General features: G+C 41.9%; 54 protein-coding genes, 2 pseudogenes and 1 riboswitch (1 of these 57 running past the window's edge). Of the genes and pseudogenes, 10 read left to right on the forward strand and 46 right to left on the reverse strand.

Annotated features, from left to right (window positions below; genetic code table 11):
• Nucleotides 1-93: 93 nt before the first annotated feature.
• The 16 genes from DFO72_RS20695 to DFO72_RS20770 form a co-directional block, all read right to left on the reverse strand.
• Complete coding sequence (locus DFO72_RS20695; RefSeq protein WP_243856222.1) at nt 94-1,308, reverse strand: UxaA family hydrolase; 1,215 nt, start codon at nt 1,306-1,308, stop codon at nt 94-96.
• Complete coding sequence (locus DFO72_RS20700; RefSeq protein WP_113883787.1) at nt 1,259-1,555, reverse strand: UxaA family hydrolase; 297 nt, start codon at nt 1,553-1,555, stop codon at nt 1,259-1,261. Before DFO72_RS20700 ends, DFO72_RS20695 begins: the two co-directional genes overlap by 50 nt.
• Before the next feature lie 4 nt (nt 1,556-1,559).
• Nucleotides 1,560-2,456, reverse strand: coding sequence for a fumarylacetoacetate hydrolase family protein (locus DFO72_RS20705; protein ID WP_113883788.1), 897 nt, complete (start codon nt 2,454-2,456; stop codon nt 1,560-1,562).
• A 195-nt stretch (nt 2,457-2,651) separates the two neighbouring features.
• Complete coding sequence (locus tag DFO72_RS20710) at nt 2,652-3,419, reverse strand: IclR family transcriptional regulator (protein WP_113883789.1); 768 nt, start codon at nt 3,417-3,419, stop codon at nt 2,652-2,654.
• A gap of 61 nt (nt 3,420-3,480) precedes the next feature.
• Entirely contained in the window at nt 3,481-5,685 is a 2,205-nt protein-coding gene (locus tag DFO72_RS20715; RefSeq protein ID WP_113883790.1) for a dihydroxy-acid dehydratase, read from the reverse strand.
• A gap of 54 nt (nt 5,686-5,739) precedes the next feature.
• Nucleotides 5,740-6,990 (reverse strand): lactate racemase domain-containing protein, encoded by a 1,251-nt coding sequence (locus tag DFO72_RS20720; RefSeq protein ID WP_113883791.1) that lies wholly within the window; start codon nt 6,988-6,990, stop codon nt 5,740-5,742.
• 43 nt (nt 6,991-7,033) lie between these two features.
• Nucleotides 7,034-8,308: a TRAP transporter large permease gene (locus DFO72_RS20725; RefSeq protein WP_113883792.1), complete on the reverse strand. Its 1,275-nt coding sequence runs from the start codon at nt 8,306-8,308 to the stop codon at nt 7,034-7,036.
• 30 nt (nt 8,309-8,338) lie between these two features.
• Nucleotides 8,339-8,890 (reverse strand): TRAP transporter small permease, encoded by a 552-nt coding sequence (locus tag DFO72_RS20730; protein WP_113883793.1) that lies wholly within the window; start codon nt 8,888-8,890, stop codon nt 8,339-8,341.
• Between the two features lie 75 nt (nt 8,891-8,965).
• Nucleotides 8,966-9,994 (reverse strand): TRAP transporter substrate-binding protein, encoded by a 1,029-nt coding sequence (locus tag DFO72_RS20735; protein WP_113883794.1) that lies wholly within the window; start codon nt 9,992-9,994, stop codon nt 8,966-8,968.
• A 152-nt stretch (nt 9,995-10,146) separates the two neighbouring features.
• Nucleotides 10,147-11,412 (reverse strand): TRAP transporter large permease, encoded by a 1,266-nt coding sequence (locus tag DFO72_RS20740; protein WP_113883795.1) that lies wholly within the window; start codon nt 11,410-11,412, stop codon nt 10,147-10,149.
• A 29-nt stretch (nt 11,413-11,441) separates the two neighbouring features.
• Nucleotides 11,442-11,975, reverse strand: a complete 534-nt coding sequence (locus tag DFO72_RS20745) for a TRAP transporter small permease (RefSeq protein ID WP_113883796.1) — start codon at nt 11,973-11,975, stop codon at nt 11,442-11,444.
• A gap of 68 nt (nt 11,976-12,043) precedes the next feature.
• On the reverse strand, nt 12,044-13,096 hold the full coding sequence (locus tag DFO72_RS20750; RefSeq protein ID WP_113883797.1) for a TRAP transporter substrate-binding protein: 1,053 nt from the start codon (nt 13,094-13,096) through the stop codon (nt 12,044-12,046).
• A gap of 721 nt (nt 13,097-13,817) precedes the next feature.
• Nucleotides 13,818-14,931, reverse strand: a protein-coding gene (gene prfB, locus DFO72_RS20755) for a peptide chain release factor 2 (protein ID WP_113883798.1) whose coding sequence is annotated in 2 segments (ribosomal slippage) — nt 13,818-14,858 and nt 14,860-14,931 — 1,113 coding nt in all. Because the reading frame shifts where the segments join, the coding sequence is not laid out codon by codon here.
• Nucleotides 14,932-15,251: 320 nt separating this feature from the next.
• The gene (secA, locus tag DFO72_RS20760; RefSeq protein ID WP_113883799.1) at nt 15,252-17,765 is read right to left on the reverse strand and encodes a preprotein translocase subunit SecA; all 2,514 of its coding nucleotides are present in this window, start codon (nt 17,763-17,765) and stop codon (nt 15,252-15,254) included.
• Nucleotides 17,766-18,237: 472 nt separating this feature from the next.
• A complete protein-coding gene (locus DFO72_RS20765; protein ID WP_113883800.1) occupies nt 18,238-18,969 on the reverse strand; it encodes a nuclease-related domain-containing protein in 732 nt (243 codons plus the stop codon).
• Nucleotides 18,970-19,206: 237 nt separating this feature from the next.
• Nucleotides 19,207-20,262, reverse strand: a complete 1,056-nt coding sequence (locus DFO72_RS20770) for a YecA family protein (RefSeq protein ID WP_113883801.1) — start codon at nt 20,260-20,262, stop codon at nt 19,207-19,209.
• A gap of 126 nt (nt 20,263-20,388) precedes the next feature.
• On the opposite strand from DFO72_RS20770, the gene DFO72_RS29615 reads away from it, so the two are divergent.
• Complete coding sequence (locus DFO72_RS29615; RefSeq protein ID WP_166672526.1) at nt 20,389-20,526, forward strand: hypothetical protein; 138 nt, start codon at nt 20,389-20,391, stop codon at nt 20,524-20,526.
• A gap of 86 nt (nt 20,527-20,612) precedes the next feature.
• Here DFO72_RS29615 and DFO72_RS20775 read toward each other — a convergent pair whose 3' ends face one another.
• The 3 genes from DFO72_RS20775 to DFO72_RS20785 form a co-directional block, all read right to left on the reverse strand.
• The gene (locus DFO72_RS20775; protein WP_113883802.1) at nt 20,613-21,143 is read right to left on the reverse strand and encodes a chromate transporter; all 531 of its coding nucleotides are present in this window, start codon (nt 21,141-21,143) and stop codon (nt 20,613-20,615) included.
• On the reverse strand, nt 21,140-21,715 hold the full coding sequence (locus tag DFO72_RS20780; protein WP_113883860.1) for a chromate transporter: 576 nt from the start codon (nt 21,713-21,715) through the stop codon (nt 21,140-21,142). The genes DFO72_RS20775 and DFO72_RS20780 overlap by 4 nt, the downstream gene beginning before the upstream one ends.
• A 157-nt stretch (nt 21,716-21,872) precedes the next feature.
• Nucleotides 21,873-23,483, reverse strand: a complete 1,611-nt coding sequence (locus DFO72_RS20785) for a gamma-glutamyltransferase family protein (protein WP_113883803.1) — start codon at nt 23,481-23,483, stop codon at nt 21,873-21,875.
• 480 nt (nt 23,484-23,963) lie between these two features.
• Between DFO72_RS20785 and DFO72_RS20790 the strand changes: the two genes are divergently transcribed.
• The 4 genes from DFO72_RS20790 to DFO72_RS20805 all read left to right on the forward strand — a co-directional run bounded on the left by DFO72_RS20790 (nt 23,964) and on the right by DFO72_RS20805 (nt 27,648).
• Nucleotides 23,964-24,353, forward strand: coding sequence for a sporulation protein (locus DFO72_RS20790; RefSeq protein WP_113883804.1), 390 nt, complete (start codon nt 23,964-23,966; stop codon nt 24,351-24,353).
• A gap of 235 nt (nt 24,354-24,588) precedes the next feature.
• Nucleotides 24,589-24,867, forward strand: a complete 279-nt coding sequence (locus DFO72_RS20795) for a YkvA family protein (protein ID WP_113883805.1) — start codon at nt 24,589-24,591, stop codon at nt 24,865-24,867.
• A 131-nt stretch (nt 24,868-24,998) separates the two neighbouring features.
• The gene (locus tag DFO72_RS20800; RefSeq protein ID WP_113883806.1) at nt 24,999-25,973 is read left to right on the forward strand and encodes a BMP family lipoprotein; all 975 of its coding nucleotides are present in this window, start codon (nt 24,999-25,001) and stop codon (nt 25,971-25,973) included.
• Nucleotides 25,974-25,986: 13 nt separating this feature from the next.
• On the forward strand, nt 25,987-27,648 hold the full coding sequence (locus DFO72_RS20805; protein ID WP_113883807.1) for a methyl-accepting chemotaxis protein: 1,662 nt from the start codon (nt 25,987-25,989) through the stop codon (nt 27,646-27,648).
• 214 nt (nt 27,649-27,862) lie between these two features.
• On the opposite strand, the gene hpf is transcribed toward DFO72_RS20805, so the two are convergent.
• From hpf to DFO72_RS20905, 21 genes and pseudogenes are all read right to left on the reverse strand, one after another.
• Nucleotides 27,863-28,420 (reverse strand): ribosome hibernation-promoting factor, HPF/YfiA family, encoded by a 558-nt coding sequence (gene hpf, locus DFO72_RS20810; protein ID WP_113883808.1) that lies wholly within the window; start codon nt 28,418-28,420, stop codon nt 27,863-27,865.
• A 229-nt stretch (nt 28,421-28,649) separates the two neighbouring features.
• Complete coding sequence (locus DFO72_RS20815) at nt 28,650-28,850, reverse strand: YjfB family protein (RefSeq protein WP_166672527.1); 201 nt, start codon at nt 28,848-28,850, stop codon at nt 28,650-28,652.
• Nucleotides 28,851-28,885: 35 nt separating this feature from the next.
• Nucleotides 28,886-29,269 carry a hypothetical protein gene (locus tag DFO72_RS20820; RefSeq protein WP_243856223.1) on the reverse strand — a complete coding sequence of 128 codons (384 nt, stop codon included), beginning with the start codon at nt 29,267-29,269 and terminating at the stop codon, nt 28,886-28,888.
• A gap of 13 nt (nt 29,270-29,282) precedes the next feature.
• Nucleotides 29,283-29,627: a flagellar protein FliT gene (locus DFO72_RS20825; protein WP_113883810.1), complete on the reverse strand. Its 345-nt coding sequence runs from the start codon at nt 29,625-29,627 to the stop codon at nt 29,283-29,285.
• Entirely contained in the window at nt 29,627-30,028 is a 402-nt protein-coding gene (fliS, locus tag DFO72_RS20830; protein WP_113883811.1) for a flagellar export chaperone FliS, read from the reverse strand. Before fliS ends, DFO72_RS20825 begins: the two co-directional genes overlap by 1 nt.
• 18 nt (nt 30,029-30,046) lie before the next feature.
• Nucleotides 30,047-32,167, reverse strand: coding sequence for a flagellar filament capping protein FliD (gene fliD, locus DFO72_RS20835; protein WP_113883812.1), 2,121 nt, complete (start codon nt 32,165-32,167; stop codon nt 30,047-30,049).
• 14 nt (nt 32,168-32,181) lie between these two features.
• Nucleotides 32,182-32,541, reverse strand: coding sequence for a flagellar protein FlaG (gene flaG, locus DFO72_RS20840; RefSeq protein ID WP_113883813.1), 360 nt, complete (start codon nt 32,539-32,541; stop codon nt 32,182-32,184).
• Between the two features lie 158 nt (nt 32,542-32,699).
• Entirely contained in the window at nt 32,700-34,301 is a 1,602-nt protein-coding gene (locus DFO72_RS20845) for a flagellin (protein ID WP_113883814.1), read from the reverse strand.
• A gap of 147 nt (nt 34,302-34,448) precedes the next feature.
• Nucleotides 34,449-34,679 carry a carbon storage regulator CsrA gene (csrA, locus tag DFO72_RS20850; RefSeq protein WP_113883815.1) on the reverse strand — a complete coding sequence of 77 codons (231 nt, stop codon included), beginning with the start codon at nt 34,677-34,679 and terminating at the stop codon, nt 34,449-34,451.
• On the reverse strand, nt 34,679-35,119 hold the full coding sequence (fliW, locus tag DFO72_RS20855) for a flagellar assembly protein FliW (protein ID WP_113883816.1): 441 nt from the start codon (nt 35,117-35,119) through the stop codon (nt 34,679-34,681). The genes csrA and fliW overlap by 1 nt, the downstream gene beginning before the upstream one ends.
• Before the next feature lie 15 nt (nt 35,120-35,134).
• The gene (locus DFO72_RS20860; protein WP_113883817.1) at nt 35,135-35,698 is read right to left on the reverse strand and encodes a DUF6470 family protein; all 564 of its coding nucleotides are present in this window, start codon (nt 35,696-35,698) and stop codon (nt 35,135-35,137) included.
• A 55-nt stretch (nt 35,699-35,753) separates the two neighbouring features.
• Nucleotides 35,754-36,614 (reverse strand): flagellar hook-associated protein FlgL, encoded by an 861-nt coding sequence (gene flgL, locus DFO72_RS20865; RefSeq protein WP_113883818.1) that lies wholly within the window; start codon nt 36,612-36,614, stop codon nt 35,754-35,756.
• Nucleotides 36,615-36,627: 13 nt separating this feature from the next.
• Complete coding sequence (flgK, locus tag DFO72_RS20870; RefSeq protein ID WP_113883819.1) at nt 36,628-38,184, reverse strand: flagellar hook-associated protein FlgK; 1,557 nt, start codon at nt 38,182-38,184, stop codon at nt 36,628-36,630.
• Nucleotides 38,185-38,202: 18 nt separating this feature from the next.
• Nucleotides 38,203-38,682: a flagellar protein FlgN gene (locus tag DFO72_RS20875; protein ID WP_113883820.1), complete on the reverse strand. Its 480-nt coding sequence runs from the start codon at nt 38,680-38,682 to the stop codon at nt 38,203-38,205.
• A 15-nt stretch (nt 38,683-38,697) separates the two neighbouring features.
• Nucleotides 38,698-38,964: a flagellar biosynthesis anti-sigma factor FlgM gene (flgM, locus tag DFO72_RS20880; protein ID WP_009331973.1), complete on the reverse strand. Its 267-nt coding sequence runs from the start codon at nt 38,962-38,964 to the stop codon at nt 38,698-38,700.
• A 143-nt stretch (nt 38,965-39,107) separates the two neighbouring features.
• Nucleotides 39,108-39,539: a TIGR03826 family flagellar region protein gene (locus DFO72_RS20885; protein ID WP_113883821.1), complete on the reverse strand. Its 432-nt coding sequence runs from the start codon at nt 39,537-39,539 to the stop codon at nt 39,108-39,110.
• 70 nt (nt 39,540-39,609) lie between these two features.
• Complete coding sequence (locus tag DFO72_RS20890; RefSeq protein WP_113883822.1) at nt 39,610-42,195, reverse strand: EAL domain-containing protein; 2,586 nt, start codon at nt 42,193-42,195, stop codon at nt 39,610-39,612.
• Nucleotides 42,196-42,244: 49 nt separating this feature from the next.
• Nucleotides 42,245-42,331: riboswitch (cyclic di-GMP riboswitch) on the reverse strand.
• A 74-nt stretch (nt 42,332-42,405) separates the two neighbouring features.
• Nucleotides 42,406-42,870, reverse strand: a complete 465-nt coding sequence (locus DFO72_RS20895; RefSeq protein WP_243856227.1) for a ComF family protein — start codon at nt 42,868-42,870, stop codon at nt 42,406-42,408.
• A 90-nt stretch (nt 42,871-42,960) separates the two neighbouring features.
• Nucleotides 42,961-43,074, reverse strand: a pseudogene (locus DFO72_RS30045) (ComF family protein); the annotation flags it as partial.
• A gap of 25 nt (nt 43,075-43,099) precedes the next feature.
• Nucleotides 43,100-44,569, reverse strand: a complete 1,470-nt coding sequence (locus DFO72_RS20900; protein WP_113883862.1) for a DEAD/DEAH box helicase — start codon at nt 44,567-44,569, stop codon at nt 43,100-43,102.
• Between the two features lie 226 nt (nt 44,570-44,795).
• Nucleotides 44,796-45,635 carry a DegV family protein gene (locus DFO72_RS20905; protein WP_113883824.1) on the reverse strand — a complete coding sequence of 280 codons (840 nt, stop codon included), beginning with the start codon at nt 45,633-45,635 and terminating at the stop codon, nt 44,796-44,798.
• 222 nt (nt 45,636-45,857) lie between these two features.
• On the opposite strand from DFO72_RS20905, the gene DFO72_RS20910 reads away from it, so the two are divergent.
• On the forward strand, nt 45,858-46,136 hold the full coding sequence (locus DFO72_RS20910; protein ID WP_113883825.1) for a hypothetical protein: 279 nt from the start codon (nt 45,858-45,860) through the stop codon (nt 46,134-46,136).
• A gap of 318 nt (nt 46,137-46,454) precedes the next feature.
• On the opposite strand, the gene DFO72_RS20915 is transcribed toward DFO72_RS20910, so the two are convergent.
• Together DFO72_RS20915 and DFO72_RS20920 are read right to left on the reverse strand one after the other, a co-directional pair.
• Entirely contained in the window at nt 46,455-47,135 is a 681-nt protein-coding gene (locus tag DFO72_RS20915) for a response regulator (protein ID WP_113883826.1), read from the reverse strand.
• Nucleotides 47,136-47,191: 56 nt separating this feature from the next.
• On the reverse strand, nt 47,192-48,331 hold the full coding sequence (locus DFO72_RS20920) for a sensor histidine kinase (RefSeq protein ID WP_113883827.1): 1,140 nt from the start codon (nt 48,329-48,331) through the stop codon (nt 47,192-47,194).
• Between the two features lie 409 nt (nt 48,332-48,740).
• On the opposite strand from DFO72_RS20920, the gene DFO72_RS20925 reads away from it, so the two are divergent.
• Complete coding sequence (locus DFO72_RS20925; RefSeq protein ID WP_113883828.1) at nt 48,741-49,382, forward strand: YigZ family protein; 642 nt, start codon at nt 48,741-48,743, stop codon at nt 49,380-49,382.
• Nucleotides 49,383-49,424: 42 nt separating this feature from the next.
• Nucleotides 49,425-50,477: an LCP family protein gene (locus tag DFO72_RS20930; RefSeq protein ID WP_113883829.1), complete on the forward strand. Its 1,053-nt coding sequence runs from the start codon at nt 49,425-49,427 to the stop codon at nt 50,475-50,477.
• 39 nt (nt 50,478-50,516) lie between these two features.
• Here DFO72_RS20930 and DFO72_RS20935 read toward each other — a convergent pair whose 3' ends face one another.
• The 3 genes and pseudogenes from DFO72_RS20935 to DFO72_RS20945 all read right to left on the reverse strand — a co-directional run.
• Nucleotides 50,517-51,563, reverse strand: coding sequence for a glycosyltransferase family 4 protein (locus DFO72_RS20935; RefSeq protein WP_113883830.1), 1,047 nt, complete (start codon nt 51,561-51,563; stop codon nt 50,517-50,519).
• Nucleotides 51,564-51,904: 341 nt separating this feature from the next.
• A complete protein-coding gene (locus DFO72_RS20940; RefSeq protein WP_113883831.1) occupies nt 51,905-53,077 on the reverse strand; it encodes a CDP-glycerol glycerophosphotransferase family protein in 1,173 nt (390 codons plus the stop codon).
• 183 nt (nt 53,078-53,260) lie between these two features.
• Nucleotides 53,261-54,448: pseudogene (locus tag DFO72_RS20945) on the reverse strand (CDP-glycerol glycerophosphotransferase family protein); the annotation flags it as partial.
• A 322-nt stretch (nt 54,449-54,770) separates the two neighbouring features.
• Between DFO72_RS20945 and tagD the strand changes: the two are divergent.
• Nucleotides 54,771-55,169: a glycerol-3-phosphate cytidylyltransferase gene (gene tagD, locus DFO72_RS20950; protein ID WP_113883833.1), complete on the forward strand. Its 399-nt coding sequence runs from the start codon at nt 54,771-54,773 to the stop codon at nt 55,167-55,169.
• Nucleotides 55,170-55,310: 141 nt separating this feature from the next.
• Nucleotides 55,311-57,188, forward strand: a complete 1,878-nt coding sequence (locus DFO72_RS20955; RefSeq protein ID WP_166672528.1) for an LTA synthase family protein — start codon at nt 55,311-55,313, stop codon at nt 57,186-57,188.
• Between the two features lie 38 nt (nt 57,189-57,226).
• Here the strand turns inward: DFO72_RS20955 and DFO72_RS20960 are convergent, their stop codons facing one another.
• On the reverse strand, nt 57,227-57,671 hold the 3' portion of the coding sequence (locus tag DFO72_RS20960; RefSeq protein WP_113883835.1) for an FAD-dependent oxidoreductase. 1,430 nt of this gene lie beyond the right edge of the window; only the last 445 of its 1,875 coding nucleotides appear in the window; the start codon falls outside the window, past its right edge; the stop codon is at nt 57,227-57,229.

Genomic DNA, 57,671 nt, shown 5'->3' on the forward strand with positions numbered 1-57,671 from the left:
TAGGCTTTGTTAACTCTGTTAATCTTGATTATTGATTTCCGCTTCAGCGGGCGGTCCTGATGGTGTTAACAATAAGCATAAAAGAGCCCTTTATTAAAACGTCGGACCAATACGCCAAATTCCAAAGTCATGCTGCTTCAGGATTTCTGCTTTTGTCAATTTGCCATTTGCTACAGCCTGGATTTCTTTCATGATGCGTCCGCCTACTTCTCCCACCGTTTCTTTGCCGTCCACGATAGCCCCGGCATCAAGATCCATATTTTCGTTCATGCGTTCGAACATTGGTGTATTTGTTGAAATTTTAATAACTGGTGCAATTGGCGATCCGGTTGGCGTGCCGCGCCCGCTTGTGAAAAGGACAATTTGCGCGCCGCCTGCAACCATACCGGTTAACTGTTCAATGTCATGTCCAGGAGTATCCATCCAGACCAGCCCTTTTTTGGTCGGTCTTTGTGCGTAATCAATTACTTCCTCCAGACGGGATGTACCTGACTTTGTTGCGGCCCCAAGCGACTTTTCCTCGAGAGAGCTTAAGCCGCCTTCAATGTTGCCCGGGCTTGGATTGCCGGTACGGATGTCTACACCCATTTGGATGGAGCGGTTTTCCATCATTTTAATGACTGCATAGGCTTTTTTGGCGACTGAGTCATTCGCTGCACGGTTGGCGAGCAAATGCTCTGCACCGATTAATTCTGTCGTTTCAGCTAAAATGGCGGTACCGCCCTGTTCTACAATCATATCGCTTGTGCGCCCAACGGCTGGATTAGCCGAAAGGCCGGAGCATGCATCAGATCCCCCGCATTCTGTACCGACGATCAATTCGCTAAAATCGCATAGCTCCCGCTGTACCATGGAAGCATCCTGAACCATTTTTACCGCTATTTTTGCCACCTCGGCAATGGTTTGAAGTGTGCCGCCATGTTCCTGTATTGATACTGTCGCAACCGGCTTGCCGCATTTGGCAATTTCATCGCCAATGCGGTGTGCCTGATGGGTTTCACAGCCAAGGCCAAGGACGATGACACCGTAAACATTTGGGTTCATCCCCATTCCTGCATATGTTCTGGCTGTCTGATCATAATCCGTGCCAACCTGGGCACAGCCATGCTGGTGTATGAATGTAACCGTGCCGCTGACAAGCTCTGTCACCCGCTGGGCAGTTTGGGTCGCACATGTAATTGTTGGCAGGATCATGACATGATTTCTCACTCCAACACGGCCATCAGGACGGCGGTAACCCCAAAACTGAAGTTTTTCATTAAACAACTTTGTCACCTCTCCCTCGTTTGCCTTCGAGATTGTGAACATGAACATGCTCCCCGGCATCGATCGGGATAGCTGCCGCCCCGATCACCTCACCATATTTAATAATGTCATCACCCTGGGGAATCGCCCTGACTGCAAATTTATGGCCAAAGCGGATGGGTTCTAGAATTTTTACACGAAACTCTCTGCTCTCAAGCTTGACAATCACTTCCGCATCAGCAGGAATATCTGATAAAGCGACAGCAACACTATCCTTTTCGTTTAAAAAAAGCGTCTTATACTCACTCATTTCCTCACCCCTTAGCTGCTTGCCCCACTTTTTCACTTTGGACAACCGGGTTATTGAGGATGCCGATGCCAGGAATTTCAATTTCAATCCGGTCATTTTCCGCTAATGTAAATTCGTTTGGCGGGACAACGCATGTTCCTGTAAGAAGAACTGTTCCGTCAAAAATTTGGTTATCAAGCACTAAGTACTGGACTAGCTCATCAAGTGTGCGTTTCAGCTGATTGACTTGTGCATCCCCATAAAATACAAGCTCTTCATCGCGGTAGATGCGGCAAATAATCTGGAATTCGTAAGGATCTGAAACCGTCTCTGCCAAAACAATAGCCGGCCCAATGGAGCAGGAATTCTTCCAAACCTTTGCCTGCGGCAGGTACAGTGGATTTTCCCCTTCAATATCCCGGCAGCTCATATCGTTGCCAGCCGTATAGCCAAGAACATAGCCCTCTTTATCAATGACCAGCCCAAGCTCAGGCTCCGGGATTTGCCAGTTGGAATCGGAACGGAGATATACAGGATCATTCGGCCCTACCGTTCTTGCAGATGTTGATTTAAAGAAAATTTCCGGACGCACTGCATCGTAGACTTTGTCATAAAACGTTTCGCGGTCAAGCTTCCCTTGTGTAGCTTCATAGTTTCGCGCTTCCCTGCTTTTTTTGTATGTCACGCCTGAAGCCCATACTTCCGGAGCATCAATTGGAGTGGTTAACCGAAGGCCTTCGATTGGCTGCTTCTCCGCTTCATCGGAAATTTGTTTTACAATATCAAACGCTGTTCTGTTATCTTCACGTGCCTTAGCAATCAACGACAAAAAATCGCTGAATGGAAGGTCTGCTACTTCATTCTCGTTTGTTACAGCTGCAAGTTGTTTTTCATTTTCTTTTAGGTAGCGAATAATTCTCATCTCTATTCCTCCTGAATGACCGTTATCGTTTTTTAAATTTTTCGTTAATTCCCAGCGCTCTGTTGATTGAAGCGGCAGGCACGAGACCTAAGCGGGAGCCAACGGGAGACCCCGCAGGCTTAATGCTTGAGGGGCGTCGGACCGCCCGCGGGAATGCGAGCTTCTTGAGAGAAACCAACAGATAAGTTTAGTAAGTTAAATTTTTTGATATTCATAGCCGAGATCCTGTGAAATGCTGGTGCTGCATTCTTTTAGGAGTCCAACGTGATATTCACGGACCTCATCTGTAACTTTCGCTGCCGGCATAGACATGCTGATGCCTGCTATTACCTTACCGGAATAATCCTTAATTGGAACTGCATAACAGACAATGCCCGGTTCGTTTTCTTCATTATCCACTGAATAGCCAGCCGTGCGGACATGAGCTATTTCCGAGAGTAATTCTTCTTTTGAAGAGATTGATTTTGGTGTTTGTTTTGTGTACTGATAATTTTCAAGAAACTGATCCAGTTCGGCATCTGTTTTCGTTGAAATAAGCGATTTGCCTACAGCGCTTGTATGAACAGGAACACGGCGGCCAATGCGGGAATAAAGAACGGTCACACCACTTCCTTCAACCTTATCGATGTATACGCCTTCCTGTCCGTCCAGAATAACCAGATGTACCGTCAAGTTTGTCATCGCCGATATCCTTTCAAGATGCTTTCTGGCAACTTTCCGCAAATCGAGATTGCTTAGAACCATGTTGCCCCGTTCAAAAAGCTTGAGCCCCAGACGATACTTTCCATTCTCTTCGTTTTGTGAGATATACCTTTGTTCCTGCAAAGTTTTTAATAAGGAATGAACCGTGCTTTTATGCAGATTCATCCTTTTGCTGATTTCTGTAATGGTTAATTCTCTTTCCCGCTCGTCAAATAAATCCATTATTTTTAATGCGCGTTCCACTGATTGGATAATAGGCATTTCCGCTCACTCTCCTAGTTCTATTTAGTCTAATTTTACAGGATATTTGACGAGCTTGCCTTTATTTTGCAGCCGCGCTTGCTTCTTGAAGCAAAACATCTTTTTCGTAATCCAGGACTGCATCCTCTGCTACTGCCAGCGGAACCACACCGTTTGCGGCATCAGTATGACCATACATGCGATTGCTTGCTGCAACCAGCTTCTGGCGTGCTTTCATTCGCCGCTTTCTCTCTACCACAAGTGATTGGCGATCTGCTTTTAAGCTGTCAGTAAATGAATGGACAACCTGACCTGCGAAAAGCTGGGTTCTGTCTACAAAATCAATGCGGCGTCCCCGAAGCTGAAGATGTACAACATCACCTGTCTGAAGGAAGCCAATGCCGCCGCCCTCATATCCTTCCGGTGTCATATGTCCAATCGCAGCCCCGTAGGTAACGCCGGAATAGCGACCGTCACTGATAATGGTTGCGAGCTTTTTCATGATCCGGCTGGCATTAATATGCTGCATCGGAGTAAACATTTCTGGCATTCCAAAAGCAATCGGACCCTGCCCGGCAATGACAACTGAAATTTTCAATATGCCTTTTTCAGCCATCTCGTCAAATAGTTTTTCGTATGTTGCTTCTTTTAAAAGTTCCCATTCCGCTGTATTGTTATATTTCAGTGTTTCCAGCAAGAGGTTATGGTCAAATAACTTATCCTTTTTAATTTTGTTAAGCAGATTGGAGTCAAGGAGACTTCTGTTTGCATCATCTTCATTCTCAAAATAAAGAACAAATGCAAGCTTATCATCGAACTGATCAAGCTGAGATGTCGGCATGCCGCTGATTTTTACCACTGCGCTTTCAAAGAAGTTCCCTTGCAATACATCTACTCCGCTGAATGCCCTGCGCGGGGTTGATAAGATGACAGGATTTTCTTTTACATTGATTGCCTGCAGGCTTCGTGTAATGGCCAGACGCTCTCTCCATGTTCTGGCTGCAACGGTCGGTGCATCCTGATCCATTGGGACGCCATGTTCAAGCAGTTCGTAAAAGAGTGTTTCCATGCCCCTGCTCGTGCCGCTGCAGCACTGCATGGCGAGCGAGTAAATGTCTCGGCCTTCTGTCAGGCTGTAGTCAAACAAATCCGGAATCGGATACTCATGATGGATGCGGTCCAAATCCCATAGACTAAACTTGTATCCCCCATAGAGCATGCCTGCAACAATATGCATCATCAGGTTGGTCGAGCCGCCGGAGGCACTGTGAATGCGAATTGCGTTTTTGATATTGGCAGCCACAATATTGGAAACGCCATATTTTTCTTCATTAATCATGGTGGCAAAGCTGTCAAGAACGGCATTGATCTGCCTTTGGGTCGGAGGATCTGTCAGCAGCTCCACCGCTGGATGAACAAGTCCCAATCCGGCTACCAGATGCCTGGAGCTATTGCCGGTTCCATTAAAGGCACAAACACCGCCCTGTCCGTCACATGTCGCAACAGCCAGCCTCATTTCAAAATATTTATGCTGTTCTTTTGTTAAAATGCCCCTCTCGCAGGCACGCTCAAAAACTCCCTGGAAGGCTGTGTTCGATGAGCATTGCAGGATGTATGCCATCGTGTCGCGCAAATCTGCAGCCACATCCGCAGCAACTTCCGCCTCTGCTTTTTTCGCCAATTCTTCCAGCTCTGCAATAACATCATCAGGGATCGAGCCGCCTTCGAGAACATGCGCCGGGGCAAATGTGGCAAAAAACGGAGCTTCTCCGCGGCTGCGCCTCACCCGGTCGACATGTGCCAATGCACTTACGACGCCCAGGGGCTGTTTATCACATCCTTGAATGACAAATGCACCGTGATAACTATGGGCCTCAAGCTGATTGACCACCATTTGGGCAACCGCATTCCGGCTTTGCAGGGAATAGCTCATCCCCTGATTGCTTTGGGCAGTGCCGTCACACATAACCGGTGTGGAAAAGTAAAAAGGGACTCCTCCGTTTTGCCAAATGCGGATGGCCGCGCGTGCTGAGGTTTGATAGTCCATGATGTGAGCCGGATGGTCAGATGAACCTCCGATAATGGCAATGCGCGGAGCGTTTATTTCAAGGCGATTATAAATTTCTTCAAGCGTCCAATCCGGCTTTCCGCCTTCATATGAGGAACCGAGTGTCTGTTTGGCGCGGTCCAGAAGTCCAGCTACCGTAATCGGTTCATTGGCTTTTCCCTGTACATTGTCACGATATGGATTTACAGGATTATCTATGAGCGGGTATAAATGTGTCATGTGAACACTCCTTATCTATCAATCTAAGAATAGTTTCTGCAGCTTTTTTTCGGATTAATCGAGCACCAGTTCTTCAAGCTCTGAAATAATTTCTAGATTGCTATTTTGTTTTGCTTCCTCCATCATGCTCTCTGAGATCAAAATCTCGCCGATGTCTAATGTATTCTTGATTCTGACGGCTTTTACCTTGTTTAAATCAAAGGCATTGCAGGTTTTAATGGCAGCCTTGACCGCCAGCTCTTTTGTTTCTAGCACCATCGGAAGCTTAATCACTTCGATCACGGTGCTGGTCAAAGCGTTTGCATAGCCTTTTTCCCATATAATTTCATCTGCGACCGCTTTGGTTGTCATGTCCGCCATGCCAATGCCATTAGCGTTTCCATGCGTTTTTTCGGTCAGGCCCAGCACCACGGTTCTTTTTATTTCCGGGCCGCCAGAGGCATATGGGGTAGCAAAATTCCCCGTAATGTTGGGGTCCATCCCATCACCCGAAATATCTTTTCCGAGCTCGTCGACAATCAGGACATCAAACTCATCGAAATGAATTTTGGGCATGAGGGATTTTGCTTCTTTTAATAGTTCCGGCTCCTCTGTTTCCAGATCCTCTGCCGGAACGGCAATCACTTTTGCAATCTTGTCATAAGCATTTTCAAGAGAAGCGAGACCGAAAATGATCGGAGCTTTTGATAATGAAATTTTGGCCATCTCCGGCACATGCTCTGCCATATATTTAAAGCTGTAAGCATGGGCAGCTTCCGCCCCTTTTTGCTTTCCGAGCCCGATTGTAATCATTTTCATAAGTCCGCTTTCAACCGGTCCGCGGAATGCTGTATGAGGCTTAATCCGGTTAATAACGACAATTTTGTCCGCTTCATAAGCGATTCGGTCAATATAGATCGGAAGCCCATTTGGGAGCTCGCCAATTTTGACAACTTCCATTGAGGATTCAATCGGTGCCTCAACAGCTCCTTCCGTCACGCCCAATTGGTGAAGCACATCTATCTGGCCTTCGGCTGTGGCCCCTCCATGGCTTCCCATTGCCGGAACAATAAACGGCTTTCCGCCAACACGCTTAATTTCTCGAACCGTCTCGCGTACCAGAACAGGCAAATCAGCCAGCCCTCTGCTGCCAACTGCGATCGCAACGGAATCGCCTTCATTAATTTTAGAAAGCACATTGGTTTCATTGAGTGTTTTCCGCACCTCGGCTCCCACATCATCAAGCTGGGGTGCGTGAAATTTCTGCTTTACTTTAACCATTTTGGGAATGGGGATATCTTTTAAAATTTCTTTAATGATGTCCATCTATCCTTATCTCCTTCATCATTCTCACTCTGGTCAGCTCAGGTTAATTCAGCCATTCAAGCGGCACCGTAATAATTTCCGGGAACAGGATTAAGAGCGCGAGCACAATTGCATGAACGACCAGGAATGGCCAGATGCCTTTCGTCAAGTCTGCCAGGCTGATTTTGCTTATTCCGCAGCCAACATATAAAACAGTGCCGACAGGCGGAGTAATTAATCCAATGCATAGATTGATAACCATTACAATTCCGAAGTAGACTGGATCAATTCCGGCCATTTTAACAAGCGGCATCAATACCGGTGTGAAGATCAGAATAGCCGGTGTCAGGTCCATCACAAGGCCGATCAATAATAGGAAGATCATAATGACAATCATTAACAGCAGCGGACTGCTGACAAGCGAACCCATGTAGCCTGCAATTTCTGCCGGAACATTGGCAACAGTGATAAGCCAGGCTGATACCATTGCAGCAGCAGCCACAAACATAACCACACTCGTTGTTTTTGCCGAAGCAATTAAAACCTGATACAACTCTTCAAGCTTTAACTCCCGGTAAATAAATAACCCTACAAACAGCGCATAAAACGCTGCCACTACAGCTGCTTCAGTTGGGGTAAAAACACCGCCTCGCAGACCGCCAATAATAATGACCGGAAGCATTAACGCAAAACTGGCCTGCTGGATCGCCTTCCAGATTTCTTTAGCCGATTTCCGCGGAGGAAGTTCACTCGTATCCTTCCGTGACATAAAGAACCAGCCAATCATAAGCCCCAATCCCATCATAATGCCGGGAATAATTCCGCCCATGAATAAATCTGTAATCGATACACCTGCGGTTACCCCAAATAAAATCATGGGAATGCTTGGCGGTATAACAGGAGCAATAATACCGGATGCACAGATGATGCCTGTAGAAGTGTTGACGTTATATCCTTTGGCAATCATCATCGGAATTAAAATCGCCCCGAGTGCGGCTGTATCCGCAACAGCAGAACCCGATAGCCCTGCAAATAAAATACTGGCAATAATGGCTACAAAGCCAAGGCCGCCTCGGATGTGCCCTACAAGCGCCATGGAAAAATCAACGATACGCTTGGAAATTCCACCGGCATTCATCAATTCTCCGGCTAAGACAAAGAACGGGATCGCCATTAACGAAAAGTTATTGGCTCCATTAATCAAATTCTGGGCAACAATTTGGCTATCAAACGTACCCATGGCAAACATCAGCATAACCCCGCTGGCAAGCAGTGCGAATGCAATCGGCACCCCTAATGCCAGCGATCCAAATAGTGACCCTAAGAATACTCCTATCATGGCGAGTGTTGCCCTCCTTTCTTGCCGCCGTTATTTTGCGATAATCTTATCTTCCTGATCAGGGTGATTATCCGATAAAACATCGTCCGGGGATTGGATGATCGTTAAGCTTTCAGACTTTCCTCTGATGGCTTTAAAAAGGCTGGCAATAATGAGGATCATCATCCAAATGCTTGATACAATCCCGATTCCATACAGATAGGAAAGCGGCATTCCTGTTGCGGGACCTGTACTGTTCATATTGAGAAGGGTCATTTTCCAGCTTCCTTCCAAAACAAGCCATAGCAGATAAAGGACCACTGCATTGCTGATCAGGAAGGCAGCCTTTTGAAGCCCCTTTGGCAGCGAATTGACGACAATGTCTACACCAAGGTGCATTTTATCCTTTAATGCGGCAATGGCACCCAGGAAGACCATCCATACGAATAAGTAGCGGGACATTTCTTCAGACCAGGTAAGACCGGAGTTGAACACATATCTCAAAACGACATTTCCAAAGACGGAGAGGGACATGGCTGCCAGCGAAAAGGCAATCGCAATGTTTAATAGTTTGGTAGAAAAAGAATTAATTTTGCTAAACACGGCTTTCTCCTCCCTGCAAATTTAAACCTGGAGGAATAAAAGGCATTATTATTCCTCCAGGCCTTCCTGCTGGTTTTACTCTGCTTCTGCACGGATACGGTCAGCTAAATCCTTCGCCCATTCAAATTCACTGTAAATTTTTTCATATAGAGGCTGTGCTGCTTCTTCCATCTCAGCTGAAAACTCTCCTGAAGGAGTCGTAAACTTCAGGCCATTATCCTCGAGAAATTTCTTATCTTCTTCATAGCTCTTCTCAAGCAGTTCAAATTCATAATCTGCAGCTTCCTTTGAAGCCTTTTCAATAATCTTCTGCTGCTCTTCAGTCAAACCATTCCAAAAATTACTGTTGATGATATACAAGTTCGGACTAAACATATGCTTTGATTCCAGGATATCGCTTTGTACTTCATACCAGCCAGATGCCCGAACTGTGGCAATTGGGTTATCCTGGCCATCCACCACTTTTTGCTCCATCGCTGTGAAAACCTCGGAAATTGGCAGCGGCGTTACATTGGCGCCAAGCAATTTTCCAAGTTTGATATAGTTTGGGATATTCGGCATTCTCAGGCGGAGGCCGTCAAAATCTGCTAAGCTGCCAATTGTTTGATTGGATGAGAACATCCGGAACCCATTCGCACTCCAGGCAAGCGGCTTTACGCCATGCTCTGACTCAAGGTCTGCTGTCAGCTCTTTGCCAATCGGTCCATTTAACACCTTTTTGGCATGTTCAAAGTCTTTGAATAAGAACGGCCATTCAGGTGCGGCCATCTTCGGAATATCCGCCTGCATGATCAAGCCCGGGATTCCCATTTCGATAGTCCCATTGCGGACACCGTCATAGAATTCCTTTTCAGCACCAAGCGTGCTGTTTGGGTAAAGTTGCACTTCAAGCTCTCCGTTGCTTTCTTCTTCTACAATCGTTTTAAACTTTTCTTTTAAGGCAACATTCTGGGGATGGTCTTCAGCAAAGTAGTGTGCTACTTTAATTACCTTCTTCTTTCCTCCCCCATTTTCGCCCCCTGCCTCTTCCCCGCCGCAGCCGGCAAGGAATAAAAAGCTTGCCAGAACAGCAGTGGCCAGGCCAAATATCTTCTTCTTTTTCATCTTCATCTCCCCTTCTTTAAATTTGCTGTTTAGAATCTAAATTTGAGTTTTGTTCTACATTATAAAACTTAGTTTTATATTCCTCAAAAAAAAGGAACAGCATTTTTGAAACTTATAAAATGCTGTTTTAATAGAAATAGGATGTCATATTTTTATAAGAACAGCAATGATAGCTGCGGCGCAACAACGATAATTAGCAAGGTAATCAGCATCGCAAAGAAAAACGGCACAATCGCTTTTGACAATTGCTCAAGTGACAAGCCGGAGATTCCTGCCCCAACAAATAAGTTAACTCCAAGAGGCGGTGTGATGAACCCAATTGACAGGTTTACAATCATGATAATCCCGAAGTGAATCGGATCGTATCCAATCTGAAGGGCAACCGGGAGCAGGATTGGCGTTAAAATGATAATCGCAGCAATCGTGTCCATAAAGCACCCTACTATCAATAGCAATAATGTAATCAGCAGCATGATGATGAGCGGCTCGCTGGAGATGGACATCATTGCTTCTGCAATCTGATTCGGGATTTGCTCGATCGTTAATAGGCGGCCAAATGCTGTGGCAGCTCCCACGATCACAAGCACCGTGGCTGTCGTTAACGCAGAATCAACAAAAATCTGCGGCAGATCTTTGAATTTCAATTCTTTATATACGAAAACACTGACGATTAATCCGAATACTACGGCGACAACGGCTGCTTCTGTCGGGGTGAAAACGCCCCCATAAATGCCCCCTAAAATAACAATCGGAATCATGAGAGCCCATTTGGCCTCCCAAATTGCTGTAAAAATGCCTTTTATGGTTGTTTTTTGATCTGTTCCGGTATACCCCATTTTTTTCGAATGGATATAAGAATAAATCATTAAGCCAATCCCTACGAGAATTCCTGGGATGATCCCGGCAATAAACATATCCCCAATCGATACACTTCCGGATACACCGTAAATAACCATTGGAATACTTGGCGGAATGATAACCCCGATGGAACCTGCTGCAGCAACAACTGCAGTCGCAAAACGTTTATCATACCCTTTTTGAACCATGGCAGGAATCATGATCCCGCCGATCGCCGCAACGGTCGCAGGCCCTGAACCGGAAATTGCCGCAAAAAACATACAGGTAATGATGGTAGCCATCGCAATGCCGCCTGTTTTATTACCGACCATTGAATCTGCTACATTAAAGAGCCGCTTGGATATTCCGCCCTTCCCCATTATTTCGCCTGCGATAATGAAGTAAGGAACAGCCAATAGAGGAAATGAGTCAACAGAGTTTGTTAATTCTTTCATTAAAAATTCAACTGGCATACTGCCGGTATATAAAATAGTGAATAATACCGCTAACCCGATTGCGATTCCTATGGGAACTGTAAGAAATAGGAATGCTGCGAAGGAACCGAATAATACACCTGCCATTCAGAGCCTGCCTCCTTTAATAAATTCTTCTAAATCACATTAATAGTTTGTTCTGCATCTTTTGGGAGTTCATGAGTTTTATCAAAGTTTTTAATCGCTATAATATTGCCGATTATGTTCTGAATCAATCTAATGCCCGCAAGCCCCATGCCAACGGGAGGAGCCAGATAAACGATTCCTGTTGGAATTTGAAGTGCCGGTGTTGTCTGTCCAAATAAAAGCAGCTGGGATGCAATGCCATAGCCATAGATCCCAACATACACGCAGAAAACCAAAAAGAGGATATTAGAGATGAGAGAAAAATAAATTTTCGTTTTATCTTTAAAAAGAATAAGTGCAGCATCCACCTTAATATGGCGATGATGCTTGACTGCGTAGCTTATTCCGATATAGATAAGCCAGATAAAGCAGTACCGCGCAAGCTCCTCAGACCATGACAATGAATTTGACATGACATAGCGCATAAATACCTGGATAAAAATGACCGTAACCATGACAGTCGATAAAAGAAACAGTATGTACTTTTCGAGGTTTTCATCAAGCCATTTTAATGGTTTTAGCATACTGGATCGCCTCTCTTCTTTAAAAAGCGGCCGGCAATCAGTCGAAAGCCGGCTGCTTATCAAAATAATTATTTTGCCTTATCAACTTCAGCCAGGAACTCGTCTACAATTTCAGCACCGATTTTATCCTTGTACTTACCAACAACCGGCTTCACAGCTTCCTGGAATTTTTCAAATTCTCCATCCTTGATTTCTGTAAAAGTCATTTCCTTCTTTAACGTTTCAAGTGATTCCTCCGCTACTTCACGTGTACGCTCACGGTTGAATTTGCCTGCTTCTAATGCAGCTTTAGAAACCACTTCCTGCTGTTCAGCGGAAAGCTGTTCCCAAATTTTCTTACTGAATAAGAAAATAAACGGTGTGTATACATGATTTGTATTCGAAACATGCTTCTGAACCTCAGGGTACTTACTTAACAAAATGGTTGGATATGGATTTTCCTGTCCATCGATCGTACCCTGCTGCAATGCAGTGAACAATTCAGTGAATGCCATTGGAGTTGGGTTTGCACCAAGAGCTTTCCAAGCATCTAAGTGGATTTCATTTTCCATTGTACGGATTTTCAAGCCTTTAACATCTTCCATTGTCGCAACAGGTTTTACATCGTTTGTTAAGTTACGGAAGCCATTTTCCCACCATGCAAGACCAACAAGACCTTGCTGATCAACCATCTCAAGCATCTTATCTCCAAATGGGCCATCCAATACCTTGTCTGCTACTTCCTCATTCGGAACCGTGAATGGAAGATCAAATACCCCGAACTCCGGTATAAAGTTTACAAGCGGTGATGTAGATGGAATCGTCACATCTAGCGTGCCGAACTGAAGCATTTCAATCGCTGAACGGTCATCGGCAACCTGGCCGGAATGATAAACTTCAACTGTTAAATCGTCAGACTCTGCTTCAACAAGCTCTTTAAATTTCATAGATGCTTCATATTCTGGATGCTTGTCATTAACCCCAATACTAACCTTAATCGTACGCTTGCCGCCTTCACCGCTTGCACTATCTGATGACCCTTTCTCAGAAGCGCCGGTCGAGCTTGAATTTCCTCCGCAGGCCGCCAGTACCATTGTGCTGATCATTAAGATACTAAGAAATAAAATGGACAATTTCTTCATCAATCTTCCCCCTCAACTATTTTAAAAAATGATAGTGTACTCTATTTTTGCGCTATCATTGGAAGTAGGCTTTTCAAAATTAAAACGCTTTCATGTTTCACTAAAAAAATAAAATATGGTATGTAAATCACCTCTCTGTTTTTTTGTTTTACATTATAAAACTCTGTTCTGTATCCAAGATTTTGTTTTACATTATAAAACTCTGTTCTGCATTCATGAACTTATTTGTATTGTAACTTCAGCTCGTTTTATTTGTCAAACTATTTTTTATATTCAAAATGAAATACAAAATTAAAACTATTTAAAGAAAATTAGTTGGATGTTTAAGGGTTTGGAATCATTAATAAGGAAGAAGATTTAATGATATACCGGTAAAACTTTTTTTCGAAAAAAATTTCATAAATTGATAATTTATTTGCGGGTTGGTGGCGGCAGCGATTTTGGGTCGGAATAGTATGCGTATTTTTTATATAAATTTTCGATTTTTCCTTATGAAAATTAGCTGTTTTAGACTTTTTTTCAGTCAATGTTGATGTGTTTTGGCATGCTTTTAAGGGGATAATATGCTCGTTTTAAGTGCTGTCTTTTTAGAAATTGGACGAAAGGTTGCGTTATTTGAAAGTTTCCGATTTTATTTGCAGCTTTCCAGTTTTAATTGCTAGTTCATTTTTCACACGCAAAAAGCCAATGCCGCTGGTCTGCAGGCATTGGCTTTTGTTTTTTAATCTTGGGATAAGCTCAATCTTGAACGCAGGTATGCGTTGATAAAGATGTCGAGGTCGCCATCCATAACTCCCTGCAAATTGCCGACTTCCGTGTTGGTACGGTGGTCTTTTACCATGGAATACGGATGGAAGACATAAGAGCGGATCTGGCTTCCCCAGCCGATGTCTTTTTGCTCACCGCGGATTTCAGCCAATTCTGCTTCCTGCTCTTCGATTTTCTTTTGATATAGCTTAGCTTGAAGCATTTTCATGGCACGTTCGCGGTTTTTGATCTGGGAACGCTCCGTCTGGCAGGTTACCACGACATTTGTCGGCAAGTGAGTGATACGGACAGCAGAGTCAGTCGTGTTGATATGCTGACCGCCTGCGCCGCTTGCACGGTATGTGTCGATTTTCAGATCTTCGGTACGGATGTCGATTTCAATTTCATCATTGAATTCCGGCATCACTTCACATGAAACGAATGAAGTATGGCGGCGTCCTGATGAATCAAATGGAGAAATCCTTACCAGGCGGTGTACGCCTTTTTCTGCCTTCAAATAGCCGTAAGCATTATGGCCTTTAATGCTAAGGGTAACACTCTTGATGCCCGCTTCGTCTCCCGGCAGGTAATCAAGTGTTTCGACTTTGAAGCCTTTCTTCTCTGCCCAGCGTGTATACATACGAAGCAGCATGCTTCCCCAGTCCTGTGACTCGGTTCCGCCTGCACCCGGATGCAGTTCAAGAATGGCATTGTTCTTATCATATTCCTCGCTTAAAAGAAGCTGAAGCTCGAAATCGTTCAGGCGCTTCACTAAGTCCTTGAGCTCTTCCTCAAGCTCGGCCTGCAGTTCTGCGTCGCTCTCTTCTTTTACTAGCTCATAAGTTAATTCCAGATTCTCAAACGTTTCGTATAAATCGTGGAATTCAACCACCTGTTCTTTCAGTGAGTTTGATTCGCTGATAACTACCTGTGCCGCCTGCTGGTCATCCCAAAATCCAGGCTGCAGCATGACATCATCAAGCTCAGCGATGCGCGCCTCTTTGTTTTCTAAGTCAAAGAGACCCCCTAAAGTCCGCTAAAATCTTAGCTGTTTTTTCAAGTTCATTGCGAATATCTGCTAATTCCATTTTGGTCACCTCGTAAGTTATTTTTTCCTATTATTTCGTGATTATCTTGAAAAAGCAATCAGTTTAGATGTCACATGTTGATTTCCGCTGCGAGCATTTGCTTTCCGCGGGGAGGAACGGGAGCCTCCCGCAGGACATTGAATAAGCTTACTCGAATGAACACTGCACGAAGGAAATGTGTCAGCATTTTCGAGGATCAAGTGCCCTCCACTCCAATCAACTCAGATGTAAAACATAGTTTTCTGCTAAAAAAGAAAAGCTCCACAGAAACAGCTTTTTCAAAAAGGATGAGCCGGCAAAGCTGTTGCCGGCTCGGGTGTTTATTTTTCTGCACCACAGCAGTTTTTATATTTCTTGCCGCTGCCGCAGATGCATGGGTCATTGCGTCCGACGTCCATCTGCTTGACGACAGGCTTTTTCTTAACCTTTTCACTGTCTTCTTTCGGGTTGACGGCCTGGCCTTTGGCTACTTCCTGGCGCTCGAGGTTGTTGCGGATTTCGGCTTTCATGATGTACTTCGCAACATCTTCTTCGATGGAAGCGATCATGTTTTCAAACATCGCAAAGCCTTCACCCTGGTACTCGCGAAGAGGATCTGTCTGGCCATACGCACGCAGGTGGATTCCCTGGCGAAGCTGATCCATTGCGTCAATGTGATCCATCCATTTGGAGTCAACCGCACGCAGCACGATGACTTTCTCAAATTCTCGCATTTGCTCAGGGCTAAGCATTTCCTCTTTTTCATTGTAGCGTTCTTTGACCTTGGCAAAAATGGTTTCGGCGATTTCCTCCGTATCCTTGCCGCGGATATCATTTACGGTTAGGTCGCCTTCATTTAGAAGGTTTCCATTTACATAGTCAATGATGCCCTGCAGGTTCCAGTTTTCCTCGTCTTCATGTCCAGGTGCATACCCTTCCACATTACGCTGGATGCTGGTCATGATCATCTTTTCAACAATTTCTCTCAAGTTCTCAGACTCCAGAACTTCGTTACGCTGACCGTAAAGAATCTCACGCTGCTGACGGAGAACATCGTCGTAAGAAAGAAGCTGCTTACGTGCATCGAAGTTGTTGCCCTCAACGCGTTTTTGCGCTGATTCAACGGCTCTTGAAACCATTTTACTCTGGATTGGCTGAGTGTCATCCATTCCAAGGCGCTCCATCATCGATTTCATATTGTCAGAACCGAAGCGGCGCATCAATTCATCTTCCATGGAAAGATAGAATTGCGTGACACCAGGATCTCCCTGACGTCCGGAACGTCCGCGGAGCTGGTTATCGATTCGTCTGCTTTCATGGCGTTCTGTACCAATAACGCATAGTCCGCCAAGTTCCTTCACACCTTCACCGAGCTTGATATCTGTACCGCGCCCTGCCATGTTAGTCGCAATTGTCACGGCACCCGGCTTACCGGCATCCAAGATGATTTCCGCTTCACGGCCGTGGTTCTTCGCATTTAGGACGTTATGCGGAACACCTTTTTTAGTCAGGTATTTAGAAATGATTTCAGATGTTTCGATAGCCACTGTACCGACAAGCACAGGCTGTCCTTTTTTGTGGCGATCAGCGATATCTTCCACCACCGCACGGAATTTCCCATCCATTGTTGCATAAATTAAGTCCGGACGGTCATCACGGGCGATCGGACGGTTTGTCGGAATGACAATAACGTTCATATTGTAGATATTGCGGAATTCCTCTTCTTCCGTTTTCGCCGTACCAGTCATTCCGGCAAGCTTTTCATACATACGGAAATAGTTCTGGAATGTGATCGTTGCAAGCGTCATGCTTTCGTTCTGGATTTCGAGGCCTTCCTTAGCTTCGATAGCCTGGTGAAGTCCATCACTGTAGCGGCGGCCCTTCATCAGACGGCCGGTAAATTGGTCAACAATGACAATTTCGCCTTCCTGAACAACATAATCGACATCCAAATGCATGCTGGAATGTGCTTTTAATGCCTGTGTAATATGGTGGTTAAGTGCAACATGAGAAATGTCGAAAAGGTTATCGATTCCAAAAGCCTTCTCTGCTTTGGTCATCCCCTCTTCTGTCAGCTGCACACCTTTTGTCTTTTCATCATATGTGAAGTCTTCATCTTTTTTCAGGCGGCTGACAAAGGCATTGGCCTGAATATAAAGCTGAGTGGACTTTTGTGCTGAACCTGAAATGATCAGCGGTGTACGAGCTTCATCAATGAGGATGGAGTCCACTTCATCGATTACGGCATAGTGCAGCGGGCGCTGAACCTTCTGCTCTTTGTAGAGAACCATGTTATCGCGAAGGTAATCGAATCCAAGCTCGTTGTTTGTGCTGTATGTGATATCGGCCGCATATGCTGCCTGTTTTTCTTCTTTGGAAAGTCCATTTAAGTTCAAACCGACAGTCAGGCCAAGGAATTCATAAAGCTGGCCCATTTCAGTAGCGTCACGGCTCGCAAGGTATTCGTTGACCGTTACAACGTGAACGCCTTTGCCGGTTAAGGCATTGAGGTATACCGGCATGGTTGCAGTCAGGGTTTTACCTTCACCGGTTTTCATCTCAGAAATATTTCCGTCATGAAGGGAAATACCCCCCATTAACTGAACCGGATAAGGATATAAACCAAGAACGCGCTTTGCTGCTTCGCGGACAACCGCAAAAGCTTCAGTCAGCATATCATCGACGGTTTCACCCTTTTGGTAGCGGGCTTTGAATTCTTCTGTTTTCTCGCGCAGCTGCTCGTCCGATAATTTTTCCATATCAGATGCAAGTACTTCAATTTGTTCTGCCATTTTGGTGAGACGTTTTATTTCGCGTTTATTTTGATCAAACACTTTATTTAAAATCCCAAGCATAAAAACGCTCCTTTATGTTGGATATGACAGCACAAGTGCCTTGCTGATGAATCAAGGCGCCGGAGCTATGCATATCTAATTTCAAAGTCTATTGAAGCATAGGTAGTTAAAGATTCGCTCTTTTTCGGCGGAATCCTCCCATGAAAATTCACATTATTTCTTATTAATATTACCACTTTGGGCAGGGGGTGACAACTTATGCCACATGCTGGCTATTCCAGATCTTTAATTTGCTGATAGTCGGGTTTCGGTAAATACACTCTTCCTTTTTTTGAACCGGAACTCGGCAGTTTACTGGCTGAGAGAAGTTTTTTGGCTATATCCCCTGAAGAAATGTGAAGAAAACTGCAGATTTGTCTATTTTTCAATGGAGAATCATTGTTTAGGAGGAATAAATCCATAAGAGCTGAAATGTGTGCATTCTTGTCTTTAGATTGGCATTTGGTGCAAAACCATGTTCCATAATGGCGTTTTATTGGATAGAAAGAGCAAGCTTTGCAGATAACCCTGTTTGTATATCAGATATTGAGATTTCATAATGCTTTAGGATATCAAATTGTTTTGGGGTATGTTCTTTTAGAAGGAAGCGGGAGATTTTCTTCATATCTTTTGGAGATAGGACTTCTTTTTTATGGGAGGCCTTTATTTTCTCAATACTTTTCAGAAGGAATTGAACATGAAGAACTTTTTGGAGCATTTTCGCGTTGCCTGGAGCGGTTTTAAGAATGGTAGAGGGTTTGCTGATGACGATGAAAAACTCAATCGGAATATTGATATTGCGTTTCAATAGCCATTTTTTCATTTCGGAAGATTGTACTCTGGCTTGCTCTATCGGATTTGGAAAGCCTTTGACTTCACCTTTGCTATTTGTTTGGATCAATTGATTGAAATCAGGATCGAAATATAAGGTCCCGCCATAGTTTTTCACTTCTAAAATTAAGGCAAAAGCAGGATTTAAGATAAGCGTATCAATCTGGAAAAAATGCTTTCCGTTTGAAAGACGCAGGTCATGGAGGATCATATGCTCTTTTTCCGGCAGTTTGCTTAAGTGGAAGTCAATTGCCTGCTCCCCTTTATAACCTGCTAATCTCCTGGTTTGATCTGATTCGACCATTAACCGCTTGGAATGATTTTTCGCAATTCTTTTCAGCAATGCATGATTTTTTTGTATTCTAATGGGGATATATCTGTCTTTTTCAATCAAAAGCAGCACTCCTTTTTAGGTTTGAAGATAGAATTCGTTTGCGAAGACAAATTTTCCTGCTTTCTTAATTCATTTTCAATGCAGAGAAGGTATATCGGTCACTTTGCCAGATTTATCGGTCAAAATTTATGTTTATCGGTTACTTTCTGGTTATATCGGTCATATTCTACTTTTATCGGTCAGTCCGCGCCAGATCCACTTTACCGCAAAAAAAGAGAGCAAAAATGCTCTCCGTTTTTATGAATTCGACGATTCAATCAGTTCAATAATGGTTTCCTCAACTGCATCATAAATTTCACCATAATAAGCAGAGACACGGTTCGCATTGATTCCGTATTTCTCTCCAAATTCCTTCTGAGTGAGATTTTCCTTTGTTGGCGCTATCGTGCTCACAAGGTAACGAAGACCTGCAACATAGTTGTCAGGCTTTTTGACCTGTTTTCCCGTTTTCGTCAGATACTCCATCCAGAGTGAAATCCCCATCCCGGTGAGCCATGGTTCTTCGCCGGCATCTGTCATATGGTCCCTAAACATGTCGGCCACCTGCTTTGCACCCTTTGTTGGCCAGTCGAAATTTTCCATTGATGGAACTGTCAGCGATTTTGGCGTGTCATTCATGAGGTCAATGAAGTATTCAGCCAAGTATTCTTCAGGATCATCGTATTTTGCATCTTCAAATGAATACTGAATGTAATCTGCAAACTGTGCAGCATTTTCTCCTGGCAGATCGAAAATGGCCGGAAACGCTACATACTCTTCTCCATAGGGAAGAAGCATGGCAAAGGCAAAGTTTCCTTCATTAACATCCATATCACCAAATAGAGAGATATTGTAAACCTTCCCGGTCAGGCAATCTTTAATCGCTGCTTTATTTTCAGTCACTTCGGTCAGTATTCCAGCTGCCGCTTTGCTGTCTGCCCACGATTTTAAAATGTTTTTTAAGCGCGGGCGTGCCACAGCCGGTAATTTCGCATGGATGAACTCAACCATTACGGATTCCATTTCTTCCAGAGTTCCATAGAGTATGTACCAAAAAGAGTGTACAAACTCATAGAACTCTTTTTCCTCTGGTTCAATGTCTTCAAGGATATCCTGAAGATCCATGAAATCTTCATTCATGTCATCTGCAAAATGAGTAAGCGCATAAGCCCTTACTTCCTTTTGAAGCTCAAGAACTTCGTGATTCAAAACATCCTTAATTGAAACAGCATCTTTGCTGCCGCAGCACTTTTTATATTTTTTTCCGCTCCCGCACGGGCACGGTTCATTTCTGCTTACTTTTACTGTTGACATCTTATAAATCTCTCCTACCAAATTCGTTTAACTCTACTATCCTAACATTTATCAGCAGTTTAGGCATTAATCAAGCGGATTTAAACATTTGGCAGGTTAAGGAAGCTGAAATTGGGTGGTTTTTTAATGGAGTTAGCTGATTTCGGTTACTTTATCAGTTTTATCGGCCAGTTTTTTATTTTATCAGTCACTATCCAGGTATATCGGTCACATTTTCCCTTTTATCGGTCAGCTTTTCAATATATCGGTCAGTTCGCGTCCTAACAGCTTTCCAGCAGGCCTCCATTAGAAACAAAAAACGGTGAGTCCCCAAATACTCACCGTTTCTCGCTTATTTATTGTTTTGCCAATTACGCTAAGAAAATCCCCCCATAAACCAGCGCCCCTGCAATAACAAAAGCGGGATGCACTTTAAGTTTTTCCAAAAGGAAAAAACTAAGCAGTCCAATGAAAAGCGTCTGCCAGATGCCGATTCCATCATAAGAAGAGAATAGGAAATCATAAGTCATAACCCCCAGCAGGACGGCGATAATCGGCCGAATATAATTGGTCATCCGCTTAACACGGGGGGATTCTTTATACTTCATCAGCAGACCAAGCAATGCGAGCATTAGAATCATGGAAGGTGCCACTGTTGCAAATACACCAATTATAGATCCAAGAACCCCTCCCTGCTCATAGCCAATATAGCCTGCCATTTTTGTTGCAATTGGACCTGGCAGTGCATTGCCCATTGCCAGCATTTCACTGAATTCATTCGTTGTCATCCATTCATAATTGTCTACCACTTCATGTTCAATCAAGGGAATGGACGAAGGTCCCCCGCCGTATCCAAGGATTCCGGGGATGAAAAATGCCAGGAAAATCTGTACATATATCATGCCGGATTCCTCTCCTTTTTAGCTTCATTTTTTTCTGCAGCATCCTTTTTCAGAAGGGCAGTCACCAGTGCAATAAATATAATAATTCCAGGATGAATATTCACAAATTCGATAAGAACCAAGCTGGCCGCTACAAAAAGAAATGTCCAAACCCAGCCGAGTGATGACTTTGTAGACTTTTTAATAAAATCCCAGGTTAAAGTGGCCAGCATAACAGCAACAACGGGAACGACCGCCTTTGTCATGCCGGCAACCCATGGCTGATCCTTTAAGTTATTTAATGCTGTTAAAAGAACAATCATAAGAATGATGGTTGGGACCATTGTAGCTATCAGCGCGTTCAGCATTCCCAGAAACCCGCCTACCCGATAGCCGATATATCCCGCCATTTTTGTATTAATAGGTCCGGGCAGCGCATTGGCGAGGGCTAATATATCTCCAAACTCGTCTGAATCCATAAATTTAAAGGTATCCACAACCTCTTTATGAACTAGCGGAATGGCAGAAGGCCCGCCGCCAAAACCCAAAATGCCCGACCGAAAAAACGCAATGAAAATCTCCTTTTGTTTCATGTGTTCACATCCTCTAACCAATTGCTTAGACAAGCCATGTCCCTTTTCAGCTTGCATCCCAAAAAAGCAGGTTGAAGGAGCGGTCATTTCTTCCGCTCCCCAATTCCTTTTATATGTTTATTTTACTCTTATATGCGCGCTGCTTCCTCATTTTTTATTACCAGGCGGCGATAGATCCGTCTGTGCGCGCCTCTGTTCCGCCCATAAGCACACCTGTTTTCGGATCACGCCAGATAATTTGGCCTCGGCCGAATCCGCCTGTATCAACGGTTACCTCGATTTGATGGCCTTTGCGCACCAAAGCCTGTGCAATATGATTAGTGAAGTGCGGTTCCACCTGGACCTTTTTCCCTTCAATCCACTGCCATCTTGGCGCATCAAGGGCTGCCTGCGGATTCAAGTGGAAATCCACTGTATTCATGACCACCTGCATATGTCCCTGCGGCTGCATATAGCCTCCCATCACACCGAACGGTCCCACTGCTTCTCCGTCTTTTGTCAGGAATCCAGGTATTATCGTGTGGTACGTTTTCTTGCCGGGCTTCAGTGCATTATGGTGCTCCGGATCAAGAGAGAAATCGTGTCCGCGATTTTGAAGGGCAATTCCCGTTCCAGGAACGACAAGCCCGGATCCAAAGCCCATATAGTTACTTTGGATGAAGGAAACCATATTACCTTCGCTGTCTGCTGTCGCCAGATAAACAGTACCTCCGCGCGGCGGCTGGTAAGGCTCAGGTGTCAGAGCTTCGCCGGCAATCTCACTGCGACGCGATTCACCGTATTCCTCTGATAGCAATTCTTCAACTGTCACTTTCATTTCCGCAGGATCTGTAATAAATGCCTTGCCGTCTGTAAAAGCTAACTTCATCGCTTCTATTTGTCTGTGATATGTATCCACCGTTTCTTTATCCCGGAATTCAAAACCTTTTGCGATATTTAAGCCTAAAAGTGCGACAAGACCCTGGCCGTTCGGAGGGATTTCCCAGACATCATATCCGCGGTAATGAACTTTGATGGGGTCAACCCATTCCGCCTTGTAAGCTGCGAGGTCTTCCTTTGATAGGAATGCATTATATTTCTTGGAATAAGCATCGATTTTTTCAGCAATTTCCCCGCGGTAAAAGCTCTCGCCATCCGTTTCGCCAATGGCTCTTAAAGTGGCAGCATGCCCTTCAGAGCGCCAGATCTCACCAACTTCAGGAGCCCTGCCATCTGGAGCAAAGGTTTCAAACCAATGCTGGAATTCATCATCCGTCAGAATCTGCTTGAACCTTTTATAAGCATACTGCCAGTACTTGCCGAGAATTGGTGTTAAAGGATAACCTTTTTCAGCATAATTAATTGCGGGCTGAAGGACATCTTTTAACGGAAGCTTGCCGAATCGCCTGGAAAGCTCAGCCCATGCGGATGGTGCTCCAGGCACTGTAACCGGCATCCAGCCGTGCGTCGGCATTTTTTCGAAGCCTCTTTCCTTTAAAGCTTCTATGGAAATGGACTTTGGAGCAGGGCCGCTTGCATTCAACCCATACAGTTCCCCTTTGGTCCAGACAAGTGCAAATGCATCGCCGCCGATTCCGTTTGATGTCGGTTCAACGACAGTAAGGGCAGCTGCTGTTGCGATTGCTGCATCTATGGCATTTCCGCCTTTTTTCATCATATCTAATCCAGCCTGTGCCGCAAGCGGCTGGGAAGTTGCCACCATGCCGTTATTCGCCATGACGGTCGTTCGCTGCGATGGGTATGGGTGGCTGTGGAAATCAAAGTTCATGGAGTTCACCTCTGTATTAAAGTGTTAAAATAATTAATTCTGATTATATCAAATTATATAAATATTATGTTAGTATTTATTTCGGAAAACTAAACTAATGTTGAAATATTGACAAAGTGTAAGATATACAATATGATTTAGCTATAAATTGAATAGTTCTCCTAAAGGGGAGTAGCTTTTACAGCAGAGTCGTCATTACGGAGCAAATGCTCTCGGCTTTGTTGGCAATCTAAACAATTGTTAGCAAGACCTTTACCAAATTCGGTAGAGGTCTTTATTTATGGGCCTTTACCACCGTGGTAAAGGCCCTTTTTGTATACAGGCCCGCACCGCCTTACGTTTTACTTTATAAAATGGAGGAATAGGTAGAAGGAAAATTACTTGAAACTTTATCATTATTAGTACGTAAAGAAGGAAACAGAAAAAAACTGTGGTGTGAGCGAGCAGCTCCCCCCTATAAAATTAGAGGAGAGATCGTTGTTGATTCTACGAAAATATATGTCAATGCTTGGAATAGGTTCTGCAAAAATTGATCTGCAGCTGCCAAAGCTTCAATATACGCCGGGTGAAAATGTGAGCGGAACCTTCCTGATTGAAGGAGGTACCATTGATCAGCAGATTAAGCGAATTGAGTGTGACCTGGTCATGGCGTCACCTGACGAAGAGAAGGAGGAAGTGATCGGAACATCGACCATTCTATCCACCAAAGTCATTGAATCAGAAGAAACCAACAAAATGGACTTTAACTTCCAGCTGCCTGAAGACATTCCCTGCTCTGCACCAAACCGGATTTTTCAATTTAAAACAAGATTGATTTTTAACGAAGGCGTCAAAAGCGCCGACCTGGATAAAATCACGATTATTCGATAACCACTCCTAAGGAGGAAGTATACGAGTGTAACATGTCCCCTCTTAACCATACAAATTATAAAAAGAGGAGATTTATACCTAATTGAACACTTTGCAAAAGTGGTTAATTCTATTTACTTTTTGAAGCATACTTGAAACAAGCTATCTATCAGTTGCCACACTTGAGGTGAAAAATCCGCCCCGCATTCAGGTGGCAGTTTCCTTTCAGCGAATGAACTAGAAAAAGGTGAACTAAATGAAGTTTCTCAAACGCATCAAATTTGTATTCAAGTTTTGGAGGTTCCTGCCCTTCCTGAGGGATTACTTTCTCTCAAGGGAAGTATCAGCCGGTAAAAAGCTTTTTCCTGTTGCGGCCGGACTTCTTTATATCCTTCTGCCGCTCGATCTTGTGCCTGACTTCCTGTCGATCTTCGGCTTTACGGACGATATTGTGATTACATCCTTTGTCCTTCAGCAAATGGTGAAAATGGCACCGGAGTCATTGAAGCAAAAATATAAGGTCCTGGAAGAATGATGTTGAAGCCTGTGGTATGCAGGCTTTTTTATTTTGCCAACTTTTTGAGTCAGGGTCTGACATCAGACTTAAGACCTCCGTCTTTCTGCCGATAATAGGTAAGGCGAAATACTACAACATGGAGGTTTACTTTGAAAAAACTACTACCTATTCTGCTTCTATTCAGTTTACTTCTGGCAGCCTGCTCTGCCTCTGAACAAAGCACAAAACAAAATAAAGAATATAAAATTGGCATTCTCCTATCTGATACAGGCCTGGGAGATGAGTCTTTCAACGACTCTGCCTTCCGGGGCCTGGAAAAAGCGCGTGATGAGCTGGGCATTCTGTTTGATTACAAAGAAGCCCCGGACGGAAATTTTGAAAAGCCGCTTGAAGAGCTGGTCAAAGGAGATCATGACCTTGTCATCGGGCTGGGCTTTTCCGCTCAGGAAGCACTCGAAAAGGCGGCAAAGAAATATCCAGATCAGCAATTTTTGCTTATTGATGCCGTATCCGAGCTTGATAATGTGGTATCACTTACTTTTAAGGAGCATGAAGGCAGCTTCCTTGTCGGGATGCTTGCTGCCATGACAAGCAAATCGGGCAAACTAGCTTTTATCGGCGGTGTTGATGTGCCTGTCATCCACCATTTTGAGAATGGATTTATTCAAGGTGCCAAGCACTTCAATCCGAAAATAGAAATATTGACAGAATATGCCGGAACATTTGGAGATGCTGCTCTGGGTGAGGAAATAGCTGAGAAGCAAATTGCTGCGGGTGCCGATTTTATCTACCCTGCTGCCGGATTCACCGGCTTTGGCGCACTGAAAAAAGCGGAAGAAAAAGGCGTGCTTGCCGGCGGTGTCGATTCCGACCAATATTTTGTTGCTGAAAAAGCCGTTGCCGCATCGATGGTCAAAAACATCGACATTGCTGTTTTTAACTTAGCTAAAGAATTGAAGGAAAGTGGAAAAATCGAGGCTTCATCTTATGTATGGGGACTGGCAGAAAACGGTGTCGGCCTTTCTGAAATACGCGTAATCTCCTTAACAGAGGAGCAGAAAGCTGCATTGAAAAAAGCAACTGAAGACATAATCAATGGAAAAATCACAGTAACAGCTGAATAAAGGAGCATCCAAGATGACATTACGAAACCGCCTTATTATTGCCACGCTGATCCCGCTCGTGCTATCGGTCAGCATGATAGGCTTTATCATATACCAGACGTTAAACATTCAAAGCTCCGCTAAAGATGATGTGGACCTTCTTCTGAAAGTGAAGGACCTGGAGCAAAGCCTGGTAGTGACAAGCCAGTCGCTTGCCAACTATACCTACAATTCAAGTGACGCCAACAAGGACCAGGCACTAACCATGATGACAGAAGTTCAGGAAAGTCTGGCTTCCCTCTCTTCGGTTGCCTCAGTTCCCGGGCATAAAAAAATCATCGGCAGCATTGAAGGAAAATATGCGGAGCTGTCGGAAGTTTCTACCGAAGCCTTCAACAAGGGAAACAAAGCGGAAATCAAGCGCCAGAGCATAAGAATATCCGGCATTTTAAATGATATGCACCTATTAAAGAAGCGTACAAATGAATGGTATGAAGGCATTCTTCAGGAGACCAGCCAGAAAATCGCCTTTATCACGAATTCCTCCCTTATAGGAAGCGTGCTGCTTATTTTGTTATCTGCTATCTTCTCATGGATGGCTGCCAGAAAGATTACAAAACCAATTAATGCGATTGTAGAAAAGGCAGAGAAAATTTCAGAGGGAGATTTAACAGCAGACTTATCACAGCTTTCCTTTAAAGAGAACAGCCGCTATGAAGTTGATAAACTAACGGAGGCCTTCTCAAAAATGGTGGTGAATTTAAAAGGAACTGTGCAATCCATTGAAGAAGTCAGCCAAAATGTAAAAGGATTTGCCGAGGATGTGGCTTCCTATATGCACAGCTTAAATGAAAGCAGCAGCCAGGTGGCTGTTTCAACGGATGAACTGGCTAGAGGAAGCCAAGCCATTTCTGAAGACGTTCAGGCAACCGCCGAGTTAATGAGCGTAATGGGCGAACAATTTTCAGCTGTTCACCATTCCAGCGAGCAAAGCGCCACACAAAGCACACAGGCATTGGAGTCTGTTGATCAAGGCAGAGTGTCTTTAGAAAAACAAATGAGACTTGCTGAAGAGATCTCCAGTTCGTCTAACCATATTAGAAGTTCTGTCAGTGAATTTGCCCAGTTCACCAAGGAAATTGAAGGGGCAGCCAACACGGTTAAAGATATTGCGGATCAAACAAATCTGCTGGCCTTAAATGCGGCTATTGAAGCAGCCCGTGCAGGTGAAGCAGGTAAAGGATTTGCGGTGGTGGCGGAAGAAGTCCGGAAGCTCGCCGATTCCTCTTCCAAAGCAACAGATCTGATCGCCTCGATGGTCAGCAACATCCAAAATGGCATCAACAATATTTACAATGCCACCGAGCAGGGACATGCCCTTTCAAAAGAGCAATCCCAATCGATGAGCGAGACAGAACAAGTCTTTGAAACCATTTCCGGACATGTTTCAGGCATTCACAGCCATCTGGAGAAATTGGTTGAAGATATGAAAACCTCCAGTGATATGAGCCAGCAGGTCATTAGCGCTGTGGAAAATATTTCAGCGGTAACCGAAGAAACGGCTGCCGGAACTGAGGAAATCTCAGCGTCTACCGAGGAACAGCTTCGCGCGTTTGAGCAGGTTATGGTGAAAGTAGAGCAGCTGAAGGAAATGACTGGAGTTATGGAAAGGGAATTGGAGAAGTTTACGATTTAGGCGGATTTTTGGAAGCGTCGTTTTACTGAAATTGTGAACGATGCAATTAGGTCGGGAAAACCTGCAAAGAGAAGTATAATTCTTGCAAATAACTTCGGCATTTCTGCAAATAGAACGGCGAATTTGCAAATAGCAGACCAATTCCTGCAAATAGCCCAATAGTGAACCCAAACAAACGAAAACCCCGCCTTAGCAGCGGGGTTTTCACGTTTTATTATTGCGCTTCAATCAAACCGTAGCGGCCATCTTTACGCTTGTACACTACATTAGTTAAGTTAGATTCTGCATTCGTGAACACATAGAAGCTGTGGCCCAGCATGTTCATCTGCAGGATTGCCTCTTCACTGTCCATTGGCTTCAGGTCGAAGCTCTTTTGGCGGACAACTTCAAGGTCGTTATCCTCATCTTCCGCTTCCGGCGCCTCTATCTCATTTTCCAACGCTGCAAACACAGCCGTCAGATTGCCTTTTTCACGGAATTTGCGGTTCACCTTTGTTTTATGTTTGCGGATTTGGCGCTCCAATTTATCTGTAATCAGATCAATCGCTGCATACATATCATCATGATCTTCCTCTGCACGAAGAACCAGATTCGGCATCGGAATCGTTACTTCCACTTTAGAACGGTTATTGTTATACGTTTTTAAATTTACATGTACATTTGCATCAGGAGTTTCAGTAAAATACCTTTCTAACTTAGCAATTTTCTTCTCTACGTACTCTCTAATTGCTGGAGTTACCTCAATGTTTTCACCACGAATGTTGTAATTCATACGTGAACTCCTCCTTCTCATTATACAATGACAGCCTTTTCAATAGCGTTTACTGTGAAAATCACCAGTAATGTCTGAAAAGGAAATGCCTAGTCTTAAAAGTATATTAAGACTATGTATTTATATTTCTATTTTACCCCTAAAAACTCCTGCTGAAACTGATAAAAAGATTGATAATATTTGTCGAATTGGTGACGTATATAAAAAAACGAGCAGCTCCTTTTGCTGCTCATCCTTTTATATCAATATTGCCGCCCAAGTGGGGCTGGACTGCGTGCTGGAGGGCCTGTATGTGAGAACCGCTCATCATCTTATTAATAAATTCTGCATTTCCCTCTGCTTGATCCATGGCTTTTTTCATGAGCGAGATGGATGCCTGCTGCTGGACCTGGCCTTGGGATAAGACCATAGACATTAAGGGGATATCCAAGGGAACACCTCCTGGCTATTTATGCCTTATCGCATTTAGGACTGAATATATGGATTTAATTCCTGCTGAATATTTTTATGCCACTGTGCAAAAGCAGGATAGAGCTTTTTCGAAATGATCTCCTGTCTAACGGGAAGATCGTCAAAGTTCTGAATAAGGAGTTCAGCCTGATCAGCTACTGCACTAATATCAGCAATAGCCTTTAGCATCGTCTGATTGCCTTGAACAAGATGGCTAAGCTGTTCATGAGCTGACGCGACTTGAGGGAATGCCTGAAAAACATCACCAAGAAGCCGATCTCCCTCTGTTTTACTGAAATCGCTAAAACTTTTTACGATATAATCAAAAGCCTCATCAATGGTATATAATAGATCGCTGTATTCCTTCATAAAAACATACTGCTCTTCGGTCAGAGTCAACAAAGTTAGTCACCTATTTTCTTTTATCATAAAACATGCCGTCCGTTGCCATGGATTGATAGGGATTTGCATATTTTCCGGTTGATTCCTTTTTTACGCTTAAGTCTTTGATGTCTTTTTGAATAAACAGCTTTTCCCTTGTCATCAGCTGGGTGACTTTTGCATTGAGGCTGATCAGCCTGGCTCCCAGATCCTTTTCGGTATCTGTATATGGAGGAGCTATGCCAGCCATTGCCTGCTGGCGTTTTTCAAGCAGGATGTCGACCTCATTCATTTTTGCATCACGGTCAAGATTTAGATGTTCCAGAGTTTGGATAAGCCTGAGGGTTAAATCATAAAAACTTTGTACCGAACTCACTACACTGTGCCGCCTTGGGAGAATTGCTTCTGGCGATTGACCTGGATGACTTCCTTCCAGGTATCACGGAATTCGGATACAAGGCCCTCGACTTCATCAAGAATAGCTGCCTCATTCTTGACATTCGCCTCCATCAGTCTCCGGTTCATATAATCATATAAAGACATCATGTTTTGAGAAACCTCTACATCCATATTCAACGTCACCATCAGCTCTTGAATAATATTTTGCGCCTTCTGGATATTGGTGTTTTTTGCCTCAATGTTATTGTCCATGATGGCTTTTTTCGCCTGATGGATAAATTTCAGGCAGCCGTTATATAGCATCAGTGTCAGCTCTCCCGGAGATGCTGTATTCACTGAGTTTTGCTGATATGATTGGTATGGATTGCTTACTGCCATTTGTAACACTCCTTTTTATTACATGCCGCCAAATTGGTTCATGAGGAACATGGACTGCTCATTGGACCGCTGGATCGCTTTTTCCATGGCGGTGAATTGGCGCCAGTAGCGGTCTTCAACTTGCTTTAATTTACTTTCAAAGCTATCAATCCGTTTTCCTACATCATTGAGTTCCCTGCCGATGGTAAACTGCTGATTGGTTAAAAAGCTGTTTCCGGCCTTTGTCTTCAATTTATCCATCGCAGCGTTCACGGTATCATAAAGCCTGTGGGCAATCCCTCTTTGCCCGTCTGTCTGTCCTTCTCCTCTAAAAAGATTCTCAACAGACACAGGATCATCTTCGATTGCCTTTTTCAGGGCGGCTTCATCAATTTCAAGCTTACCGCCTTCTAAATAATTGCTGGTCGTTTTAATGCCGATACTGGCCAGCTGATTATAAAGAGGAGAAACAAGATCATTCGATACGGGCTGGTAAAAGTTCATTCGCATCCCTGATAAAACAGACTGAAGCGTAGAATCCTTGCGCAAAAGACCGCTTTTCGCTCTCTCTTCCCATTGCTCCTGCTGTTTGTCCGAAAGCTGCTCACGCTGCTCATCGGTTAATGGGGTGTAGCTTCTATAACGCTCTTCACCCGTTTTTTTCTGGATTTTATCGATCATTTCATTGTATTTATCCACAAATGCCTTAATATTATCAAAAACCTTTGTGGAATCATTGCTGACATTGATGCTGACCGGCTGATCTTCAAACGTCTGCTTAAGAGTAAAGGTAACACCGTTAACTTCAAATGTATTTGAGCTCCGATTTGTAGCCAATCCATTAATCACGAATTCAGCGTTTCTTCCTTCTTCTTTGACCGCAGCCCCTTTAAAGCGCAGAACATCATTCAGAAAGCTGCCGCTTGTCGTGATCTCAGCTCCAATTTTATTAAAATCACCTGTCTCTTTGCGGGTCATCGTCATTTGACCAGTAGCACTGTCAAAGAACATATTCACACCAGCGCTTGAAGCATTGACTTTACTGATGACATTATTCAGAGACTCGCTGCCTGAAATAAGGAAAGAATCATGACGCTCCCCTTTAGAGGTAGAGGTATCTACGGAAAAAGCAGTGTATTTGTGGTCATAGGCTATCTCCAGGCTCATCGTTGTACTAGATCCCTCTGCCGGCTTTTTCATATCAGCATTAAATGTGATTTTTCCTGTATCATAGTTAAGGGTGCCTACCACTTTATTGGCATCATCGAGTATTTCTCTTTCTCCATTTACGATATTGCCCATTGAAAAAGTTTTCTCAGTGGTCGTTCCGGACGTTGTTTCTTTTATCTTAATGCTTTTCACTTCGTTCAAGGCACCTTGTGCCAATTGAATGGAAGAAGTGCTGCTTGAAATAGCGTGTGAACCCGTCCGTTCAGCAGCCACATAATCAATCTTAATGACACTTCCCTTTGCAGGTTCCTTACCGAATTGCAGGGTTCCATCTTCTTTTACCAGCACTTCATTCTCTTTTAAAGGACGGTTCGCTGCACTCAGTTCTGCCTCACTCAGCGCATTAAACCCTACCCCATTGACCTTTACACTCCAGGAGCTAAGTTCACTTAGATCCACCTTGGACATATCTCCGAAATTAATGACAGCTGGATCGGTCACATCAATATTTTTAGTTAAAACGGCACCATTTTTCCACGCACTCGCGACAGTGTTTCCATTTGAATCTGTATGATTGCCTTTATACATAAAACTGCTTTCCTGTGCATAAAGGCTTTTGCTAGGATCTATAGATTTTCCATCCGCAGAAATGCTGCCGCCGTTTACACGAGTCTCAGCACTTGCCAGCTGTGTTACTTTCGAAATCGAGTAAGAAGACTGGCTGGCTGCACTGCTTACTGTGGCCATAACCATTGCTTCATTTGAGGAAGTCGCCAGTCTAGCTCGATAACTAGTAGTTAGTTTCATCTTTGTTAATTCACTTCTAAAATCCAAAAGCAATGAATTCATTGCCCGGTAATCATCCCGCTGCCATTCTAAAACCTGCTTTTTCTGTTTCAATTTATCTAATGGCATCCGTTCTGCCTTCATTAGATCTGATACAAGCTGGTCAATGTCCATTCCGCTCGCCAGACCTCCGATTCTTACCATTGTGAACTCCTCCTTTAAATCTTCTTATCTACCATCAGCCCAACAAATTCCGTCATGGCTGCGTACATATCCAGCATTTTCTTTGATGGGATTTCCTTTACTACTTCCTGGGTTAGGTCATCAACTAATGTTACGTAATACTCATTTAACTCTTCATGAAGAACAAATTTTAACGACGTATGGGAAGCCTGTAAGAACTCGTTCATACTAATGACTACTTCTGTCAACTGCTCTTCCTTTATTTGGCCACTTAGTTTTGGCAGAACAGGTATTTCTTTATTTACTTCTTTTCTGTGGAATTCACTTGAATTTTCATTGGTATGTATTAATCTAGCTGTAAGAGAGATATTTTGAGTTGATACGCGTTCTATCATTATAATCCCCTACCTATATTAAATAACTTCTTAGGTTTTATATCGGTATGAGTTTTGGATTGTTAAGATGGAGTTTGGAAGTGAAGGAAATTTCTAAATTAGATGGACATAAAAAAGGCCCCTAGCAAAGCTAGAGTACCTTTCATAATTTTCTAAAATTAACGAAGAAGTTGTAAAACTCCTTGTGGTTGTTGATTTGCTTGAGCCAACATTGCTTGTGCTGCTTGAGAAAGAATAGAGTTCTTAGTTTGAGCCATCATTTCTTTAGCCATGTCTACGTCACGGATACGAGATTCCGCAGCAGTTAGGTTTTCAGAAGATGTGTTCAAGTTGTTGATTGTGTGCTCTAAGCGGTTTTGCACAGCGCCAAGTTTTGAACGCTCAGATGATACTGATTTAATTGCTTTATCTAAACTTTCAAGGGCACTTGAAGCACCTGACTGTGTAGATACATCGACACCTGAAATACCCAGTGCAGCGGAGCGCATATCATTAATTCCAAATGTAATGGTTTGTCCTTTATTTGCTCCGATTTGGAATGTCATTCCTCCGCTACCACCAGCTTCGGTCTGTGCTTGGCTTAATCCCAAGTCTGATACAGCCGATGCACCCGGTTTATCACTAAATGATACTGGACCACTTTCACTGATAATCTCGAATCTACCATCTGCAGTTATATTTACCTTAACATCCGCAATAAAACCTGGGTCTGCGGAAGATGAAGCACCTGATACACCATTGGCGGCAGCTATAGCAGTATTAATATCAGTCTGCATTTGAGTAGCTATGTCGGACATATCATCACCATTGCCATAAGCAGCACCAGGTGTTACTTCCATATTAACTCCATTAATATTTACATTATACAAATCAGTAGTCGCCACAGCTGTTCCATTATAAACACTTGTTCCATCTGTTGGAGTAGCTGAACCACCTGTCATAGCTTTTAAAATACCGGCACTTCCGGCAGCTATTTTTGAATCAGTACCTTTAGTACCACTTTCAACAACTAAGTTTGTTCCATCACTGTAAGCATTGACATGTGCAATATTTTTACCAGAAGCATCAATAGCTTCATTAATTTTTCTACCAATTAGTTCTGCAGCCTTCTGCATAGAATTTGCATCAGTATCAGCTGCAGTCAGTACAGCTTGTTCTTCTGAACTTAAATTCTGCCAATTAACAGTTATGTCTGTCCCATCAACTTTTATTGTTTCAGCTACAAAATCTGTACCAGCAGTTGCGTTAGTTACCGCTCCAGAAATATTTCCTGATGTTTGTTTCGCAACAATTGCACTTGTTGTTGTATTTTGTCCAACAGAAGCACCACCGGCTGATTTCAAGTTACCATTCAATAATTTTTGAGTATTAAACTCGGTAGTATTACCAATACGGTCGATTTCTGACTTTAACTGTGTTACTTCATCCTGAATCGCTTTACGGTCGTCAGCAGTGTTGGTACCGTTCGCAGATTGGTCAGCCAATTCACGTACACGTTGAAGAATTGAATGTGTTTCGTTTAAAGCACCTTCAGCTGTTTGAATCATGGAGATACCGTCTTGAGCATTCGCTGATGCTTGATCTAATCCACGTACTTGAGCACGCATTTTTTCAGAAATTGCTAGACCTGCAGCATCATCTCCAGCACGATTAATACGAAGACCTGAAGATAATTTCTCCATTGATTTACCTTGCGCTGTTGAAGCACTATTCAACTGACGATAAGTATTAAGCGCTGCAATATTATGATTAATTCTCATTGTTTTACTTCCTCCTTGAGTACATGTCCCACATCCATGTGGTTGTTTTACTAACCAGCAGAAAAGTCGGCCGCCTTTTTGCTGTTCAGCTTTACAATAGTTATATCGACTTATTTTGACAGGTGTTTAATGGTTTGGAAAAGTTTTTTATTTCTTTTTAAAAAAGTTACTTAGACTTTCGATAGCACTAGCTTCTGTTTGAGTTGCACTGCTGTTTTCTTGCTGAATAGATAAGTATATTTCCTTCCTATGTATATCAACATTTTTCGGCGCGCTGATGCCCAGCTTTACCTGGTCACCTTCGATGGAGAGAATTGAGATCTCAATATCATCACCAATCATGATCGATTCTTTCAGTCTCCTTGTGAGGACAAGCATTATCTCTCCCCCTGTTCTTCAGGTTTTATGATTTTATGCTTGGTCTGGTAAGATGTGTGATTAAGTATGACTTGTTTTCCCAGCTTTTTTGTTTGGTTAATGACTAGTGGAGCCTGTAGATTAGCTGTTGTTTCCTCGAATGGCTCTCTTACTGTCAAAATCGCAAAGGTCGCCACATCTTTTTCTTTTTGGATACCCAGTTTTTCCAATGCCTCTACTTGCAAATCAAACTCATACTCCGGAAAAAGTACAAACGGATCAGTTACGATAAAAGCTATCTCAGAAGTTTTTACTGACTGCAGCACAAATAGGTCTGTCCCTTCAAGAGGAAAAATAAAAAACTCCTTCTCATCTAAAAATCCCGGTATCCCAGACGGAAAATGAATAATGTCATCCTTATTTATCTCCTGCTTACCATGAAACTTTGTTTGGATCTTCATCTTTTCACCTCATTGCTATATTGTCAGATTGATAAAATCAATATTTAGGCTGTTTTTTTCAAGAATTTCTGTGCTGACTTTACCAGGTGTATAGGTATGAACCGGTTTTCTGATTTCGACATCTATCTTTGGCTTTTGCGGCAGGGCTTCGATGTTGACTTTGGCTGGTTCGTATTGAATCTTTACACTATTGTGAGAAGGTACCCAGCCAATATTGAACTGTTTAGGAGGACCTTCACTGTTTTCCTTGGCCTGATAGGCGATTGGATTGCCGCCGTTTTCAATTTTCATCAGCTCTGTTCCCTGCGCAGTTCTTCTCTCCATTCCTTTTAGCCAATCCTGGTAGCCATTTTGGGCAAATTCTTCTATTCTTCTGCCGACATTTTTTAGGTCGACGTCTTCGCGTGCTTTGGTCTGGTCGATCGTCAGCTTTCCTGGGATTGTTTCAATTTCCAGGATGGCCTTTGGCTGCTGGATAGATTGGATGGCAGTGGGCTGTTCGATCTCCTGTACCGGTTTTTCTATCCTTAAACCCATTTTGATAAAATTGGATTCCAGTCTAATCTGCGGAAGGTTCATGATAAGCACCTCTCTTATGAAAAAAAGCTATCACTGATGGATAGCTTTTCACTGATTATCTTAAAAAGTCAGTCAGGGATGGCTGTATGATCCTTGCCCCCACACTTAGTGCAGCACGATGGATGCTTTCCTGGGTTGTGAGCTCGATGATGGCTTTCTCCATATCGATGTCTTCATTATCGGAAAGGATTCTCGTTGAGAAGACTTCCTGCTGGGAAAGGCGGTCCTCCATCAAATCGACCCGATTCTGTTTGGCGCCAATTTGTGCACGGGCAGACAAGAAAGTATCTATGTTCTTATCAATATTCTTTAGCATATCCCCAACAGCTGGATCATTCGATTCAAGAGCTGTGATTAGTTTTTGGATATCTCCATCATCACTGAGCATGTCCCCAAACAATGCTTTTCCTTCCGTGTTGACAGGAATCTTGATGCCTGAAAAAACCTCAAGCTCGATGGTTCCACTCTGAAAACCTGACTCAGATGGACGTACATTTGTCTCATTGCCATTGAAAATATATTTTCCGCCAACTTGTGTATCGCCTAGATTCTGCAGATGCTCTTTAAGCTGTTTTACTTCTTCAGCAACTGCTTTCCTCTGATCTCCTTCCAGCGTGCCGTTGCTTGCTTGAACAGTCAGGTCCCTGATTCGCTGGAGGGCCAGAACCCCTTTATCCAGGGCATCATCTGTACTGTCGACCCAGTTTCTAACTTCTCCAATATTGCGGGTATATTGCTGAATCCGGTTCAAATCCGTACGATAGTTCATCCCCATCATTGCAGCAACCGGATCGTCAGATGGCTTGGTGAATTTCTTCTGGGTGGAAATTTGATCCTGCAGCTTGTCCAGTCTGCTGTAACTGTTGCTTAAGTTTCGAAGCATGTTATTTGATAGCATTGATTGCGTTACTCGCACTTTATTTCACCCTTTATCTGCCTACAACGCCCATGCCGTTGATGATCTTATCGAGCATTTCATCAACCACAGTAATATTTCTTGCTGAAGCGTTGTATGCATGTTGGAATTTAATCATATTGGTCATTTCTTCGTCTAATGACACGGCACTGACAGATTGCCTGTTCTGCTCAACAGAGGCAGCCAAAATGGCAGAGTTCCTTAGATCTTTTTGGGCACTTTGTGAATCGACGCCCAGCCGGCCGATAAGTCCGGAATAATACGAATCAAGGCTGCCATTTAAATTAGCCCTTTCTTCAGGACTTAGTGATTCATAGCTGCTGAAGCTTTTCTTTCTTAAATCAGCGAGCAGCTGAGCATTTCCGTTATCGCCTGAAGCACCGCTAGCTGAACCTGCCGCAATTTTTGAGGAATCATCCAATATTTCCTGCTTAACTTTAATCGATTGAGCCGCATTTCCTGCAGTATATTCAAAAAAGTCCAAACCAGATGGATCATCAGCCCCGAGCGAAAAACCTTCACGATGAATCTTATTAAACTCTTTCGCAAAAGCCTCTGTCATTTTATTCAGTTTATCCAGCATTTCAGGGTAAACCCCTTTAGCTTCGCCACCAGATTCATAACCAAAGCTCTTAACTAATCCTGCAAGCTCTCCGGATAATTTACTGAAGTCATTAATAGTTTCTGATCCTATCTTTAAGCTGGAAATAAAGCCATCACTGCTTTTTTCAACCTCAAGCTTGTTTACATCCTTAATTCCTGCCTCCTTAGTTACAGGAACCAATTGAATCGGAGGCTCGAATGACTTTCCATCCTGCTGGACAATTTCAATATTATAAAGCCCATCCGCTATTTTCTGGGCATTACCGTAATCATTCGGAATAACCTTAGATACCTTTATATTAACCAGCTTTGATAGATTATCCACCAGCACATCCCGCTGGTCATATAGATCATTCGGCAGATAGCCATGCGGTTCTACCGATGCAATCTGCTTATTCAGCGTATTGATTTGAGCAACAATGGCATTAATTTCATCCGCCTTAACGTTAATCTGGCTTCCGATATCTTCCTGGACTCTTGTCAGGGAATTATAATAATAGTTCAGTGTATCAGCGACCATTTGACCGGTTGCGGCAACTACATCCCTTGCACCCGTATTCTCTGTATGGCTTGATAAATCCTGAATAGCATTCCAGAACTTTTCAAGGGTGCTGTGCAGACCATTCTCAGATGGCTCATTCATGATTTCTTCCATTTTAGTCAGGGATTCACTCATCGCACCATAATAGCCCATTTTTGTGCTTTCAGTACGATATTGCATATCCAGGAATCCTTCACGAATACGCTGGACCGATCCTGCTTCTACCCCTGTCCCCATCTGCCCTGGAATTTGCGGACGGTTAAGCCCAGCACCAGGATATGGCTCAGTCTGTGAAAAGTTAATCCGCTGCCTGGTATATCCTGGCGTATTCGCATTTGAAATATTATGTCCGGTTGTATATAAAGCACTTTGTTGGGTGAACATGCCGCGGCGGGCTGTTTCGAGTCCCATGAAAGTTGAACGCATGTTTGTTCCTCCGTTCTGCTAAACTTTCGAGTTGAAAATTCCTGAATTTATTTTTTCTGAAGTCTTTTTGGCAGGCGGGCCGTAGTTCATTGTTTCAGGCTGCGGCCTTAAAAGATTCATAGATACATTTACAAACTGAAGCGAATGATGAACAAGCTGCTGGTTTAGGAAGTTCTGCTCTTTCAGTTCATATACCAGCTCAGCAAGCTCCTTCGTGATGACCTCAAGCTTGAAGCGATCATGCTGCGTGAGGATATTTAAGCAATCGGAAACTGTAGGACTCTCAAGCATAGGTGCTATCGCCTTCGCTGCCTTTTCCCGCTCTTTATCCAATCGGCCGATAGCGGCAATATGAGTCTGCTCATCCTTCAGCATCTGATTTAGGGCGTCCATGTCGCCGGTCTTAATAATGTCTGTCTTTTTAACTGCGAGTTCATAAAGGCTTTTATGAAGCTTTAGCAGTTTTTCCATCGCTGCAGTAAGTGCTTCGGCTGACATGCCATTCCCTCCTCATTACTTTTTCGTATAAAAATTGGCGATGCTTTTCGCGACTTCTTTTGGATTGATTTTATAGGTACCGTTCTCTACCTGGATTTTAAGCTCTTCTACCTTGGCTTTGCGGTTTTCGCTCAGCTGTGATACCTGCTGCATTTCCTTAGCGGTAGAGCTGATTTCGATTTTATCTGATGCCGTCCTGGCTGTTTTTCCTGCATTTTCAAGCTTGTTCATTTGGCGTTTGTATGGGTTCACGCCTGAAGGACCAAAGTTATTGATTTTCATGTGTACCCCTCACTTTCTTTCCGGTCGAATTACCCTAAGTCTATTATCGGCTATAAGTTCAGTTTCTTTAAATGTTAATTTAACTTTGGCAAAAAATACATCTATAAGCCCATAGAAAAAGCTATGTGAATGAGTCACATAGCTTAGAATCGCCTATTGATTTTTTCATTGACGGCAAAATAGGTGCCGTGTTTTTCTCTTTGAGCTGCTTCTTTTCTTCGTTCTTCTTCAGAGGTAAACTGCTGGAGATCTTTCTTCAAATCCCCTGCACAGCTGCCGCACAGCTTACCTTCCCGGATGCTTGTCCCGCATTTGTCACAAGGATAACCCAGGTTTGGAAATTGAGCCAGCTTCAAGCGGCCGGTTTTTATGAACTTTATGATGAGCTCTTCTTCAACACCGGTCGCTCCCACAACCTCCATCATCTTGGCAGTCCGATTTTCCCTCTTCCGGATAAACTGGTAAACCGTCTCGTAAGCCTTTTCTTCTTCCTTCCAGCAGTCCTGACAGACATTGCGGAATTGATTTTGGACAAAAATGGCATCACATTTCGGGCAGTTTGATAACTCAGCCATATGATTCTTCCTCTCTCAGTTTGTGATGAAATTATTATAGCTCGAAGAATAGGATAATTATAGAAAAATATTATTCGAAGTACAGATGGCTGCTGGCTGTTTCTATGAATCGGGATTCAGGAACGGAGGGGCTTTGCTCTAGCTGTACCTGCAGAGTATCAAGCATCCCTGCTAGTTCAGCTCTCGGTCCCTCTTCGATAATAAATTGAAATCCATAATTAGTCAGAGCATCTGATATTTCATCTTTCCGGACAATCGTTCCGGTAAAGGAGAGAACCTCTCCTAAAAGCTTGGTTTCAATTAATAGAATGATATCCTTCCTCACAGGGAGCTTCATCTTTGAAACAAATTTTACTCCGCCTGCACTCATATCTTCAATCAGGATTTTCGCGCTGCCCATTTTGACAGGTTTGCTGTTAAGCTCTAAGATGGTCATTTCTGCCTCCAGCGGATAGGGAAATTCGACTCGAACATACTTGCGCAAACCTTTAAATACATTGTCTTCCTTGATATTTTGCGGCTTCAGGGTGCCAATTAACAGTTTCTGCTCAAAGGCCGGAGGCGGAATTGGCTTACTGAAAAGATACCCCTGTATTTGGTCGCAATCATTCTTCCTTAAAGAATAGAACTGTTCAAAGGTCTCTACACCTTCTGCTACCACCTTCATATTCAGCCCATGGGCAAGCTGAATCAGATTGGCTGTAATGATTGCATCTTCCGCGTTTTTATCCATTGCCTGGATAAACGTTTTATCAATCTTTAAAACATCAAATTTATAATTCTTCAGCTGTGTGATGGAGGAATACCCGGTTCCAAAGTCATCCAGCGCAATTTTCACGCCCATTTCTCCCAACTCTTTAAGCACTGCAATCACATTTTCGGAATAGCTGATTAGGGAAGATTCCGTCAATTCGATTTCAATGAATGATGCATCAAGGTGATTCTCATCTAACGCCTTTTTTATCGTGGAAACAAGACAACTTTTCAAGAAGCTCAGCGGAGAGATGTTTACAGATATCGGAACAATCGATAAACCTCGTTCCTTCCAGGAGTAAATCTGGCTGCATACTTTCCTTATCACGTATTCACCTATATTTATGATTAAACCCGTTTCCTCTGCCACTGGTATAAATTCCAGCGGCGAAACTCTGCCCCATTCCGGATGATTCCACCTTAATAAAGCTTCGGCACTTACTATTTTGCCGGTCTTCGTATCCACTCTTGGCTGGTATTCAAGAAAAAACTCATCATTTTGAATGGCTTTTCTCATATCCTGTTCAAGTGTAAAAAGCTTATAAGATTCAATATCCATGGAAGGATGGTAAACCTGGAATCTATTATTCCCTTTCTGCTTGGCATGGTACAGGGAAGATTCCGCATTTCTGATCAATTCATCAGCTGTGCTCCCATTATCCGGATATAAACTAATGCCTATAGATGGGGTAATATTAAGCTCAAAGCTGTCGATGTGGAATGGTTCAGAGAAAATTTCATTAATGGAATCTGCTAATTGCGCAGGATCCTCCTTTTCCTGGATATATTCCATAATAACTGCGAATTGATCACCGGAAATTCTTGCTGAAAAATAGACTGAATTTAGCTTCTCCTTAATTCTATGTGAAACAAGCCTAAGAAGTTCATCTCCTGAAGAGTGTCCAAAGGTATCATTAATCTGCTTTAACCGTTCCAGATCAAAAAACAAGACAACGAAATTCTGTTGTTCATCGTCTTCAATAAGGCTCTGGAGCTTCTGATCAAAGTACCGGCGGTTCGGCAGATCGGTCAAATGATCATAAAATGCCATACGCCTCATTCTCTTTTCAAGCCATTTTTGTTCTGTAATGTCTGTTACAAAGCCATCAACCCGGATTAGCTCGCCTCTTTCATCTAAATAGGGGATACTATGATCATTCACCCATCTAAGCTCACCAGATTTATGGTAAATGCGATATTGGCAGCGAATGCTCTTCCCATGTATCAGATTTACCCGGTTGGCTTCCAGACTTTGCAGGTCATCGGGATGGATCACTTCGTCCCATAAATCGAAATTGTCAATTAGCTCGCTTGCTGTGTACCCGAAAATGCCTTCTACCCCCCTGGAGAAATGAATTACCTTTCTTTCTATTAAATCGGCGGAATAAATGCCCACATCAAGATTTTCATAGATTTGTCCTATTTTTCGCTCATTTTCATAGAGCTTTTCTTCCATGCGCCTTTTTTCAGTTATATCCTGAATCGTTGCAATGATTTTCGGTGATCCGCTTTCTTCAGAAAAATAGTCCGCACGATGATGAATATACCGTTCCTCTCCATCCTGCCTGATTATCCGGCATATCAAATCCACACTATTCTTTTCGTTTAGCAGCTTTTGAAACTGATCTTCAAAAGCCGGACGGTCGTCTGGATGAAGATAACTTAAATACATTCTGAAGTCTGGAAAAAAGCCATTTTGAGGTTTTAGGCCAAAAATCCGAAACAGCTGATCAGACCAAAACCCTTTATCATTTTCAATATCGTACTCCAGGCTTCCAATGTTTGCGATCTTCTGAGCCTGGTTCAGATTGTTTCTTATTTTAGTAAATTCCATTTGCTGACTGCTATATTCAGCCATATCTTTAGTGGTGTTTTCACCATCCTGTGAGATTATTTCGTCCACTTCAAAACATCCTTTCCAATAAAAAAGGCAAACGAAAATAGTTCTTCTTCTGTGCAGCCCGGCTGCCATGGCAGAAACCTGCTTTAGGCCCGCAGCTTTGCGTCTTTTACTTTCGTAAAATTTGCCCTGGATTAGAATATTTTAACATAGGATTATTTTCCTAATAACTATCTATTTCAAAAATATAGCTTTGTAAAATTTGACAAAACGCTAACCTCTTGCCAATGTAACCGATGATACTGATGCAGCACCCCCTTCTTTCAGAACTTTCGCTGCATGATATAGAGTCGAGCCGGTTGTATAAATATCGTCAATCAGGATAATCTTCCTATTTTCGATATTGAGATTTAGCGGCTCGAAGACCTGATTAAGATGAATTCGGTCAAACCGCGATTTCTTGGATTGCTTTTCTGAGTGTATTCGCTGCAGCAGTTCCATCACGGTAAAGCCTGCCTCATAGATAAGTGCAGCAGACTGATTAAAGCCTCGTTCATAAAGCCTTTGAGGACTGAGAGGTATTGGAACGAGATAGTCGAATTCTACGGTTTTCAGCTTTTCCCTTATAAAAGGAGAGAAAGCCTTCGCAAAAATATAATCACCCCGGAATTTATATCGGGCTATTGTTTCTTTCATGAAGTCATCGTACATAAAGATAGAAATATTTTTCTCAAACATCCCTGACCACCCTGGATTCTGATTCCACCTTAGACAATCTGTACATAGATCGGCTTTTCTAAATTGAGGATCTTGGATGCTGAAAGGCCGGCTGCATTTACTGCAAGTATCGCCTTTGATAAATGGAAGTTTATCGATGCAGGTCTGGCATAAATGATTCTCTTTTGGCCGCGACCAGAGAGTTGTCCAGCTAACTGCTGACATGATTTCTCCATGACAAATTAAGCAATTAATAGTCGATCAGTCCTTTCTTTTTGGCCTCAGTGTTCATTTTGATGATTTGTTTTTGAGCCTTGACCATGCTTCCGGTTTTGCCGTAGTGGAAAAAGGTAATATCACCGCTTGGAAATTGAGCGCTTCTGCCGACCCGGCCGGCAATTTGGACAAGGGCGCTTTCCGTGAAGATGCGGTCTTCTGCTCCGAGTACTGCAACATCAATATTAGGGAAGGTAACCCCTCTTTCCAGGATGGTCGTTGTTAAAAGCATTGGGATCTCTTTATTGCGCATCATTTGGACTTTGTCTTTTCGATCGGGGTCTTCCGCGTGGACAGCTTGGATTTTAGGATAGGTTTTACGAAGGATGGTGAGGACTTTTTCCATTTTATCGATTTTCGGAAAGAAGAGCAGGCACTGCTTCTGGTTATCGAGCCTCTTTTTGATCCATTGGCTAACTGCTGACGGGAGTTTGTCTTTTTTTAGTGAATTCTCCCAATTTCCGCACCACTTGAAAGACGGTACAGGCAATGGATGACGATGATATCTAGCCGGGATAGTGACAAAGTTCCTTTTTCCGCTGTGGCATTCATTTTGCCAATTTTGACTGGGGGTTGCAGTTAAATAGATCATAGAGGAGGTTTCTTTACGGGACTGGCGGACAGCATACTGAAGGCTTTCGTCTGCCGTATAAGGAAAGGCATCCACTTCATCAAGGATTACGGTGTCAAATGCTTTGTAAAAGCGGAGGAGCTGATGCGTGGTTGCGATAGTTAAAGGAGCTTGGGTATGGCGGTCCTCACTGCCGCCGTAGAGGACAGCTACCTGAATACCAGGGAAGACTGCTTTAAGCCGCGGACCAAGCTCCAGTACAACGTCTGTTCTCGGGGTGGCAATGCACACTCTTTTACCAAAGGCGAGTGCTGCATTGATTCCTTCAAATAGAACTTCTGTTTTTCCTGCTCCGCAGACAGCCCATACGAGGAGTTCCTTATTTTCAATCACAGCCTGCTTTACCTGGTCGGAGGCAACCTGCTGTCCGGGTGATAGGGTGCCTGCCCATACTAAGGGATGCTCCTTCCGTTCATGAACAGGCTCAGGACCGCACCAACTGAAGAGAGGGGTGCACTCACTAACACGCCCCATCATGATGCATTTCCGGCAGTAAGTACATTCTTTTTCACCGCATCTGGCACAGGGAAAACTTGCGAACAGTGAACGCTCTTTATTGCCGCACCTGGCACAAACTGTCTTGACTTTGGTCTTAGTTATTCCTTTTCGGTAAGAAATATAGCCATTTTCAAAGTGCTGATGGATTTCATTGAGTGGATTCAGGAGATTTTCGAGTAAAATTTGTTTTCCGTAGAGGACTTGCTGGAGTTCTTTGTTAAATGGGTAGTTTTCGTTGAGTGGAGGCTCTGGAATGGTGTCAATGGAGGATATCTGAAGGCTTTCTGGAGGAAAACCGTTTAGATATGGGGTCATATTAGGGGTAAATCTCAATTAGTTCACCTCTGGATTAAATAGTTTGGATCTCTATTTGTAAGTTTTTCGGTTCTATTTGCAAGTTTTCGGATCTATTTGCAGATTTAGGTTCGCCATTTGCATATTCAAGCTTTCTACTTGCAGGAATCCTAAATCTATTTGCAAATCCACATCACTCCTCTCAAAAATCTGCGCCATCCCAAGAATGGCGCACCCAAACACAACCTTACTTCTTCACCCAGCCAAACCCCATCGCACCCTCACCCAAATGGGTTCCAATGACCGGGCCAAAGTAGCTGATCATAAACTCAACATTCGGATATTCCGCTTCAAGCTCAGCCTTCCACTCGCGCGCTTCTTCTTCACGATTGGCATGAATAATAACCGCCTGGTACGGCTCCCCGCTTTTCACATCTTCCCAGAAAAGATCAACCATCCGCTTCATCGCTTTTTTGCGTGTGCGAATCTTTTCAAACGGAACAATTTTCTTATCCTCAAAATGGAGCAGCGGCTTCACCTGCAGGAGGCTGCCGATCAATGCCTGCGCACTGGATAAACGTCCCCCGCGCTGAAGATGCGATAAATCATCCACCATGAAATAAGCCCGAATGCTCTTCTTCATCTCCTCAAGGCGCTCAACGATCTCCTGTGGACCCTTACCTGCAGCGGCAAGCTCTGCAGCTTCAATCACATAAAACCCCTGCACCATACAGCTGATTTCGGAGTCAAACGGGAAAACCTGAATATCCTCCACCATGCTCCCAGCAGTAACTGCCCCCTGGAACGTCCCGCTAATGCCGCTCGACAAATGAATCGAAATCACCGCATCATACTCTTTTGATAATTTCTCAAACAGCTCGGCAAACTCGCCCACCGGCGGCTGTGAAGTGGTCGGAAGATCTTTATGCCTCACTTCTTCATAAAAGTCTGCAGCCGTAATTTCTACTTCTTCCTGGTAGGTCTCACTGCCAAAAATAACACTCAGCGGTATCATATGTATATTTAACTTTTCTCTTATATCCTTAGGAATGTATGCTGTACTATCCGTTACAACAGCCGTTTTCATAAATAGAGTTACCATCCTTATCTTTTTTCTCTACTGTATGTTCAAGTTCCATTTTATATGATAGCGGGGGAAATTGCATTAAGTTATAGAGTGGGGAGATAAATAAACCAGTGCGCCATTATACCTACTTTTAAGACCTGGTATTTTTTTACCTTCAAATCTTTCCCAAGCATATGATAAAATGCTTTTTGTGTCTTTATTTTGTAAAGGAGCTGTAACACATTGATTAAGAGCACTTCTTCCACAAATAACCCCACATTAAATAAATACAGCTTAGATACTCTTCATCAAATGCTTAATAATGAATTGGGTAAATATAAACACATTAAAGTTCCAAATATTGACCATTCTATCAGCGGACCCGAACTTGCTTCCTGGCTGATAGACAGTTTGCCGCCGAAAGAAATAGAAAAGCTTATTTATATAGTGAATCAAGCCAAAAAACGATCTTCCGATACAAAACCTATTTTTCAAACAGCGGCAGCCGCTCTGATAAAATGAACACGCAAAGTGATTGCTTTTGTGTGTTTTTTGGTTATTATTTCAAAAATAGTGTATAAATACCTTTTATTCGAATTGTCTTTCCGTTATCATAAATATAGTAGGTGAATTTTCTTTGATAACAATTAAAACCATATGGGGCAGGTAATCACAATTATTCTTTCTTCATTTGTAGCCCTGTTATTCACTGAGGAAATTTTCCATCTTGCTTCCAAAAGATACATAAATGGTCTATTAGTTTTTGAAGGAAGTTTAAAAAGCTGATTGAGAACAGGCAAAAAAAAAGACCTTATAGAAAAGGTCTTTTTCTCTCAATAATTACCGCACCTCTACCCAGCCATTTTTGATCGCTACAACGACTGCCTGAGTACGGTCATTTACATTCATTTTTTGCAGGATATTGCTCACATGGTTCTTTACGGTTTTTTCACTTATGTATAAAGCTTCCCCAATTCCGCGGTTGCTTTTGCCATCAGCAAGGAGCTGAAGCACTTCGCATTCACGGCGTGTCAGCAAGTGCAGAGGACGGCGGATTTCCACCTGTGAATAAGATGTGGTCCCTGTACCTTCTGCTGCAAGTCTTCGGTACTCATTTACCAGGTTGTGTGTCACCTTCGGATGTAAGTAAGATCCTCCATCAGCAACAACCTTTACAGCCTCGACTAATGCATCTGCATCCATTTCTTTTAAAAGGTATCCGCTTGCACCTGTCTTAAGTGCGTGCGTTACATAATTCTCATCATCATGGATGGAAAGAATGATTACCTTGGATTCTGGATATTTATTAATCAGCTGGCGGGTTGCTTCCACACCGTTTGTGTTCGGCATATTGATGTCCATGATGATCACATCTGGATCATACTCTTCCACAAGAGCCATGGCTTCACTGCCATCATCACCTTCTGCCACTACATTAAAGCTCTTTTCGAAATCTAAAATGCGTTTTACCCCTTCTCTGAATAATTGATGGTCATCAATTATGACGATCTTTGTATTCAAATGCTTCGCCTCCCAAATCTCCAGTTAGTTTTCTATCTCTATTCTTAAGGTGTTTCTTATTTCAATGGCACCTGGATAATGACAATGGTTCCTTTGCCGGGTTTAGAATCTATGGACATCTGGCCATCCAAAAGTTCAAGCCTTTCGCCCATTCCCATAATCCCAAAAGATCCCGGACGCTTCTCGCGAATATTGAAGCCTTTCCCATCGTCTTTGACGACTACTGCTACCCTGGTGCAGTTTATTTCTATTTTCACATGGATTTCTTTCGCTTGCGCATGCTTTAGAGCATTTGTCACAGACTCCTGAATCAAACGGAACAATGCGACTTCATATTGTGGCGGCAATCGCTTTTCTTCGCCAACATTCGCGAAATATATCCTGGTACTCCTGTGATACTCTTCGATGGTTGTTAAGTATTTTTTGAGGGTAGGTATTAACCCCAAATCATCAAGAGCCATTGGACGCAAGTCATAAATAATCCTGCGGACTTCATATAAAGCATTGCGGACCATTTTTTTCAGGTCTTTAATTTCAGTAATGGCTTCATCCGCACCGCGCTCTTTGTATACCCGTTCAATTAAATCGGATCTCATCATGACATTCGCCATCATCTGAGCCGGTCCGTCATGAATCTCTCGGGACACCCTTTTCCGCTCTTCTTCCTGTGCTTCGATGATCTTCAGACCAAAATCCTGTTTGAGCTTCGCGTCTTCAATGATTTCTCCCATTTGTTTCAAGTCACTTGTCAGATAATTCATCACGACCGTAATTTGTGAAATGAGGACTTCAGCTCTATCAATCGTGTCGTTAACACCTATAAGCCTTCTTTCAATATCATCACGGCGATCCCTCAGCTGCTTTTCTAGCTGGCGGTTCATGGATAAATCCATTTGAAGCTGATGGGCCTTCTCATATGCTTCACGCACTTCAGACTCTGAATAATCCTTAAAATGCATGCTTACTTCAGAAAGGCGCTTTCTTGCAAACCGGGTTTGCACCTCCAGCTTATCCCCTTCTTCAATTACCTTAAGGACCATTTGTTTAACTTCCATAAGTTCTTCGGTTAAAGTCTTATGGTCTTTACGGCATTGTTCACCTATACGGAAAATTTCATCTTTACTGGTGCCTACTGTTTGAACCATTTTTTCAAGAATAAGATCCAGAGTCTTGGAATCGAATTTCTTAATACTCATTTACACTCCTCCAAGGGCGCAGCCCTTCCGCTATGTACCTTTATTTTAGCGCTAAATGAGCTAAGATACTATCGTTCCATCCTGAAAATTATACCAGGTTACCTAAAATTCGGTAAAAAGGCTTAGACTTGTGATTTCACCCTGTGTCTTATATCCTATATAAAAGCAGGGTAAACATGACTACCAGGCAAACTAATATGTATATTTATACCACTTAAAGATTAAAATCGGCACATTTTTTATTATAGCAGCATAAACATCAGAATTGTTTTCATTATAACATGGGAAAAAATGTTCTATATTAAAATTTTATTACATTCTGTTAAAAAATTGATGTTGGGAAACTTGTCGAATTATAATGAATTTAGCTGATTTTTTTTGTACAAAGAGTTAAGAAAGGAGCGGTTCTGTGCTGCCCTCTTATTATACAGTTAAGGGATACGGAGAAAATGAAATCGAAATAGAAAGATCCAGGTTTATTGCTCATGTCGCCAGAGCAGAAACCACAGATGAGGCCCTGGAATTTATTCAGAAGATTAAGAAGAAACATTCCAATGCCACCCATAATTGTTCTGCCTACTTAATTGGTGAAAACGACCAGATCCAAAAAGCAAATGATGATGGTGAACCAAGCGGTACGGCTGGCGTGCCTATCCTGGAAGTGTTAAAGAAAAAAAAGCTGAAAGATACTGTGGTTGTCATAACCAGGTATTTCGGCGGAATAAAATTAGGAGCAGGCGGATTAATCAGGGCATATGGTAATGCGACATCCGAAGGCATTTTGGCAGCCGGAATTGTGGAAAGAACCCTGATGAGGGTCATTCATACGAAAGTTGATTATACGTGGCTGGGCAAGCTCGAAAATGAACTTCGTTCTTCAACAGCTTATACGCTAAAAGAAATCCATTACCTTGATATGGTTGAGATCGAAACATATGTTGAAGACAGTAACACTGAAACCTTTGCTGAATGGATGACCGAACTGACAAACGGTCAATCTGAAATATACGAAGGGGCAAGAGTGTACCTCGAACATGATGAGGCTGTCTAAGAAACTTAACAGAGAAACTAATAATAAGGGGAGAAATTGAAAATGTCTTCTTTCGATCGCAGTTCTTATAAAATAGAAAAGAAAAAGAAAAAAAGGAGAATCGTATTTACTTGGATTATACTGCCCATAATGGTCCTATCTTTAAGTGCTGCAGCTTATGGATCATTTTTGTTTAATAAGGCGGAGTCCGTTATGGATAAGTCCTATATCCCCGTTGAACGTGAACTAAAAAGGGAACCTGTAAATCCTATAGATGAAAATACTTCAGTACTATTTATTGGAGTAGATGATAGTGAACTCAGGAATTTCAACAGCAGCTCACGTTCAGATGCACTAATGCTGGCGACGTTTAATGAGAAAGAAAAATCAGTGAAGCTTTTAAGCATCCCAAGGGATTCTTATGTTTATATTCCTGAAGCAGGCTATAATGATAAAATCACTCATGCCCATGCTATAGGCGGGGTAGCTTCTACCATTGAAACAGTAGAGGGAATGCTTGATATCCCTATTGATTATTATGTCAAAATGAACTTTAATGCATTCACAGCAGTAATCGATGCTTTAGATGGTGTTAAAGTAAATGTCCCTTATGCTCTTCAGGAAATGGATTCCTCCGATCACCAAGGTGCTATCACCCTCCAGCCGGGACTGCAAACCCTTAATGGTGAGGAAGCCCTTGCACTCGCTAGAACACGAAAGCAGGACAATGACATCGAAAGAGGAAAAAGGCAGCAGGAAATTATTAAGGCGATAATATCAAAAGCAACCTCCGCTAAAGGAGTAACTAAATACTCGGATGTTCTTGAAGCAATCGGCGAAAACATGACAACCGATTTATCATTCAGCAATATGAAGGCTTTTATCGATTACGCTACATCTGGCTTAAACCTTGAAGTAGAAACATTAACAATCGCAGGAGCAGACGCTTATATCGATGGGATTTATTATTACCAATTAGATGAAACCAGTCTTGAAGAAATAAAAACTAAAATCTCCTCACACTTGGAATTAGAGGATTCTATAATTACTGAATCTAATGAAGAAAATGATGATGAATCGGTTGGGAATTTGAGTAATGCCGTTTCAGAAAATTAAACAACAAAAGACCTTTCCGATTATCGGAAAGGTCTTTACTTATTTTACAGCTTTTTTCGGATTAACCATCTTTAATAATGGTTTATAATCTTTATTCACAAGCCCAATCTTTTCTACAAACAATTCAATCACAATCAGAAGTAGCGTAATGAAAATAAGGGCTCCCCAAACTGTTGCCTGCGACATGATCACAGCTGACAAACCAAACATAGCTGCCATCGCATAAATAAGCAGTACTGTTTGTCTGTGTGAAAAGCCTAATCTTAACAGACAGTGGTGCAAATGCGATTTGTCAGGTGCTGATAAAGGCTGCTTATTAACAAGCCTTCTAATAATCGCAAAGAACGTATCAGAAATTGGCACTCCGAGTATAATAACAGGGAGGATAAGGGAAATCATTGTTACATTTTTAAATCCTAGTAATGCCAAAACAGAGATCATATAACCCAGGAACAGCGCACCTGTGTCACCCATAAATATCTTTGCTGGATGAAAGTTGTATACTAAGAATCCTAATGTACTGCCTAACACAATCAACCCGATACTTAGAACGTACGTATCACCCATTAAAATCGCCATACCAGAAATGGTTATGAGCGCAATGGAAGAAACGCCGGCTGCCAACCCATCGAGTCCATCAATCAGGTTAATCGCATTTGTAATCCCCACTATCCAAATAATGGTAAGAGGTATGCTGAACATCCCAAATTCAAGCTTTCCAAAAAACGGAAGATTAATAAAATCCACTTGAGCTCCGCCTAGAACAACAACTAAAGCGGCTGCTAATTGACCTGCAAGCTTGAATTTTGCTGATAACTCGATCATGTCATCCAGCACACCAGTAATTATGATAATCAAACTTCCCAATATGATTGGAATAGCAAGCTCATCTTCTGGCCTTAATACAAGCAAGCCAATAATAAAGCTTAAATATATGGCAAGCCCACCCAATCGGGGCATAATCCTTTGGTGAACCTTTCGATGGTTCGGTTTATCAACTGCTCCAATTTTTATTGCAAGTTTTTTTACTGCGGGTGTAATAATGATTGATGCAATAAAACATATTAACAAGGTAAGGTAAACCATAAGGACCTCCTTAATGATTAGCATATCCAATAAAAAAAAATTTACAATTCCAAAAAAATACACAGCGGATGAGATATCTATCAAACTTTCTAACTGGTAAACAAATTTTTATATTAATAACTTCATTCATTATAGCTACTTATTTATTAATAATCCATAACATTTTTTTTACGATTATATAAAGATTACATATAATAAATCCCCATATTTGATTTACCTAAACATTAATTCCCATAAATTAAGACGTAATCTGACAAAAAAGGTTTCAGTATTATTAAGAATCTAAATAAAAATTCCAAGCTAATTAAGCTTGGAATTTTAAACAACTATCCATCTAGTAACTAAACCCTTTTTTTAAACAAATAATCAACAAGGTTTTTGCTGGAGTACCCTTTAGAATATTCATTCCAAACTTCAGCATATTTGTTTATTGCTTGTAAATCAAATTCATTATCTTTTATTGCTTTTGCAACTTCTGTTGTGGATTTAACAATCGGACCTGGTAATGTTGATTCATACTGCTCCCACAAACCACGGCTCTTTTTATAATGCTCCATGTCATAAGCGAAAAATATCATCGGTTTATTTAGGAGTGAGTACTCATAAGGAATGGATGAATAATCCGTAATTAAATAGTCCGATATCAATAACAGCTCGTTTATTACATAATCCTCTGATGAATAATCATATAAAAACCCAGGGTGCAGGCTAGGAAAGTCTATTGAATTTTTGACAGCGGGGTGCAGCCTCAGCAAAATAACATACTCATCCCCTAACTCCTCATACATCTTTTGTATATCCAATTTCAAATCAAAATGTGCAAGCCCCTCTTCCCTATATGTTGGAGCATACAATATTTTTTTCTTATCACTTAAGACAGGATTACCTTTTAAGAGCTTATTTACAGCATCCTCCATCATTCTTCGGTTAAAGAAAAAGTCAGTTCGCGGAATGCCTATCTTTAGTATGTTCTCATCTTTAAGATCAAATGCCTGCTTAAAGAAGTTGGCCATGATATCGGAACCAACTATGACCTTATTAAATTTTTTATACACATCAGAAAAGCGCTTTTGAGATCTTTTACTGCGGTACTTTGTGGCTTCATCGACAAATCCAAACTTCTTAATAGCACCAGAAGCATGCCAAAGTTGGATACATTCTACTTCTTCTTTAAAATCCGTAGCTGATAGAAAGCCAAAATAATTATCGATCAACACGAACCTGCTGGTAGCTAAATGATATATTGACCTGATCATATGAACAATATTTGCTGATTCGAATGGTATAAGCTGAACCTGATTTGCTGTCAGGAAATGTTTATAGCTTGATCCTTTATACAAAACAACAATCTCTTCTTTTAAGCTTCTTTTTCGTATTTCCTCATATATATATCTGCTGTTATCTCCAAATGTTATTACAAACACAATCTTTTCCTTAAGAGGAAAAAGGTTAAAGAATTTAAAAAACATTTTGAAGAAATATAAGTATATTGTAATGTAAATCTCTCTAGCCATTATTACACTTTAATATCCTTTTATCTTTGATATTAAAGCGCCTAAAATATTGACATTTACTTATTTCAGACATCATTACATCTCCTTATCGGGCGATAAACAAGGTGAATTATTTTCATATTTATAATCAAATTATAAAGGCTAAACAATACAACTACAAACAATCCTTTATAAATTTCTATTTTATTTGTTTAAAAATACCTTCTCAACCACTTTTCTTGCGGATTCCCCAGATTCTAAGTAACAGAATTCTTTATAGAACTCTTTAAAGGCAACGTTTTCCGCTATATGATTCACTTGGTTTTTTATATGCTGAATGACTTCTTCAGTTGTTTTCGCCAAAGGTCCTGGTGCTTTGCTTTCAAAATTATAATAAAAGCCTCTTAATTTATCCCTATATTGATCTATATCATACACATAGAAAATAATTGGCCTTTTCAGGTTGCCATAATCGAAAAAGACAGATGAATAATCTGTAATTAGCAAGTCTGAGATCAAATACAATTCACGGATGTCTTCATGATTAGAAAAATCATATGCAAACCCTTTATATGGCGAAAGATCAAAGTTCTCAGCAACTAAATAATGCATTCTCAGTATTACAATATATTCATCGCCGATTTTTTCTCGAAGAAGTTTTAGATCAAGCTGGATATCAAATTTATATTGACCCTTTGAGTAAAACTGATCATCTCTCCATGTAGGTGCATATAATATTATCTTCTTATCTGCAGGCAAATGATATTTTTTTTTAAGAGAAGCAATTTCCTGTCCGCCATTAGCATTTATAAGGATGTCGTTTCTGGGATATCCTGACTCAATAATTGTTTTATCAAACTGAAAAGCTCTTTTAAATATTTCAGTAGAATATCTATTTGGAGAAATTAAGTAGTCCCAGTTTCTAGACTCTTTATAGAAATTCATTTTATATTGTTCTGTTGTCGTCCCCGGCATATGAACTTCTTCAATATCTGCAGCAAGTTTTTTTAAAGGTGTGCCATGCCAGGTTTGCAGATAGGTAGTGTGGGCTGGTTTCGGGATCCATAAAGGAAGGCGGCTATTACTAACCCAATACTTAGCTCTAGCCATTACGAATAGCCAACTAACAGAAAACCTTTTTACATACTCAAGTTCTTTCCCCTGAAAATTACCAATATATTTTGGGTCCACACTCCAAACCATCCTATATTGAGGATGGTTTTCTTTTAAGTATTCATATATAGCGCGTGGATTACAGCTGTATTGCTTTCCTAAAAAGCTTTCAAATATAATAAGGTTTTTGTCTGCAGGCAAATAACCAACTAATGTAAAAAGCATTTTATATAACCACTTTACTTTACTGCTTTTTTTTATTTTAAGAAGAAATGCTTTCAGAGATTTCATATTTTATTGTTCTCTCCTCTTACATAAACTGGCTTAGTATTTAAATATAACTATAGATAATAAAGGTTTAGAAGTCCTGTGATTTTGGTAAAAAGGATTCTATGTTGCTCTTTTGTAAATAAAGAAGTAAAATGTTTTTTAGCATTGAACTATAGCATTACTGTAACATGAATTTGTTTTTTTTACACTTGTAAATAAAAGCATAATATTCCCGATTTTAACCTAATTGTAAAACTATATTATTTAGATAATATTGATTTTGTGTAAATTTATTGTTAAAGTGACTATAGTACAGAATAGGAGAGTTAGAATGAAAAAAGTGATTACTTACGGAACATTCGATTTGCTCCATTATGGTCATATAAATATATTAAAAAGAGCTAAAGATCTTGGCGACCATTTGACTGTTGCTATTTCCACGGATAGTTTTAATGAATTAAAAAATAAGCAGGCCTATCATAGTTATGAAAATAGAAAGCTAATTCTAGAGTCTATTATATATGTTGACAGGGTTATTCCTGAAAATTGCTGGGAACAGAAGATTGATGATATAATCACTAATAATATCGATACCTTCGTAATGGGTGATGACTGGAAAGGAAAGTTTGATTTTCTGAAGGATTACTGCGAGGTAATCTATTTACCTAGAACTGTCGGAATTTCCACTACTAAAATCAAAAATGATTTACACCTAGTTCATAATGGATAATTTTAGCCAACTGAATGTTAATTTCAGTTGGCTTTTTTGTATCTCTCTTTTAGAAGATCAATTTACAATATTTTAAATCTCATGTAATATGAAAATAATTTACAATTATTAAATATGACTTATTTAATTGGATGTGGTTATTTGTTCGCAAAACTAAAACTAAATCATTACCTGCTCTTTATATTCTTTGCCATGGTGCTTTTATTAAAGTTTTTCTTAGTTAGAGAGATTATGTTTGATGAAAACAATTTGCCAAAGACGATTTTTTTGGAAATTGGTTACCTTCTATTTATCCTTGGATTAATAGAGTTAATTCCGTTTCAAACGTTGAAAAAATCAGTTTACATACTGGTAAACTTTATATTTTCTTTATTGCTTCTGGCTATTTTAATTTATTTTGATTACTTTGGCTACATTGTTACAATCCATGCTTTTTCACAAATCGACCAAGTCGGAACTATAAAGGACAGTGTAATGCAACTGCTAAGCCCTGTTTATTTAGCACTTTTTGCTGACTTTATAATAATTATCATCCTATTTATTCTGTTCCAAAAGAAAGGAACGTTAGAGATTAGTGCATTCCACCAAAGATTCAAGCTTTTTATACCTATTATTTTATTAGGATTTATTTTAATTTCCATTAATATTTTTTCACAAAAGGATACCAATATTGCCAATACTGTGCTGGCAGCAGAAAAACAAGGAATCTTGAATTATGAAATCTTGGCTGTCAAAGAAAAGGTAACTGCTGAAAATGTACCAGCCTTGACAGCAACACAGCAAAAAGAGCTTCCCAATCAAATAAAAGAAATAAAGCAAATCAGCACGCTGCCAGAAGATGAGCTGAAATACTCGGGGATTGCAAAGGATAAGAATATTATTGTCATCCAAGCAGAAGCCTTTCAGGTATTTCCATTAAACCTAAAGGTGGATGGAGTAGAAATCACGCCATTTTTAAATGAACTGATTAAGGATAGCCTTTATTTTCCAAATGTATATCAGCAAATTGGACCCGGTAATACTTCTGATGCTGAGTTTATCTTTAATACCTCACTCTACTCTGCTCCTTGGACAGCGACTTCCGAAACATTCGGTGACAGGGTTATTCCAAGTTTTGCTAAGCTTTTAAAGGGAGAAGAATATAAGTCATTAACCTTCCATGCCAATGACGTAAGCTTCTGGAGCAGAAACAATTTATATCCTGCATTGGGATTTGATCAATATTACGATATAAGGTTCTTTGGCAATAAAGATGTAATTGGTATAGGGCCCTCAGATGAAGTTCTCTATTCGAAAGCACTGCCAGAACTTAAGAAGCTCCATAATAAGGACCAAAAGTTTTATGCACAATTTGTAACGTTATCAAGCCATCACCCCTTTAAGATTCCTGCAGAAAAACAACCTGTTCGTTTGCCTGATCGGTATAAAGGGACTCTTGTAGGTGATTATTTACAAGCGATCCACTATACCGATAAGACTCTTCAGGAATTTGTACAGAACCTGAAGAATGAAGGCATGTGGGAAGATACAATTTTTGTTTTGTATGGAGACCATTTCGGGCTGCAGCCGAGCGGACTGAAAGAAAGTGATTTTGCCTTGCTAAAAGAGATTACGGGGCACGATTATACGTTCCTTGACCAGTTCAATATTCCTTTAATTATTTCTGTTCCAGGACAGAATACCACTGAAGTGATTGAGAATCCGGGCAGTCAAATCGATATGCTGCCGACTCTGGCAAATCTTATAGGCCTTTCACTGGAAAACTATGTTTACTTTGGACAGGATATCGTTAATTATCCGGATAATCTATTTGGCATGAGATACTATATGCCTTATGGTTCCTTCTTTAATAATGAAATTGCCTTTAAACCAGCCGAAGGGTTTACGGATGGCGAAGCTTTTACTATTCAAACTGGCGAACCCCTTGCAGAATTTAGTCAGTACCAGAATGATTACGACCGTATTATGAAGCTTTTAAAGCTTTCGGACGATTATATGAACAGCTTGCCACAACGCTAAAAAACACGGGCTCCCCATAAAGGAAGCCCGCGTTTTTTTTAGTTTTCTTTTACATATTCAATCACAGAAGCAACAATGGCATAAACTTCTTTTGAAGTTAACTCTTTGTTTTTCTGAATTCTACTTACCGTGTCCTCAGAAATAACATCATCTTCTGTCAGACGAGCCCAATTGACCTCCTGATCCCCCTCATAAAATACTTCTTTTAATATACTTTCAATGTCATCCCTTTGGATTGGGCTGTTTGCTTTTCCGAATTCACCGGCATAAACCATTTCCAGTCTATTTTGAAGCTCCTTAAATTTTTCAGGGTTCGCACGCTGAATAGCACCCTTTAGCATGTTAGCAAAGCTGTGTCTCCAAACTGGTTCATCTACCTTTAAATCATTGGAATAGCCGCCAACAACGAGTCCATAATTCATTAGAGTTTGAATAGATTGATCATACCATTCTTCCTCATATGGATAATCCGTTTTAATATGA

It is taken from the genome of Cytobacillus oceanisediminis (assembly GCF_004366035.1).
Taxonomy (GTDB): Bacteria; Bacillota; Bacilli; order Bacillales; family Cytobacillaceae; genus Cytobacillus; species Cytobacillus oceanisediminis_C.

What these genes read in the sequence shown, in the direction of transcription:
- DFO72_RS20695 (WP_243856222.1), bottom strand. Translation starts at nt 1,308, where the DNA reads ATGTTCACAATCTCGAAGGCAAACGAGGGAGAGGTGACAAAGTTGTTT.
- DFO72_RS20700 (WP_113883787.1), bottom strand. Translation starts at nt 1,555, where the DNA reads ATGAGTGAGTATAAGACGCTTTTTTTAAACGAAAAGGATAGTGTTGCT.
- DFO72_RS20705 (WP_113883788.1), bottom strand. Translation starts at nt 2,456, where the DNA reads ATGAGAATTATTCGCTACCTAAAAGAAAATGAAAAACAACTTGCAGCT.
- DFO72_RS20710 (WP_113883789.1), bottom strand. Translation starts at nt 3,419, where the DNA reads ATGCCTATTATCCAATCAGTGGAACGCGCATTAAAAATAATGGATTTA.
- DFO72_RS20715 (WP_113883790.1), bottom strand. Translation starts at nt 5,685, where the DNA reads ATGACACATTTATACCCGCTCATAGATAATCCTGTAAATCCATATCGT.
- DFO72_RS20720 (WP_113883791.1), bottom strand. Translation starts at nt 6,990, where the DNA reads ATGGACATCATTAAAGAAATTTTAAAAGATATCCCCATTCCCAAAATG.
- DFO72_RS20725 (WP_113883792.1), bottom strand. Translation starts at nt 8,308, where the DNA reads ATGATAGGAGTATTCTTAGGGTCACTATTTGGATCGCTGGCATTAGGG.
- DFO72_RS20735 (WP_113883794.1), bottom strand. Translation starts at nt 9,994, where the DNA reads ATGAAAAAGAAGAAGATATTTGGCCTGGCCACTGCTGTTCTGGCAAGC.
- DFO72_RS20740 (WP_113883795.1), bottom strand. Translation starts at nt 11,412, where the DNA reads ATGGCAGGTGTATTATTCGGTTCCTTCGCAGCATTCCTATTTCTTACA.
- DFO72_RS20745 (WP_113883796.1), bottom strand. Translation starts at nt 11,975, where the DNA reads ATGCTAAAACCATTAAAATGGCTTGATGAAAACCTCGAAAAGTACATA.
- DFO72_RS20750 (WP_113883797.1), bottom strand. Translation starts at nt 13,096, where the DNA reads ATGAAGAAATTGTCCATTTTATTTCTTAGTATCTTAATGATCAGCACA.
- secA (WP_113883799.1), bottom strand. Translation starts at nt 17,765, where the DNA reads ATGCTTGGGATTTTAAATAAAGTGTTTGATCAAAATAAACGCGAAATA.
- DFO72_RS20770 (WP_113883801.1), bottom strand. Translation starts at nt 20,262, where the DNA reads ATGTCAACAGTAAAAGTAAGCAGAAATGAACCGTGCCCGTGCGGGAGC.
- DFO72_RS29615 (WP_166672526.1), top strand. Translation starts at nt 20,389, where the DNA reads ATGGAGTTAGCTGATTTCGGTTACTTTATCAGTTTTATCGGCCAGTTT.
- DFO72_RS20775 (WP_113883802.1), bottom strand. Translation starts at nt 21,143, where the DNA reads ATGATATATGTACAGATTTTCCTGGCATTTTTCATCCCCGGAATCCTT.
- DFO72_RS20780 (WP_113883860.1), bottom strand. Translation starts at nt 21,715, where the DNA reads ATGAAACAAAAGGAGATTTTCATTGCGTTTTTTCGGTCGGGCATTTTG.
- DFO72_RS20785 (WP_113883803.1), bottom strand. Translation starts at nt 23,483, where the DNA reads ATGAACTTTGATTTCCACAGCCACCCATACCCATCGCAGCGAACGACC.
- DFO72_RS20795 (WP_113883805.1), top strand. Translation starts at nt 24,589, where the DNA reads ATGAAGTTTCTCAAACGCATCAAATTTGTATTCAAGTTTTGGAGGTTC.
- DFO72_RS20805 (WP_113883807.1), top strand. Translation starts at nt 25,987, where the DNA reads ATGACATTACGAAACCGCCTTATTATTGCCACGCTGATCCCGCTCGTG.
- hpf (WP_113883808.1), bottom strand. Translation starts at nt 28,420, where the DNA reads ATGAATTACAACATTCGTGGTGAAAACATTGAGGTAACTCCAGCAATT.
- fliS (WP_113883811.1), bottom strand. Translation starts at nt 30,028, where the DNA reads ATGGCAGTAAGCAATCCATACCAATCATATCAGCAAAACTCAGTGAAT.
- fliD (WP_113883812.1), bottom strand. Translation starts at nt 32,167, where the DNA reads ATGGTAAGAATCGGAGGTCTGGCGAGCGGAATGGACATTGACCAGCTT.
- flaG (WP_113883813.1), bottom strand. Translation starts at nt 32,541, where the DNA reads ATGATAGAACGCGTATCAACTCAAAATATCTCTCTTACAGCTAGATTA.
- DFO72_RS20845 (WP_113883814.1), bottom strand. Translation starts at nt 34,301, where the DNA reads ATGAGAATTAATCATAATATTGCAGCGCTTAATACTTATCGTCAGTTG.
- csrA (WP_113883815.1), bottom strand. Translation starts at nt 34,679, where the DNA reads ATGCTTGTCCTCACAAGGAGACTGAAAGAATCGATCATGATTGGTGAT.
- fliW (WP_113883816.1), bottom strand. Translation starts at nt 35,119, where the DNA reads ATGAAGATCCAAACAAAGTTTCATGGTAAGCAGGAGATAAATAAGGAT.
- DFO72_RS20860 (WP_113883817.1), bottom strand. Translation starts at nt 35,698, where the DNA reads ATGAACCTTCCGCAGATTAGACTGGAATCCAATTTTATCAAAATGGGT.
- flgK (WP_113883819.1), bottom strand. Translation starts at nt 38,184, where the DNA reads ATGCGTTCAACTTTCATGGGACTCGAAACAGCCCGCCGCGGCATGTTC.
- DFO72_RS20875 (WP_113883820.1), bottom strand. Translation starts at nt 38,682, where the DNA reads ATGTCAGCCGAAGCACTTACTGCAGCGATGGAAAAACTGCTAAAGCTT.
- flgM (WP_009331973.1), bottom strand. Translation starts at nt 38,964, where the DNA reads ATGAAAATCAATAACTTTGGTCCTTCAGGCGTGAACCCATACAAACGC.
- DFO72_RS20885 (WP_113883821.1), bottom strand. Translation starts at nt 39,539, where the DNA reads ATGGCTGAGTTATCAAACTGCCCGAAATGTGATGCCATTTTTGTCCAA.
- DFO72_RS20895 (WP_243856227.1), bottom strand. Translation starts at nt 42,870, where the DNA reads ATGTTTGAGAAAAATATTTCTATCTTTATGTACGATGACTTCATGAAA.
- DFO72_RS20900 (WP_113883862.1), bottom strand. Translation starts at nt 44,569, where the DNA reads ATGACCCCATATCTAAACGGTTTTCCTCCAGAAAGCCTTCAGATATCC.
- DFO72_RS20905 (WP_113883824.1), bottom strand. Translation starts at nt 45,635, where the DNA reads ATGAAAACGGCTGTTGTAACGGATAGTACAGCATACATTCCTAAGGAT.
- DFO72_RS20920 (WP_113883827.1), bottom strand. Translation starts at nt 48,331, where the DNA reads ATGAGTATTAAGAAATTCGATTCCAAGACTCTGGATCTTATTCTTGAA.
- DFO72_RS20930 (WP_113883829.1), top strand. Translation starts at nt 49,425, where the DNA reads ATGTCTTCTTTCGATCGCAGTTCTTATAAAATAGAAAAGAAAAAGAAA.
- DFO72_RS20935 (WP_113883830.1), bottom strand. Translation starts at nt 51,563, where the DNA reads ATGGTTTACCTTACCTTGTTAATATGTTTTATTGCATCAATCATTATT.
- DFO72_RS20940 (WP_113883831.1), bottom strand. Translation starts at nt 53,077, where the DNA reads ATGGCTAGAGAGATTTACATTACAATATACTTATATTTCTTCAAAATG.
- tagD (WP_113883833.1), top strand. Translation starts at nt 54,771, where the DNA reads ATGAAAAAAGTGATTACTTACGGAACATTCGATTTGCTCCATTATGGT.